Source organism: Coprococcus sp. TM115-187 (assembly GCF_027679115.1).
In the GTDB taxonomy this organism is placed as follows: domain Bacteria; phylum Bacillota; class Clostridia; order Lachnospirales; family Lachnospiraceae; genus Allocoprococcus; species Allocoprococcus comes.
Map to the genome: position 1 here is coordinate 1 of NZ_JAQEKS010000022.1, position 49,640 is coordinate 49,640.

Below are 49,640 nucleotides of genomic sequence, written 5' to 3' on the forward strand. Positions count from 1 at the left end.
ACTACCGGGTGGATTCGGGACTTTAACCCGTTAGAAACGTGCGCCGCTAGGCGCACACAGCAAAAGTCCTGTTGAGAATCCGAATATCGAATCCGGATTCTCAACAGGACTTTTCTATATCTTCTTTCCCTGCCAGCTTTACTTTTGACAGTTTTCTTCAAATTTCAAAACCTTAACGCTTCTCATTTTTCCGCATTTTCAGCTTCAGCATTGCAGTAACCTTTTTCGCATCTAGCTCCGTCACATTATTTTCTCCGAGTACATCTGTCTCAATGCCCTCTTCACTTTTATTGATATCCAGAATTTCTCCCAGATGATCATTTTCTACCACAAACTGGCCAACTGTACCACTGAATTTCAGCCCGGTTACCGGAATTCCTCTGATTTCCATCTGTTCAGCCGTATTTGCGAAATCTACGTCACTGTTTCCCCATCCATCGGACGACAGGATAACTCCGTCTGCCCGCATAGCTTCCGCCCATACTGCCGCACGGGTTCCAACAAGCAATTTATCTGTATTATCATCCGGCGTTCCAACAATTATGATTCCCATCAGATCCAGATCTTCATCCGATGATACCACATCAAGAAGAGGATCCCGGAAATGGTGTAGTGATGTTTCCTTTGTCGATGGTCCAATTCCCATAATCGCACCTCCTACTGCATAGAACGGATAATTCCGTCACGATATTCGTTTGGTGTAACGATCACCGGCATATTTCCCATATCAATGATCGAGCGACCGTTTTCAGTTCCCGAAGGCTCTTTTGCAAATAACGAAGTATCGTACATCGCACCCTGTCCGGCAACCTGTTTTACGATCAAAACACGTTTTTTCCCCGGGCGAACCACATCATGGTACTCATGTCTCTCTGTGCAGAAATCGCCCCTGAACTTCTTCATCTGTTCCCGGAAAATCTGGATAAACTCGTCACAGGCATGGTGGGCTGCAAGTACACCTTCTCTTTCCTGTCCCATTCCAGGTTTCAGAACAACATCAAATGACACAATATAATCATCATCCCCCGGAGTACCCGCACGGTTCAGATACAGCTTCTCTTTCAGATTACCTTCACTGGACCCAAATTCGTGTGCCTGTTTTCCGTTTTCATCTACACCGGTAAGGATTACATAAACGCCGGTGAGTGTATGCGTAATCCCGTCCCCAACCTTTCCAAGTACTTTGGTCGATATCGGAATGATATCCATCATCGTATTGGTATAACGGTCATGTTCTCCCGGTCTTATAATCTGTACATCTAATTTGGAAAGCTGTGGATATTTCGGTAAAATTTCATCCAGTATTTTCTTCTCGATCGTCATCTTTCCAGATGCTGTCACTTTATTTTCTCCGCCTTCTTCCACCTCAGTAATATGGAAAGCTTTGATCACAAGCCGGCGCAGATCTATTTCTTTCTCCATATAATCATCCTCAATTCTAAATTGAACCCAAATGCGCCCTGGCACATTTGAGGCACGTAGCTCCTTTTATCTAACAGGAAATTTTATCAAAATATCCAGTTAAATAAAAAGGACATCTCCGGCAAATCAGAGCTTTCGCCCCAATCCTGCCGGGGATGTCCCCTTTTTACTATTTGATTATACTTTCGCTACATATTCAAACGGCAGCGGAACAACTTTTCCTGGAGTATCCAGCTTCACGAGCTGTTCCAGAGTTGCTTTTACGATGCCTGTCTGCATCTCAACGTTGTGTGGTTCACCAGCGTTAGCTCCCATAGGAACACGCGGAGCAACCGCACGTGGGGTACCGGTCTGACGAACAACCGGCGGAAGCGCAGCAATAATAATTGTAGGAATTCCTGCGGCTTCAATCGCTCTCTGCACCAGAACTGCAGAGCGGTGGCAGGTACCTCAACCAGCGGTGAGGATAACTGCGTCTACGCCTTCCTCTACAAACATCTTTGCAATGGCAGGACCAGTTTCATGTTTGAATTTTTCCTGGTTTCCGCCACCACCCATGAATCCGGCATGTACCGGTGCACATGCTTTGATAAATCCTTCTTTAGCAAGCTCATGGATACGGTCAATCGGGAACATACAGTTGATGTCTTTGTTTACATCACTGTTATCATATCCACCGTGAGATACCATTAATTCATCTGACGGCATTTTATCTGTTATTTTTCTCCAGGTAAAGTCACCGGCAAGGTTGAATCTCTTCTGATCCTTGTGGTGCACACCTGCTGCTGTGGCGAGGGCAATTGTCATATCCTTCAGTTCTTTTTTCACCGGAGCCCATACTGGCGGCGGAGTTACCGGAACAAAGATTTCTGACTGAAGTCCTTTAACAACGGTCAAACTCATGTCTATTTCCTCCTGATATAATTACACTTCATCATTCTTCTTATGAGACTTCATTTCTTCCTGACGTCTCTGATACGTCTGCAGGTTACTAACATATTTTTCATTGGCGTCCGGTCCAAGCTGTTCGACAAAACTCATATTCCATCCAACTTCCTGTCCTACCACTAATGGATAATCCGTAATCAGCATTCTCATCGGGATTTTCAGATAACCTAATCGTCCCTTCAAATCGATTCCAACACATCCATCATGGATCTCTACGATTACGCCTTCCATATAGATGATCTTATCGCCATATTTCATAGTCATTCACCTTAATCGTATTTTTCTTTTCTCTTCTGGCTCATCGGCAGTGACTGCTCGTTCTTAACCAATTCAATTGTTCTGTCCATAGTCTTTGAAATCAGTTCGATGTTATTTGCTTTTACATTCGGATTCCATTTTCTTTCTGCCTTCTTCACTTCTTCTCCAGCCATTCCAGCTTTCAGCATAGCAAGTGCACGGATTGCTTCTTCCTGGCAAAGCGTGTTGCAGGCAAGAACTTCGTTCTCGATTCCTGATTCAGATTTGTTGTTATCTACCATGTACTGCATGTATTTGTTTCCAACTACAAGTGCTCCCTGTACTGCGCAGAATGAAAGTCCAACAACCGGAATTCCTCTCATACCGATCTGTTCAATATGGCTTGCGAAATCGATGTGGTTGTTACCAAATCCTTCTGTTGTAACAAATGCACCATCAACATCAAGAGCTTCTACCATCATACCAACACGTTTTGATACATAGAATTTCTCTGTATTGATCTGTGGACTACCTACAAAGATAACACCGCAAAGGTCAACTTCTTCATCATGGAGAGTTTCAAGAACCAGTGGTTCTCTCCAGTAATGTCTTGACATTTCTTTTGATGCAGGTCCGATACAGGTAAGTGCATGGATACATCCGTCAAGTACTTCCAGTGGAGATGCCATGATCGGTACGTTTCCAAGGTCAACGTTTGGTCTTGCACCAAGTACTCCGACTGGTTCCATAGGAAGAATCAGGTTGTCATGCATAGCACCCTGTCCCATGATTTCTTTTACGATAACGACTTTCTTCTTACCAGGTCTTCTTACCTGATTGAATGTCTCTGTATCTACTACAAGGCTTTCGTCTTCTACTTTCTTCAGAGCTTCACGGATTTCCTGTGTGATCACGTCTGTTGCAGAATGTGCAGCAAGCGGACCAGGTCTTTCCATGTTGGTTCCTTCTTTGATGATAACTTCTGTCTTGATGAAGATTTCACCTTTATCAGGAGCTCCCGGACGTCCCCACATGATATTTTCATCCAGGTATCCTTCGGAAGAACCGAATTCGCCAATCTGAACACCATTGTCGTCTGTTCCGGTAACCATCATGATAACACCATCAAGTACTCTTGTTGTACCTGTACCGATTTCGTCTTCGCCCTCTTTTGTAGCGATCGGCTGTACATCCATGATTGTATTAGAATAAGTATGGTACTGATCCGGTGTAATGATATCAATCTTTAACTGATGAACCAGTTCCTGTGAAGCAACTGCTTCTTCTTCAATTCCTTCTCGGATGTAAAGAGTTGTTCCTTCAATCTTTGTCTCCGGTCCACGCTTTACTTCTGTAATTTTATAATGCTTTCTGGTAACGCTTCTTACGACTTTCGGTTCCAGCTCTTTTGTCGGTGCTGCGCCTGAAACCACGCCTGCCGGTAATTCTACCTCTGCCGGTACTTCCGCTACTGCAACACCGTTATTAAAACCCATCGGCATTTCGATATCGATATCTTTGCCTTCTCCAATGTGGATTTTTAACACGCCGCCAACTTTCTGTACACTTGCTGTAGGATTTGCAGTAACTGCTGGTGCCTCTTCTTTCACTTCTTCTTTTGCTTCTTCAGCCGGTGCTTCCTCTGCTGCAGGTGCTTTTGCGCCTTCAACAAGATCAGCTGTAAGTGGTGTAAGAGAATCGCAGGTCTTAACAAGCTTTGCTCCAAGTACCTGTTCGATTGTAAGTGTTCCATCAAGTTTCAGAAGTCCTGAATCTACCAGATCATCAAAGATAGCCGGATCTTCAAGGTTTGCAGCCTGGATTGTAATGCCGCCTTCTGCTCTACAGCATAATACTGCAGGATCTTTTGCATGTTCTTTTGCGGTTTCCGCTGTAATTGACATAATAATTTCCTCCTTGTTAATTTAACAATAACTCAATTAACTATTTATACACTCACCGAAGTGAGGTATCAACTTATCTATTTACCTTCCGGTAACTGTTCTACCTGTTTTGAAACACGCAGATATCTGTAAAGTGGATGTCCGATTGTACGCATTACATGGTCTGTCTGGTGGAATACCTTAAGTCCCATCTTCGGTGCTGATCCCATTACTGTATTTGAACAGTCTGAGCAGTTACCAATAATAATGTACTCGCATCCATCCTTCTTGAACTGGATATTATTCTTAGCCTGTCCAGGACAGTTTCCAGGTCTTTCGCATTTAAGCGGAGCTCCCGGTTTGTTTTCAATTGCCTGTTTACATCTGGCTACTGATTTCACTACACCATTCATCTTCTGACAAATATCTCTCATACGTTCTTCGCTACCACCGCAGGCACATACCAAAAGACCTACACTTGCACCATGAAGATCCGGGAAATCAATTGTAACAATGATTCCACCAGTTGTCTTTGTGATCGGTGCATCCTCTGTAGTAGCATGTCCGGTAAATGGACCACCCATGATGATTTCCCCATATACACCATCAATACCGCCGGCACGTTCAATCATTTCCCCAACGCTTGTGCCGACCGGTACATCCATAAATACATGTGGCTCATTACCGCCATTGATCTTACCGATAACAGTAAGGTTCTTAGAAAAGCATGGCTTTCTCTCTTCAATTGCTTCCGCAACTCTCGCAAGAGTTTCTACATTACAGACAATTGCATTCGCTGCTGACGGAAGCTGTGTTGTATTCAGTTCGATTCCAAGACATTCTCTTACAACCGCACGTTCTTCTCCCATCGGATAAATATCCGGAAGTAAGTGGATCGTGATCGCCTCTTCATCTTTTAATGCCTCGCGCAGTGCCTTTACTGCTTTTTCATTTTTCTTCTTAATTGCAAAAATAGCTTTTGATGCATTGGAAATCTCCATGCAGTGTTTTACTCCGCGGATAACTTTCGCACAGTCATCTTCCAGCTGCTGAATGTTATGACGAAGTCCAGGCTCACACTCCGCTGCATTTACAAGGATATATCCTCCCTGCAGATCTGTTCCGAGTTTTACACCTGTCGGGAATCCGGCGCCACCCATTCCGACAACACCTGCCGCTTTTACCATATCAAGCTTGCTGCCTTCCGGAATCTTTACATATTCATCCTTCTGTTCTTCATCCGGCTTGATGATGATACGGTCTTCCAGTACGTCTTCTACCACACCATATGCACTTGAAAAAATATTAGCTCCAAGGCCTGTCGGTGTTGCAATCAGAGTCCCTTTTTCTACTCTGTCTCCGGCTTTTACAACCGGTGCACAAGGAGCTCCTACATGCTGACGCAGCAAAATCTGTAAGTTTGCCATGTCTCTTCTCTTCCTTTCTCCTCTACGTCGAAATCTATATCTTATCTTGTCCTACGCGTATTTGACTATAGTTTAACAAATAGATATATTTTTTTCAATAGCATTTATAGATTTTCACTTTTCATGTTGGACTCAATACTAGAATCTAGTCTAGTGATTGATCTGTACTATAGTCTATATGATTTTACTTGAAAATTCAATATCTTTTTTATATATAATCTATTTATTTTTTTCATCGGTTCTGTCTGATTTTTACAGATTGTCTATTTTTTCTCATTTTACTTATCCGCATTATCTATAAGTATTCTGGTCAAGAGGATTTACGTCAAAAAAGAAAAGCCACCGTACTGTTTCCCCTAAAACAATACAGCAGCTTTTCTCTTTATCTTTTTAAGGCTTTTCGCCCAAAAACCTCTCTTTTTGGCGAGGGCATGTGGGAATCGAACCCACCCAGGACGCTCCTAACGCCCCACACTGGTTTTGAAGACCAGGAGACACACCAGTTATCCATCTACCCCCATATATTGATTATTCCAATCAAGCTTATTCATTATAGCAAATTACCATTGACTTTTCAAGTATTTTCGTACATAATATTTTTAAAGAAAACTGAACTGCATACTAGACTCTGGTCTGGTCTTTCAACTAAGGAGGAATATTAAAAATGGAAATCAATCCAAAACTGAATCTTGACGCATTTGAGGCATCTTTCCATGCGATTGACACACATACAGTTGGGGAATTTACAAGAATCATTACATCAGGTTTCCCGAAGCTTGAAGGGGATACCATGATCGAACGTAAGAACTTTCTTGCAAAGCATTACGACAAATACCGTCAGGCTCTTATGTTTGAGCCACGTGGACATCATGATATGTTTGGTGCTCTTCTGACAGATCCGATCCACCCGGAAGCTGATTTTGGTGTGATCTTCATGGACACTGGAGAATATCTGAATATGTGTGGTCATGGAACAATCGGTTCGGTTACAGCAATCATCGAAACAGGACTTGTTCCTGCCGTAGAACCTTATACAGAAGTTGTTCTGGATGCTCCTGCAGGAATTATCCGTACCAAAGCAGAAGTCAAAAACGGAAAGGTACTTAATGTAACACTTACTAATGTACCGGCTTTCCTTTACAAAGAAAACCTCACAACAGAAGTTGATGGCAGAGAAGTTCACTATGATATTTCTTTCGGCGGAAGCTTCTTCGCACTTGTTGATATCGAACAGTTCGGATGGCACGTAGATCCACAGTCAATCCCACAGCTTACCGATTTCGGTATGAAGCTGATTGAAAAGGTCAATGCCGAAGTAGAGATCCGGCATCCGGAACTTGATATCACAACTGTCGACCTCGCAGAGCTTTACTGCTCTACTGATACTCCTGGATGCGACAAACGTAATGTCGTTATCTTCGGAGATCATATGGCTGACCGTTCTCCTTGCGGAACCGGAACCAGCGCAAAGCTCGCCACCCTTTACAAAAAAGGTGAGATCAAAGTTGGACAGCCTTTCGTATATGAAAGCTTTATCGGCTCTCAGTTCAAAGGCGTAATCTTAGACACTACAAAGGTTGCCGACTATGATGCCGTTATTCCGCAGATTACCGGAAGTGCTTATCTGACAGGGGAATCTACTTATGTGATCGATCCAGATGATCCGTTAAAATATGGCTTCAAAGTAGGCCGTTAAGTCAAAATCTTTCAGGAGACAGAGCTATGTATATGGCTTTGTCTTCTTTTTTGTAAACAAATTACTTTCTTGTTATTTCATGCCCATTCTGCTATAATAAAAAAAGATTACTATTTTCAAAGGAGGGGAATTTTCATGCCAAAGAAAAGAAGTTCCACCAAAAGCCGTATCATAAAAGCCGCGTGGAATCTATTCTACAAGCATGGTTATGAACAGACCACTGTTGATGAGATCATCTCGGCTTCTAAGACCTCAAAAGGAACCTTTTACCACTATTTTAAGGGAAAAGAAGCTCTTCTCAACACACTTTCTTATCTGTTTGACGAAAAGTATGAAGAGCTTGCAGGAATCGTAGATCCGGATCTTTCCGCTTATGACAAGCTGTTATTTTTTAACCATGAACTATTTCATATGATTGAGACCAGTGTCGATGTCGGGCTTTTAGCCTCCCTCTACTCGTCCCAGCTGATCACCAAAGATAAGCGCTCCCTTCTTGAAAACGATCGTTACTATTTCGTGTGGCTCACTGAGACAATCAGCACTGCACTGAAAAATGGAGAATTCAACGGCACCAGTACTGCTGATGAACTTCTGAAGATTTATGCAATGTACGAACGTGCTGTTCTTTATGACTGGGCATTATGCAAAGGCAAGTATTCTCTCACCGCATACAGCGACAAGCTTCTTCCACATGTACTTGACCAGTTTGTAGAAGGATTTTAATTCTGTCATTTTTTCATTGACAATATAGACACCCTTCTGCACATGGATCATCGCACTACAATCGAGTAGGCTGACTCCTACTCGATTCTTATACTTTGTACATCATCTCGCTTAACAGCTCGATGATGTACATTCGTCAAATGCAGATCCTTGTGCAAGCACAAATCTGCACTTGGCTCATCGTATACAATCGAGTAGGCTGACTCCTACTCGATTCTTATACTTTATACATCATCTCGCTTAACAGCTCGATGATGTACATTCGCCAAATGCAGATCCTTGTGCAAGCACAAATCTGCACTTGGCTCATCGTATACACAAAAAGACCAGAACCCGCCCCACTACCAGGGCATTCTGGTCTTTTTCTTTTCACTGCCGCACTTTTCCCTTAAGCACTGCACTCTATTCTTCAATCAGGAAGCTTTCCTGTTCGATTCCCTTTCCGGTTTCAAGAAGCTTTTCTTTTAACTCCTCTAAAAGTGGAACATTTACCTTTTCCAGCTTTTCCATCGTCTCTTTCGAGATTGTTTTCGCATATTCTTCGTATTTCTCGTAGGTCTCCACATCCATCTGCAATGGCTTTATTCCCGGGAAAATATGCTTCTGGATATATTCAAAAATCCGGATTCCACCGTAATCCATATCTCCGCTGTGGAATACTTCCACGTCTTTCCCTTCGATCACTCTCTGCAGCTTCTTCAGAAATTCTCTTTCAAGTGGTGAAAAATATCCATGACTGTAGATATAAAGGATCTCCGGATCATATTCCATCGCAAGGTAATTCGTCTTATTCTCGATCGTCACGATTTTTTTCAGTGCCGGCTGCTCTACCTCAACCATTGCATGCTTGACTGTCTGGCTGTTCAGCACAACTCCATATGTAAAATCGGAAAGATCCACTCTTTTTGCTTCTGATCCTTTCCAGATCTTCAGTTTAAGCGGTCCTTTAACTGCCAGTTCCTGGGAATTTTCTTCGATCAGCAGCTGCTCCAGAACCGTCTGGATATCCATATCTGCCGTAATCTCCGGGCAATATCTCCTTGCAGCCGTCACCACATTTCGTTCCATCTCCCGCTCGAAGATCTTGCTGTCCTTCAGATAGCGTTTACTGAAAATCCGCTTCATCATCGGTTCTTCCAGAGAGTCCAGTCCCCGGTAACAGTCCAGATATTTTTCCAGCTTCTCTATATTTTTCGGCAGATCACCTTCTGTGATCCGCTCTTTCAGCTTTTCCAGATAATTCTCGATCCATTCTTTCTGAAAGCCTTCCGAAAGCTCCTGGTCAATCATACGTATATAATAATTTACCTTCGCCTGCTTCGGCCAGTATTCTTCTCCGCTTTCGCTGTCTGCAAGACGGTAAAAATCCGGAAGATGCTCCACCTGATATGCCACAAGCTCTACATCACTGTCCGGAACAACCCATTTTTTCACAGTCACAAGTCCTGCTCTTTCCAGGCGCTGCACCTCTTCGATCAGCTCTTCTTTCCCACAGGCATCATAATCCTCCTGTGTGATCCGAAGGGTCCTCCCTCCAGTCGCTCCTTCCCGCCAGTCACGGCTGCTGTTCTCACATCTTTCTATAATTCTGTCTACCAGATACATTTTCTATCACCCCTGTTCTTCCTCATCCGCAAGCTGTGCGAACTCGGTTTTTTCAAATTCCTGAATTGATATATGCCGTTTATTCGGGTTGGCATATACAAAGGTTTTATCAACATTTTCCAGATAATTCTGGATCTTATCATTTGTGGCACTGATGATCGCCTGGAAACCAAGTCCACGGATCAGCGCAATACAGCTTGCCACCTTCTCGGCATCCATTTTTGAAAATGCCTCATCCAGAACGACCAGTCTGAGTGTCGGATTCCTGTGGATTTTCGGGGAAAGATTGATCCTGTAAATCTGTGCAAAGCTTGCAAGAAGTGCAACATAAAGAGGATTTTGTCCTTCTCCTCCGGAATTCTTACGGATCATCTTGCCAAGACCGATTTTCATGTCTTCCTCACCCTGGACAATCTGCTGCATGTCGAAGGAAAGATAAGTACGGTAATCCGCGTACTTGTCCATATTTTTCTTCGCCTCTTCCAGTTCCTCATGGGTAGCATTTTCCGGTGGGATAAATATGCCGATCAGTTCATTCATCATATCACCGTAGTTTTCTTCATGCTCCATCGTGAACAGATTCATCTGGTTCTCAATAGAACCTGAAAGCTGTGCCGGATTGATCTGCAGGGTATCATCCATAAACATCTTATAGTACTTTCCGTCTGCACCCTTATTCTTCGTGATCACAAACTGGTACTTATCTTTTCCGAAATCCAGCCGGCTGATGATCCGGTTCAGCTCATCTCTTCTCTGGTAGGCCTCGCGGATCGCACTGCGGATCTTGAAAACAAAGTCATCCTTGAAGTGCTCAACCGCTGCCTTTGCCTGTTCATTCGCTGCCTGCCAGTAGGTTTCCAGATTATCACACGACAGGCTTTCCAGAAGCTCCTGATAAACCTTATTATCTTCTTCTACCACTGAAAAATTACGCTGCGTATATTTTTTGGTATAAGCACTGCGGGCTGCCACCAACTCCTGATAGATCTCTTCTTTTTTCTTTCCAAGCTGCTGCAACTGCCTTGCACTTGCCTCTTTTAAATAAATATAGTTTCTGCTTTTCTGTGCTTCCAGATACTCTTCAAACTGCTTCTCAAACCTTTCGTTTTCCTGAAATTCTTTCTGGATTCCAGAAAGTGCAAATTCCGACTCTGTAATACTGTTTCTGAATTTTTCGATTTCTTCCCCGTTTTTCCAGATTTCTTTCTCTGTCTTCGTGATCTCTTTCTGTTTTGCATCCCGTCTTTCCTGCACTTCTTTCATCTGTGCTTCCAGAGTATCGACTGATTCTGCACGCAGTTTCTGTAGCTTTTCAAGTAAATCTTTCTTACGGGTTTCTTTTCCCTTTATCGCCTTTGCATCCAGGATCTGGCTGATATAATCCTCTGTCGGAAGTGGCATTGCTTCCAGTTCCAGAAGTTTCTTTGCCTCTTCCACAAGTGCTGCAAGTGGAATCCTCTTCTCCTGAAGCTCATCACAGTGCTTCTGAAGCTGCCGGATCCTCTGACGGAGACTAATCTCTCCGATATAAGCACGTCTCGTATAATTTTCCGGATTAATATGCTGCAGACGATAGCTGTGATACAGCATACAGTCCGGTGTCACACCGATCCTGCATTCCCGGAGTTCCTCAATACTCTCACATTTCATAACGTTTCCAAGGAAGAAATTGATGTAAGACTGCACGTATTTTTCTTTTGCTTTTACTTCTTCTGCAAGAGCTCCCTGACGGACGATGTGCTCTTCTTCCATCACTTTTTCCGTATCCAGAATTGCTGCGCGGAAGAATTTTTTCTTATCCATTTCCTGGTAAATATCCATCGCTGCTTTCGCGTATTTTGGCTCTACGATCAGCAAAAGTTTATTATTTCCCATATAGCCTTCCACTGCATTGTGCCATCTTTCATCCCGGATTTCCAGAAGATCTGCGAGAATCTGCACGGAAACAAATTTTCCACAATTCTCCTGCAACCGGTTCTGCAATTCCAGCCTTGCTTCTTCCAGCTCTTTTGGATATGCTTTTCTTCCCTGTTTCAGCTCTTTTAGCTCTTCTTTAGCTTCCCGTTCTTCTTTCTTGATCTGACGAAGTGTACTGTCCGTATCCCGACGTTCTTCTTCGATCTCCGCACGCATCTGTGCGATATTTTCTTTCAGCCTTGTAAGTTCGCCCTCCGAAATCGTACCGGCTTCAAATTTATCAATATCCCAGATTGTCTGGTTGGACGTAATCTCCTGTTCTTTCCATGCTGCAAGTCTCTGTGCTGTCTTTGTGAGACTCGCCTTGCTTTTTCCCAGATGTTCCAGAGTCTCGTTAAGTCCTGCAAGTTCTGCTTCCAGTGCTTTATAACCACTGTTATTCAGACGAAGTAACAGCTCCTCATGCTCCTTTTGCAGTTCTCCACTCTGGCGCATCAGCTCGGCTTTCGTATGCTCCTGTACCTTGATACCTTCTTCTCTGGTTTTAATCTTATCATGGAGTCCCTGGATGTCCGCCTGCAGCCGGAGCATTTCCAGACGGGTAAGTCGGTACTCACATTCCCTGCTTTTTTCCCGTTTCTCATCAAAATCCTGATAGATTCCATCAATCTTCTTCAGTTCCTCAATCTCTTCCATCGTTGACTCAATCTTGCTGCGCATTCTTCCGTACTGCATGATACTTTCTTTCAGATCCTCGATCTGGATATCCTGTTCCATACAGATATATTCTTTTACAAATTCTTCCAGCTTGATATTCATCCGAAACGGGATTGCCCGCTTAAAAAGACGTGGGAACTTTTCTTTATCCAATCCGCCCAGATACACATCATAAAGCTGACGGCGAAAACGCTCATTGCTCGGTCCGCAGTAGAATGCCTCTTCACCAAAGGTACGCTGCAGATATTCTCTTATTTCCACAGTAGAAAGACATCTCTTTTCTCCCCGGTAAGCATTCGCAAGCAGACCACTCCTGTGCCAGAAAAACAGGCGGTTGATCTCATTTGTTGCTGTCTCCACGTCAAATACAACGCCCACGCACTGTTTCTCATGGGTTCTCGTCTGTTCCAGCTCGATCACGATCGTACTGGAAAAATTCTTATTTCGCAGATACTGGGACTCATTATTTTCACTGATGTTTACCATTCCGCGCAGATACTCGATCAGAGTACGGTCGGAATCATCTGCTGCCGCTTTATTAAAAAATCCACGTCCGTCCGTGTTAGCATAGAGCACAATCTGAATTGCATCGATAACCGTTGATTTTCCACTTCCGGAATGCCCGGTGAAAAAATTGATTCCTTCACTCAAAGTCAGTATTTTTCTGTCTATATAATGCCAGTTGTTCAGGCAGATTTTTGAAATCGCCCAGAACGGCTGCCTGTTATCCAATGTCTCCAAGAGTCTCCTCCTCTTCTTCCCGGCTGCTTCCAAATGATTCCAGAACTTCTCTCACCGCATCTCCCTGCAATACTGCATGGATACACGGATAGATCAGAAGTCTTGTACTTTCATTTAACTCTTCCAGTACATCCAATGGCTCGATCAGCTGGTATTTTTTCAGCATGGCAATAGTTCTTTTCATCTCGGTCGGTGACGGGATACTGCGAAGCACGCGAAAATCTCCTGCTTTTCCGTTGAGTGCCCCCAAGGTTGTCACAATCTGGCTGCTCGACGAAACCGATGCCATCTGCTCATCATAGATCAGTTTCAGCAATAATATATAAATAGTCGCAAGACGCGGAAGCTTTTCTCCCCAGACCATCTCATCCTGAATATAGATCAGACCCAGATGTACATTCTCGCATAACGTAATGCCGGCAATCTGGAAATACATTTTCAGAAAATCAATGTGCTTTTCGCAGATACGGTACTCTCTCTGATACTGGAGTCTGCCCGCACGCTTGTCAAACTTCCTCTCCAGAAGGAACGTCTGTCTATAGAGAAGCCGGATCACATCCGTCAGGTCTTCCTGTTCTTCCTGTGTAAGCTGCTCAAAATATTCTATCATCCATTCTCTCCAATTTCCGTATTCTTTTTATAAATGCCTTCTTACAAACTTCAGTGCAGGATAACGGTATCCGTTCTTTTCAATCGTCTCCGCATCCTCTTCCAGCGTTTTATATTTGCTGTTCTTACGGGTACTTAAGTCATATGCCAGAATCAGCTTTTCAAAATCCTCCTCTGATGTAAGGGAAAGTTTTTCTGTATCCAGCACATCTTTCTCTATATGCTCTTCGATAAATTCTTCAATCTGCTTTTTGCTGAATCTGCGCTTGATCCGGTTCAATCTGAGCACATCTTCCCTGTCCAGATCATCCACTTCTTCTTCCGGTGCCATCTGACTTACAAAATCCTTCCGGTTTTTTCTTCGCTTATAAAGAGATTTTTCTGACAGGATTTCGACCAAAGACAGATTCATCTTCTCCCCCGTCTTTTGAATGACCTCTTCATAGTCATCCTCTGACATCCGGTTCAGGAGCTGAATAACCAGTCCCTTCGTGTCCCTCTCTCCGCTCAGAAGATAATTCAGTCTTGTCACCGTCGCACGCACATATTTGCTGTGCTCCTTATCCATATTGGAAATGCGGTGCTCGATATCATCAAAGCCTCTCTCGATCATATCCAGAAGTTCCAGCACATCTTCTCCCGTATCTCCGGTTGCACGGGCGCGCTCACGGATCTTCTCGATCCATTCCTCATCATCCCGCATCTGACGCAGGCATTCTTTGATATCTGTCTTATAGATATAAAAATTATCCGAAGTCTTCAGTATATGGTATTTTTTCCGGACAATCTCTTCCACATATCCGTCCAGATGCTCTTTCAGAAGATCCCCGTAAAACTGCTGTTCCAGAAGCCTTGCAAAAAATTTATCCATGTTATGCAGCATATCCTGCAGTGCTTTGTTGAGCCGTCTGGTATTGATAAGTGCTGTCCGGAGCATATTCAGATTCACCCTCGGATCATTTTTAAACGAGAACAATGTCGCATAGACATTCTGGATATAGATCTCTGTCTCCTCCAGGTCCTCCGTAGAAAGCCGCTCAAAGGCATCCACAAATATTGCTGCATAATCCGGAATTACGATATTCGTCACCAATGTATTATAATCTTCAATTTTCTTCAGCCATCCTTTTCGGATCAGCCAGTTCAGAATCCTTGCCGACGGAGTCTCCAACATATCAAACTCAGTCTCATCTTCCTCCCGCTTAAGTTCGATCTGTTTCTTCATATACAGATCCCGAAGCACCTGAATACAGACTTCCCTGGTCAGGAAATAATTGCTGTATTGGTATTCTTCATTGATCGCCATCAAAGCCTCAATGTATGTCTCTCTGTTCACAGAACGGAACAGACTCCAGAAACCCTCCGGAATTTCAAAACGTAACTGCATGCCTTGCCTTTCTGTAAATTCATAAATTTTTCCATTATCTATAAGTATACCATATTCTAGTCTCTAAATGGAAAAAATTATTTTTCTTGTTCCACGAATATTCTCAGTAAACGGAAAAAGGAAACCGCAAAAATGATTCCTCATCTTGCGGTTTCCTCGTTTTACCTCTTCTTATACCATACACTCGTGGATCTCTTCTTCTTCAAGACCAATTCCCTGCATGACATTTTTCAGTTCTTCCCTGCATTCCAGTGGTGCGCACCAGGAAAGCCCGCATCCTGCTGAAATACTTCTCGGCACCGGAATCATACGTCCCTGTGCGCCAACTTTTTTACATTCTTTTTCCATCGCCATCGCATCCGCTGTTGTGTGGAATGTGATGACCAGCTTTAACTCTTTTTTTCTCATTATTCAATCACAATTTCAAATTCAGAGCCCTTCTCGGTAGAAGTTGCCTTCTTTCCTTTGTCCTTCGCAAACTTCTCGATATTAGTCTTCTGGTGAGGTTCGCTCACAAGAACCTTGATCGGTCCGTTTGCATTCTTCAGTGCCTCTGCGGTAAGCATCAGCGGTTCCGGACACGAAAGTCCTCTTGCATCTACTTCTTTCATATTTTTTACCTGCCTTCCTAGCATATCATATTTCTTATGAATTATCCATCTATATCTTGCGGTTTCTGACTATTTTGCCTGCTCTCTTTTGTTTGTAAATGCAATGATAAAGCATGCAATAATACAGATGATACAAGCAACCTTTCCGTTCGGAGTAACTGCTCCCGCAACAACCTTTCCAGTCTCTGTATTCATTGCGGTTCCGCTTGATGCAAGTCCGAAGTTATGGCAAAGTGCTGCTGCAAAGAACATGCCAAGTACTGTCACTGCTGAATCAGAAGAGCCCTGTCCTGCAAGGATCAGCTGGCGAAGCGGGCATCCGCCGGCAAGAACTGCCGCGAATCCTACTGCATACATGCCAAGGATATTCCACAGATGGTTGGAATGTGCAATGATTCCAGGTGTGTTAAATCCAAGTACGAATCTTCCTGTTGCCAGGTTGAAGATCAGCATTACTACAAAAAGACCTGCAATAATTGTAAGAAGATCAAAGTTCTTCATTAAGATCGCATCACGGATTCCGCCGGCGAAGCACATTCTTGATTTCTGAGCAAGTGCTCCGAAAATAAGTCCGCCGATCAGTGACATGATAATTGGTGCATGAAGACTTCCAGGACCTGCTTCACTTGCTTTGAGAAGTGTTGAGCAAGTTGCAAGGATCAGAATACCAAGCATCAATACCGGAAGCACTGCTCCACTTTCTTTATTCGTCTCATGCGCACGTCCAAGGCTGAATCCTTTTTTCAGGGCAAATGCTCCTGTTCCTACTCCAAGTACAAATCCAATCAGTGCTACCCATGCATTCAGGTCACCTGCTGACATACGGATTACCATACGGAGCGGGCATCCAAGGAAAATCAGGGAACCAATCATAATTACCATACCAAGGATAAAGCGGATCATCGGTGAAGATCCTGCTGTTGAACGGTACTCTTTTGTTGCCACTGAAATAATAAATGCTCCGATCACAAGACCGATGATCTCCGGTCTTGCATACTGTACAACTTCGGCCTGGTGAAATCCCAGAGCTCCTGCCGTATCACGGATAAAGCAGGCAATACAGAATGCCATGTTTGCCGGATTACCAAAGTAAGCCAGACATGCAGCTACAAGCCCACACAGACCCCCCGCAAGTGCAAGCTTCTTCTTTGAATCTGATAAATTCATTTTTCTTCCTCCTTCGTCTTTCTCTCATTCGTCATTTTGACTATTAAAGCTTTTTTTGTTACCTTACAATTATACCTTTTGCATAACTTTTTGTCCAATTTATAATTAAAATAGACCGATATATATATTGATACTATCAATACTATACCGGTCTTCTATCAATCTCTGATCTTATAAAATTTTACTCTTCTTCTGCAAGCTCGCAGACTGCCCGGATTGCAGTATCCACTTCTTCCTCTGTGTTATAGTGGGAAAAACTGAATCTGACAGCCCCCTGCTCTACGGTTCCAAGCGCCTCATGCATCCGTGGTGCACAGTGTCCTCCTGAACGGGTAGAAATCCCATAATCTGTCAGAAGTGCATCGCTGACTTCTCCCGAATCATAATCTCTGATATTCAGGCTCACTACCGCACAGCGGTCCATGCTGCTGAAATCCCCATAAATTTTGACTCCCGGGATTTCTTTTACCCCTTCATAAAACCGTTTCATCAATGCCTGTTCCTTTGCACGGATCGTATCAATTCCTGTTTCTTCCAGATATCCGATCGCAGCATCCAGTCCGGCAATTCCGTGTCCGTTAAGTGTTCCTGCTTCCAGTGCTGTCGGCATCTCTTCCGGCTGTGTCTTACTATAGGTCTGCACACCGGTACCGCCTGAAAGAAGCGGCCGGACATGAACGCCTTTTCTCACGTACATTCCACCGGTCCCCTGCGGTCCCAGAAGTCCCTTATGGCCGGTAAAACACAGAATATCAATATGCATCTTCTGCACATCGATCGGAAATACACCGGCAGTCTGTGATGCATCTACCACAAACAACAGACCATGCTTCTGGGCAATCTCCCCGATCCGCTCCACATCCACTTTGTTTCCCGTCAGATTAGAACCATGGGTACAGACAATTGCTTTTGTATTCTCTTTGATTGCTTTTTCAAAATCTGCATAATCCAGAGTTCCTTTTTCATCACATCCAAGGAATGTCACTTCAACTCCCTTTTTCTCCATCTCATAAAGTGGTCGGAGAACAGAGTTATGTTCCAAAACCGTAGAGATCACATGGTCTCCCGGATTTAAGATCCCCTTGATCGCAATATTCAGACTCTCCGTTGAGTTCATGGTAAATACGATCTGTCTTGCATCTTCCGCCCCGAAAAAACCTGCAAGCTTCTCTCTTGTGTCATATACGGTTCTTGCTGCTCCGAGAGATGCCTCATTGACACCTCTTCCTGCATTCCCCATTGAGCACATTGCTGCGGTAATCGCATCAATTACTTCCTGTGGTTTGCGCATTGTGGTTGCTGCATTATCTAAATATATCATATTGATCCTCTTTTCATTTCCCCATATGTGCATCCGGATAGAAATCCTTTACAATCCGGATCAGATGCTCTGCTGCTGCAGGCAGCTGATAGTTTTTATTGTATACAAGGTTCAGATAACGACTGCTTTCATCCTTCTGTAACGGGAATTCCAGAACCTGTCCGGTCCGGATCTCCTCTTCTGCTGCAAGTCTTGATATAATCGTGATTCCAAGCCCACTCTTTACTGACCTTTTTATCGCTTCCGGATTCTCAATGCATGCTACTATATTGAGGGTATCCGGCATAATTCCTGCTTTTCTCAATATTTTTTCTGTTTCCTTGCGGGTTCCCGATCCTTCTTCCCGCATAATGACCGGTTCATTCTTTATCCATGTTGCTGTCTTATAGCGCTTCTGTATTTCCTGATAAAACTCGGTATTCGGCATGATAACAACCAGTTCATCCTGATAAAAAGGCATATATCTGCAATGCTTTTTTTCAAGTACCGTACCTGTGAATCCAATATCTACCATATGCCCTGCTACCTGTTCAACAACACCGCAGCTGTCATTTTCTGAAATCCGGAACTGCTCATCCGGATAAGTCTCTCTGAATTTCGCCAGAATCGCCGGAAGAACATACTGTGCCGGAATCGTAGAGGTCGCAATTGTAATACATTTTTCCTCACGATGCGCATCCTTGGAAAATACCTGCTCGATTTCTTTTTCGAGTTCCACCATCTGACGCGCATACTGATATAATTGCTTTCCTTCTTCCGACAATTTTACTTCCTTTGTATTTCTGACAAAAAGCCGTGAGTCCAGTTCTTTCTCCAGAGAAGAGATATGTGCACTGACCGTTGGCTGCGTCAGGAATAAAAGCTTTGCCGCTTTTGAAAAACTTCCCGACTCAGTTACCTTAACAAATGCCTCCAGCTGCTTTAAATTCATAAGTATGCCACCCTCTCACTTTCTCCGCCTGTCTTCTTTGTCACCTTAATGCTGTCCATATATTCTAAAATCGGTTTCGCACTCTTTCTGCTTGTTGAGAACATATCTCTCACCTGTGCGATCGTGATCAGATTTTCTTCCTTCAGATGATTCTGAATTTTTTCCTTCGCTTCATCCATCAGGTGTTTCATCGTAAACATCTCTTCATTGATACGGAGTACTTTTCCTTCGTCAATCATCATGAGAACCACTTCTTCCGCTGTCTGGCGCGGAATTTTTCCAAAATCAATCTCTGAAAATCTCACAAAATCATATCCTGCTTTTTCAAATGTATCTTCGATCAGCTTCTCTGTCTGAAGATACATCGCGTCCTTCGGAACTTCATATCCCGGAAGCGAAAGATATTCTTCCCTTCTTCCATAGACGTTTTCTCCCGTCATTCTTTCGATATACGCATCAAATATGTTTGGTTTGATCTTTTTCAGGAATGTGTTGTGAATTTCGGCTTTCTTCATTCCATATCGGTATGGATGCTCACTGTGATATTTCTGCAATGTCTCCTCTATCTTCTGACGTACTGCAAATTCGCTGTCTCTGTGCCACAAATATGTGTCCTTCTTCATTGGGAATACAAAGATTGTGCCCGATTCTTCCAGTTCTTCAAGATACTCCTTCAGTTCATCTACGGAATGTGCCATCACCTTTGCAAGCTCAGCAAGTGTGATCATCGTGTCGCCGTGTTCTTTGATCTGAAGCTCCATAACATCGCCAAGAGAACCGGATTCTTTTTTCTTCAGTTCTTCGATTGCCTGCGCATCAAAACGTTTCTTACGCACCGGATTCGGTTCCAGAACGATCCCGCCTCCGATAGTCTCCATCGGCGAATAGAAACGTACTACAAAACGGTCGCCTCGTTTGACCGCAATCTCTTCTTCCAGTCTGAGCTGTACCAGTCCCTCTTCTCCCGGTCCGATCTGCTCCTTATCCAGCAGAACAGCACGGCAGAGGATTTCACTCGTACCCGTGTATAAATGCAATCTCTCATGATTTGTAAGGATACGCATGGAGTCTTCCAGAACTTTCAGCTTCACATCCAGAAGATCTGTATTTTTCATACTGTTCTTCGGCGCAAGCACACACCCTCTGCGAATCTCCTTTTTCTTCACATTTGACAGATTGATCGCCACTCTCTGTCCGGCATAGCATTTGTCCTGATTCTGCCCATGTACCTGAATATTACGAATCTTGCACTCTTTTCCGATCGGATACATTTCCAGAACGTCTTCCCTGGTGATCGTACCGGAGATAAGTGTCCCTGTGATAATTGTCCCAAAGCCTGACAGGGTAAATGCCCGGTCAATCGGAAGTCTTGGAATAGTCTGTGTATCCTTTGCAACCACCTCATCAGACATCAGTTGCTGGATCGTATCCGTCAGTTCATCAAGCCCCTGCCCGGTTGCAGCCGATACTTTAACAACCGGTGCACCTTCCAAAAAAGTACCTTCCAGTTCTTCCTGGATTTCTTCCTCAACGAGTTCCAGCCATTCTTCATCGACCAGATCACACTTGTTGATCACCAGAATGCTCTTCTTGATCCCAAGGAGTCCCAGAATGTCCATGTGTTCTCTTGTCTGCGGCATGATACCTTCATCCGCTGCCACAACCAAAAGTACCAGATCCATTCCGACAACTCCCGCAACCATGTTGTTGATAAATTTTTCATGTCCCGGAACATCAATGATCCCTACACGGTCTCCATTTTTCAGATCAAAATAAGTAAACCCGAGGTCAATGGTGATCCCTCTTCTCTGTTCTTCTTCCCACCGGTCCGTGTTACGTCCGGTAAGTGCTTTTATCAGTGTCGTTTTCCCATGGTCAATGTGACCTGCGGTTCCTACGATAATGTTTTTCATAATAATTCTCCCAGCATCTCTGCTATCTTCTTAAAGTAGCAGGATTCAATTGTCCGCACATCCAGATAAATCGTGTCGTTGGCTGTACGCGGAATGATTGGCATAGAAAGATGCCGCATCTCTTCTTCCAGCTTCGGTACACTGATATTCTCCGGCTTAATCGTAACTGCCATACTCGGAATGCGTTCAAGTGGAAGAGAGCCTCCACCGATCTGTGATTCACACGGTTCCATCCCGATCGTTGCAGCAAGCTGTGCATTCTGCAGAATCCGTTTCAGGGATCTTGCACGCTTTTCCACATCCTCTTTGGACTCTGTGATCATACGCAGTACCGGAAGATTCTGGATTGCCTTTTCTTCTGATAAATATTCCTGTAATACCAGTTCCAGTGCTGCTGCTGTGAATTTATCAATTCGCAGTGCACGTGTCAGCTGATTCTTCTTCATCTGGTCAATATATTTCTTTTTACCGATGATGATTCCAGCCTGTGGACCACCGAGCAGCTTGTCTCCGCTGAAGCATACAACGTCCGCTCCCTTACGGATAGAATCCTGAACCGTCGGTTCATAGGTCAGTCCGTATTTACTCAGGTCGATCAGCACACCGCTTCCAAGATCTTCGATGATCGGAATATCATGTTCCTGCGCAATCGGAATCAGTTCATCGATCGTAACCGTCTCTGTAAATCCAACAATACGGTAATTGCTTGTATGAACTTTAAGAAGTGCCTTTGTCTCCTCTGTGATCGCTTCTTCATAATCAGAATAATGTGTCTTATTCGTCGTTCCGACTTCCACAAGTGAAGCTCCGCTCTGCTCCATTACATCCGGAATCCGGAATTTGCCACCGATCTCAACCAGCTCTCCGCGAGATACTACAACTTCCCCTCCTTTTGCCATTGAACTTAAGATCAGCATAACAGCCGCAGCATTGTTGTTAACCGCCATCGCAGCCTCTGCCCTGGTCAGTTTGCAAAGCAGTTTTTCAAAATGAGAATATCTCTCTCCACGTGCCCCTGCTTCCAGATTATATTCCAGATTGGAGTAACCACTCACAATTCCTGCCAGTCTCTCAACATGCTCCTTACTGATCGGTGCACGGCCGAGATTGGTGTGGAGAACTGTTCCTGTTCCGTTGATCACCATTTTCATATTCGGCTCATGCAGCTTTCCGGCATGTCGTTTTATATTCTGCGTAAGCATCCCGATCTGCGCTTTTGCTTCCTCTTCTTCCTCGCACTTTCCGATAAATGTTCTGAGCGCATCCATCTCTTCACGAATCACATCCATCACAAATTCACGTCCATATGCATCAATCAGATTCTGTATCTCCTGTTCTTCAAGCAGAATATCTACTTTCGGAATACTGCGAAATAATAAATTTTTATTCATTTTCTCCTCTACCTCTTTGAATTCCTAGTGCAGACGAATCAGTTTATCGCTCTTTTCTGTTACGGTTCCAATCAGGGATACCTTGGTATCCAGCCTCTTCTTCTCGAATGCTTCCATCACGGCTTCCGCATACTGCGCTTCCACGCTGATGAGCAGCCCACCTGATGTCTGCGGATCATATAACAGATCGATAAAATGATCTTCTACATTTCTGAAATCTACTTTCTGATAAGAATATCCCTTGTTCTTGTAAGCCCCCGCCGGAACAAGGCCCATCTTTGCATAGCTGATTGCTTCATCAAGATATGCAATATCGTGAACATTCAGTTCAAATGTCACATTGCTTGCCTCTGCCATTTCAACACAGTGACCTAAAAGACCAAATCCTGTAATATCCGTACATGCATTTACAGGGAAATGATCCACAACTTCTTTTGCTTTTTTATTTAAAGAAGACATGACAATCTCAGCTTCCCTGATTGCGGCTGCAGATGCCATCTCTCCTTTGATTGCCGTATTAACAATTCCTGTTCCGACCTGTTTGGTAAGGATCAGCACATCCCCCGGTTTACATCCGTAATTCTTAAATATCTTCTTCGGATGTACAAATCCGGACACACAAAGTCCGTACTTCGGCTCATCATCCTGTACTGTGTGTCCACCAACCAGAACAGCTCCCGCCTCTTTTACCTTATCGGCTCCACCGGCAAGAATATCTCCTAAGATCTGTGGATCAAGACAGTTCGGAAATCCTACGATATTAAGTGCTACCTTCGGCTCTCCTCCCATTGCGTAAACATCACTGAGCGAGTTTGCTGCTGCAATCTGGCCAAACATATACGGATCATCCACGATCGGCGTAAAAAAATCCACGGTCTGGATCATCGCAATATCATCTGTAACCTTATAAATCGCAGCATCATCTGATGTCTCGATTCCGACGATCAAATTTTCATCTTCAAATTTCGGTAACTTACCCAGAACCTGGGCAAGGGTCTCCGGACCTACTTTAGCGGCTCACCCGGAAGTTTTTGCATACTGTGTCAGTCTTACTTTTTCTTTATTCATTGTTTATCCCCAACTTATACTTTGCATTTAACATGTTACCTGCCGCAAAAAATGCGCACATAGATGAATTCTATCATTCATACTTTCTATTGTAAAGACTGCTTTTGCAATTCATACTTTTCTATAATCAATTCTCTCACATGTTCAGCCGCTGCCGGAAGTTTGTAGTTCTTATTATATACAAGATTCAGGTTTCGACCGCTGCCATCCTGTGAAAACGGGAATTCCAGAACTTCTCCTGCCTGGATCTCATCTGCAGCCGCAAGTCTTGAAATGATCGTAATGCCAAGACCGCTTTTGACAGATCTCTTGACCGCTTCCGGATTCTCAATTGTCGCAACAATGTTCAAATCATCCAAAGAGATTCCCATCTTTTTTAATTGCTTTTCTGCTTCTTTTCTGGTACCGGATCCCTCCTCACGCATAATCAGAGGTTCTCCTTCCAGCCATTTTAAATCCTTCTGCTCTTTTACGATTTTCTGATATTCTTTCGTATTCGGCATAATAACAACCAGATCATCCTGGTAAAACGGTATGTATTTACAATTTGCTTTTTCGATTACTGTACCGGAAAATCCAATGTCAACCAGATGCGATGCTACCTGTTCAATGACAGTACTGCTGTCACTTTCTACGATTCTGAACTGTTCTTCCGGAAATCTCTCCCGGAATTTCACCAGAATATCCGGCAAAATATACTGCGCCGGTATCGTAGATGTTGCGATTGTAATACATCTTTCTTTCTGCTCTGCTGCTTTTGAAAACATTGACTGGATTTCCTGTTCCAGTTCGATCATCTGACGTGCATACTGATAAAGTGTCTTTCCATCCTCAGATAATTTGACAGTCTTGGTATTACGCACAAACAATCTCACTTTCAGTTCTTTTTCAAGTGTCTGTATATGTGCACTTACTGTTGGCTGTGTCAGATATAGTTCCTGTGCTGCTTTTGAAAAGCTCTTTGAATCGGATACTTTAATAAATGCTTCCAGCTGCTTTAAGTTCATAATTATTCCCTCTCTCTATTCGATCAAATTCGTATAAATACAACCTCTCTGGATTCCTTTATTTCCTTTGATCAAATCGCGCAGCCACATCCATCTTCTACTATCCGATATCAAATACCAGAGAGCAAAGTGCATCTGCCCGAACAGACAAATTCTTTCTGTCCAGGAGGTTACCATCTTCAGTTTTTAACAACTTGTCCAGAACCTGAACAAGGGTCCTTCGACCTGCTTTGATGCCTCAACATGATGTCCTTGTACACTGTGTCTCTCTGATATCTTTATTCATACTTAATTTCTCAACTTTTCTTAAATATTCTCTGTCCGTTATACGGACTTCTTTGTTATATAGTTCTCAAACTATGGTCTGATGATCTTTCCTGCTTCAGCCATAGATTCAACAATACTGTACATATTGGTTACACCACCAACAACAAGCTTGTCTTTTAAGTGATAGTAGTCAAGACATGTACCACATGTAAGAATCTCTACGCCCTGTGCCTCCAGAGACTTCAGATCTTCAATAGAATCTGATCCTTCTGTTGTAAGAGTAGCTCCTCCATTGTAGAAAAGCATCTTCTTCGGAAGTGTATCAAGCTGTGTAACTGCATAAATAAATCCCTTGATCAGGACTTTACCAAGTTCATCATTACCTGTTCCCATACGGTCAGAAGATACAACTACAATGAGGTCTCCCTTCTGATCCGGTGTACATACAACTTCTGCATCTGCTGCCGGTGCTCCCTGCATCTTGATCGTTACTTTGTATTCTTTTTCTCCAAGCTTTTCAGAGCTTACTTCTCCGCCCTGTTCTTTTGCCAGCTTTGTAACATTCTGTACAGCAATCTCATTATCTACTAGTACTTCAATTGTCTCCGGTCCTGTAAGAGCCTGCATTGCTTTTTTTGTTTTGATTACCGGAATCGGGCAGTTATCTCCCATTGCATTAACTGTTACCATAATATTCATTTCCACCTTTCTTTTACGTGAATCTTTTCACTTATAGATACATTCTATCACCCTTCTTCCCTTATGTAAACAGATAGTCCCGTTATTTTTACCAAAAACCAATTGTTATCGCGATAGCTTTTTGTATATTATTGCGATATTTTACATTCGCTTCTTGCAGTATCCTTTCTTCTATAATAAAATAGAAAAGTAAGACAGTATGTCTATAAATATGCATTGAACAAAACTATAGAAAACTGAGAATCTATCGAAAAGCACTTCAGAAAGGATTTAATAATATATGTGGTTAGCAGATGGTTGGAAAGATTATGAAGTAATTGACTCCTCAGACGGAGAAAAGTTGGAACGCTGGGGGCAGTACATCCTGGTTCGTCCAGATCCGCAGGTGATCTGGGATACACCTCGCACAGACAAACGCTGGATGTATCCGAACGCACACTATCACCGCAGTAAAAAAGGCGGCGGTGAATGGGAATTCTTCGATCTCCCGGAACAGTGGCAAATCAGTTATAAGAATCTTACATTTAACTTAAAACCGTTTAATTTTAAACATACCGGACTTTTCCCGGAACAGGCAACCAACTGGGACTGGTTCTCTGAAAAGATCCGCAATGCCGGGCGCCCGGTAAAAGTACTAAACTTATTCGCCTATACCGGTGGCGCAACACTTGCAGCAGCTGCTGCCGGCGCACACGTAACTCATGTAGACGCTTCCAAGGGAATGGTTACATGGGCAAAAGAAAATGCTGTTTCTTCTGGACTCGGCGATGCACCGATCCGCTGGCTGGTTGATGACTGTGTCAAATTCGTAGAACGCGAAATCCGCCGCGGTAATCATTACGATGCAATCATCATGGATCCACCTTCCTACGGTCGTGGACCAAGGGGCGAGATCTGGAAGATTGAAGACGCAATTCATCCACTGGTAAAACTCTGTACGAAGATTTTATCCGATGATCCACTGTTCTTCCTGATCAATTCTTATACGACAGGACTTGCCCCAGCAGTACTGACTTATATGATCGCGACTGAGCTTAAGAAATACGGTGGGCATGTGGATTCACAGGAGATTGGGCTTCCGGTATCTTCAAATGGGCTGGTACTTCCTTGTGGAGCCAGCGGAAGATGGGAGAAATAAGATTGCGGATTTTTGATTGATACGTTTGTGGCTTCTCAATAATACAACGTTTTTCCGAATAGCAGAATCTCAATTTGTGCAATCATAAAAGATCTAAAATAAAAGAGAAGTGATCCGGTATGAAATGGATTCCTCCTGCTATAAAGCTTGTGCTTTAACGAAAATCCTTTTCTAAACTCAGATTACTTCTCTTTTTTATTTTCCATTCTCCTTTGGGTTTCCCATCTGAAAATTTATTGCAGATGCTCCATCAGATAGCTAAGAAACGCCTGGCAACCTTCCATCACATCATCAAATGTCTCATCAAAATTTCCTGTATACCATGGATCTGCAATGTCTCTCGGACGATTTGTGTAATCCAGAAGTCTCTGTACCTTGTGCTCCGGGTCATTTCCGATGATTCTCATAATGTTCTGTATATTGTATCGATCCATGCAGATGATGTAGTCGAATGCGGCATATTCTTCTCTGCACATCTTGCGTGCACGGTGATTGCCACACGGGATTCCTTCCTTGCGGAGCTTCTTTTGTGTGCCGTGGTGAACTGGGTTTCCATGTTCTTCGTTGCTTGTACCGGCGGAATCGATGATAAAATCGGACTCCAGACCGGATCGTCTGACTAAATATTTCATGACGTATTCTGCCATGGTGGAGCGGCAGATGTTGCCGTGGCAGATGAAAAGTATTTTTATCATGATTGTAATGTCCTTTCATTTCTTTGTATAACTTTGCATATCTTTGCAAATGCCCATTATACACTAATTTCATTTACGTTAGTATGCCACGCAGCAGATTACAGGCACTAATAATCTAGCCTATTCTGGCATATGTTGGTATATCTTGTCATATTTTTGTCTACAAAATTGGTAAAATTATTGGTAATTTTCCTTCCACTATCATATATAATCAATATAGTATCCACAAACTTGTTATAAGATAATCCATCATCCGATAGATTGTAATTTATCGTTTTTAATTATTTTTCATCATCACAAAATACTGTGTATCTGAAAGTTCCATTGCATTTTAATATACTTCTTATATAACAATCTCAAGAAGCTTGATGATAAGAGATGCTTTTTAGATGTGATATTGATGGAAATACTATTTCATTGAAATCTAAAATAAAGTTTATCTCTTCTTTACAGTCAAGATAATTTACCACCACAATAATAAGTAAAAAAATAGCTGAAACCAATATAGGTAGAATTGTACCTATCTTAGAAATATCTATGCCAGTAGAATAAAATACTGTAAGCATTCCAATTTCTATTGGAATTACTGCTGAAGTAATTAATTCTTTATAACTTTCTTTATTTCTAAGTCTTCTAATCATAAAACGATACGCATCTTCATTATCAATAATCGCTTCAAACGTTTTCTCGATATATTCTTTCCAATCACTATATTTTTCGAATTCCAAAGCCCCATTTTTTATTTTTTTCTTATTTTTTCCAATTATTTTATAGGTTGAAATTTCTTTTTGATAATCTATGCCATATGCTGAATTTTTTAGATACTTATTTATTTCAATATTACTTACAATATTAACACCAGCTATTAGTATCATTAAAATGCCTATGATACCAAGCAATAAAAAAAATAAATCTATATTTTGACCTGGCCATTTAGATTTAAAATAAAATTTTATCAACAGCATTTCTATAGTACTTATGATACACATGCAAAATCCCACACAAAAACAAATCTTATTTTTTCTATTTGATATTTGCCTTACTTCCATTTTCAATATTCCCCCAATAATTATTTATCATATTGCCTATTTCAAAAATTGTAAATTGCCACTCCTGCTATTCCAATTCATGCACCTCTTCTTCCAACTTACAAAGATATCCTATAATTTCTTCGTATTCCGGCATCTTCCCATATATCATATTATGATGCATAGCCTGGTAATCTTCTTTTAGAGCTTTATGTATTCGTTCTCCTGGCACAAGCATAATTGAACCTAACGTTGCAATCTCATAATGTGCACTCTTTGCATAATAAAATTTCTGTTTAAATGTAATATCCTTTTCTAACAATTTCTTTCTCTTAAATGCACTTTCCTTTACCCATGAATTGCCCATATTATACACATCATACAAATGTCTAGCATCAAGGATAATCTCTCCGCGCTCCGAAGCCTCCCAAGCCTCTGGTGTGGGATACCCATACATAATCGGTGCTGTATGTTCTGATTTGCATTTTGGACATATTACTTTCATATAACCAATTCCTCTCACTCTACATCTTTGTAAAGTTTGCATTTTCTTATTATAGATTACTTTAAATTTAGAAGTCTGTGATGAACCAAAACAGCTACGTATTACTATCCTGGAATGCATAAAAGCATGGTCTATCATGTAACTGTCCATTTACCTTTTCCTTATTCTGCATCAAATAAGAATCTGGAAAATCCTTAATGTATTGATCATCAATATAATAAAAATGTCCTATTTCCATTTCTTCTCCTATCGTCAAAAAGAGGCTCCGTCCTCTCGAACAGAACCTCAAAACATTTGAACTCGACCTTATTTGAGTTGCATATCGAGTAGCAACAAACATTTGCAGTAATCTCTTACTTTACTTAAAATATACATTCAAATGTGCCGCCTGTCAAGGTCAAATATAAGTTCAAATCACAGTTTGCGGCTGCATTAATATTATATGTCCGTATCCAATTAGATATTCATTTTACACGACACTGCTAGACCATTCAACGATTGCACACAATATAACGATTGCCCTTACAATTTAACGATTGCTACTACCATTAAAATCTGCACTTCTACATCGGCTCATTTGCATTCCCTCATTCGTAGTATTACCGTAGTCTGTCACTACTACACTTCCCACGATATGCCCACGTAATGCCACCTAAAGCCTTGTTTTTACTGACTCCCCACAGTCCTGCCGTGGCAGATAAATAATACTTTTATCTTTTATATCCCATCTTCCTGCGAAAGATGCCAATACGTCATGAAACACATGTACTGACTAGCTTTCACTATCTATTTTATTTTCCTTAGAACACGTGGAGGTGAGTGGCAAGGCTGTATAGCAGCGACTTCGTAAGATATCGTTTCAAACTCACCTGTATGATTACCGGTGAGAAGAATCCAATGACTACTATTCAAGTGCTTTCAGAGATTGGCGGTGATACATCTGTCTTCCCCACAGTAAAACATCTCGCAAAAAATCAATTGTAAAAATTTATGAGCATATTACTTCTCTTCTAATGTAACTTCATTTGCTGGAATTATAAATTTTTTCAAATACTTCTGCATATTTTTATTATATGCATAAACATAGCAGCCCTTTATGCCACGAGCTAGAATTGTAGTATATGTATTAATAATTAGTTCTTTTAAAGTTTCCTTATCTGTTCCAGCTTTTACTTTTGAATCCTTATAATTCTCCAAATCTATTACAATTGAATTACTATTGAAATCATAGTCAATCTCTTTGCCAAATATAACTCCCACATAATTCATGTCATATCCCTGAGTAGTGTGAATGCAGCCAATTGTACAATGTGAGTCCTGTCTGGTAACCCATGATTCATTGGTCAAATTCCAAATATATTTATGATTTTCAATCAAAATATCATATTCGCCATTTTGAACAAGTAAGTCATAACAAGACATATCATCCTTAGGCTTATTCTTTTGTTTTGTTTTCCAGTCCCATGAAAATCCTGCAACCGTTTTGCACAATCCCATTTCATCATCTTTTTTACGTACAGTTTCAACAAGTAAATTGACATCATCAAAAATCAGAAAATCATAATTTTCCATATTTTCGCGTTCTTTTCTCCTGCACGCCATTACATCCTTAATATACTGAAGGTAAGTATCTCCACCCTCACATCGCATTTGAGTCTCAAGAATATGCTCATTAGTTACATAATTATATTTTTTCAAAGTATTTTCATATTCATCATGTGAAATATCAGATGACTTTACACTCTGAGTTTTATCATAAAAAAGAATAACATGCTTCGCTGATTTTAAAATCCATTCCAACTGATTCGTTTCCGTTGGTTCTAAATCTAAGAATCTGCTTACATCATCAAACGATTTATATCCTGTAAGATTTTTACGTTTCGACAATCTGTGCGATTCATCAACAAAAAGAATATCATACTCTTCTTTAATTACATCTGTTGGACCTATAACCATTTCACTTACAAGCCCATTCCCACACTCTTTAAATACATTTTTTATTGTTCCTCTAATTCCTGGCATAGGAAAAACAAATCCTATTTTGAAGGCTTTTCCACCTCTTTGTGTTTGAATATATTTTTTTAATCTTAACAAAGTATTACGTTTACTTTCATCGATATCATCTTCAAATGTGTCCGCTTTAATATCTAACAACCTATCATCTATATTAATCGCATTTACCAATGAATTAATAATACTGATTGCCAAAACTGTTTTCCCTGTACCTGCACAACCCTGAACAAGACTAACGCCCCTTTGATCATTAACAAAACTATCTATAATTTCATTAATTATATTTATGCTTACTTCATTCTGTTCCCCATTCAGTGCATTATAAGGAGAAAACTTAAATATATTTTTGTTTTCAATAATTTCAAGAGAATTATTTGCAAGCTTTTTATCAAGCATTTCCTGCCATAGAACAGTAAACTGATTTCGATAAAATTTTCTCTGATAATAATCATGTATAGCTTGCTGACCTCTATTTTTATTCAATATATTCTGAAATTTTCCATCAACCGAACAATACTTTATCAAACGCTGCTCATAATCTAAAATAACTGATTTATTAAAACGTCCATCAAAAACAATCTCTATAACTTGCAAGTTCTTTTTTTCTTCATTTTTCAAATGTTGACTCATTCGAGCTGCTGCGCTCGTAGTTTCGCCTATATAGAGGTTAGTATCATCGTGAATAAGATAGACTACCGGCCAATTTGTCCCCTTTTGTAATCCTTTTAACTTTTGCAATCCATGTTCATTAAATTCAAACTCTTTAATTCCATCCACAACTACCATAGCAGCACCTCGCATCATTATAATTTATCGTACTTATCACTCTTGCCTTTGGACTTTTCAACTGGATATTTCTCATTGTTTTTCTCTATTTTTGCTTGCACAATTTCATCCAAATCTAATCCACATGCATCTGCCATCAAAATACAATAATTCACAACATCTGCAAGTTCTTCTTTTATCTTTTCTATTTTATTCTTTGAAGAAGTATCTGCTCCACTCCACTGAAATACTTCCAATAATTCTGATGCCTCCAAAGAAATGGAAATTGCCAAATCTTTTGGATTATGAAATTGTTTCCACTCTCTGTCATCTCTAAATTTAATAATTTGATTGATTGTTTCCTGCGTCATATGATTCCCATCCTTCCAATTTCAAACATATTTTGTATTAGACTGCATTGCAAACCATTTTATAAAAACTTCACCCTAAATATTATTCTAACTTTAATACTCAATCCTAAAATAATCTAAATACGCCTTATACTTATCTTGTGCTGTCAGACAGGTATCGGTCAGATAACCTTTTTCGTTGTCCCATTCCTTCAATCCACGATAATAAAACAACTTCAAATTATCCTCAATAATGAACGGAACAATATTGCATTTCAGACACTCCTTAAACATGATCAATCTACCCACTCGTCCATTACCATCCTGGAACGGATGAATTCGCTCAAACTTCACATGGAAGTCAAGAATATCCGCAAAGGTCTTTTCTTCTTTGGCGTTGTATTCCGTTAGCAATGCCTTCATTTTATCGGCAACTTCTTCCGGAAGGGCGGTATCCATGCCGCCGACTTCATTCGGAAATTTCTTATAATCGCCAACAGCAAACCTGTTCTTTCTGGAATCACTGGTGCCATTCTTCAAAACCAAGTGAATTTCTTTGATGAACTTCTCCGTCAGAGCTGCTTTTGCGTGATCAATAATCACATCAATGCAACGGAAGTGATTTGCTGTTTCAATCACATCATCCACGTTCAGCACTTCTTTTTCTACACTGATGGTGTTGGTTTCAAAGATATATCTGGTCTGATCGTGCGTCAGACGGCTTCCTTCCATATGGTTAGAGTTATAGGTCAAATCAATCTGCGTCTTATGGTAAATCCCACCGGAATATTTTCTTGTCTTCTGCTCTTTTAGAATATCTAACAGAGTAATCGGTTCCTCTTTTTTCTTGTTGATACGCTCTGGTTTCTCCGCATTTTCCGGAATGTTCCAAGTTTTACCGATAATAACTGCACCGTTCACACGCCCCTGGGAACAGTAATTTCTAACACTACGTTCTGACATATTCCATTTTTTTGCTATTTCAGCAACTAAAATGTATTTCATCTGCCATCCCCCATCCATTATAAATTAAATTCAAAACGTACTAATCTACTAATTAGTATATCACACTATCGGCAAAAACACCATTTATTTTATCTATTGTGCTGTTTTTTCAGCCGATATAGCAACTATTTCCTATTCAGATAGATTTATTAAAACGGATGCCGATCATGTAAACTGACACATAAAATCCGATTTTTTCCGGACAACTTCGGGTGCCGATCAGTTGGCGGACAAGAGAAAAAGCAGTCATGAAATGAAAGTTGTCATCTGCTACGGTAGAAGGATCTTCCTTTCTAATTTGTCTTGTCTAAACATATACAATAACTCCTATTTCCCTACAAAACAAAAAGCACCAGTTCCCCGATGCTCTGATTATTTTATATGTAATTATTCATTTGCTTCATAATAAAAGCTGTCACTAATCAAATGCTTTATACAACCTGGAATTTTCTTATCCTTATCTTCAACCAATAAAATATCATACTTCGCTACACTGGCATCCTTTGAAAAAATGAAATCTATGATTTCTCCATCGTTACTTTTTTCAACAGATGAATCCTTAACTCGCAAAGACATTGGCAAGAAAAAATCATTAATCTTGTTTCCACCTCTATCTGTGTTTTCTGTCAGCCCCAATGTAAATTCCAAATTTGTAACGCTGAGCTTACATGTAATTGTCATAGTCTGCATATCCTTAAGAACACAAACCATCTCATTTGTTAATTCTGGCAACCGCTTCAAACATGGCAGTTTCTTTTTGGCATTTGCATATATATGTCTTGCATCAAAATAGAACTGATTATTTGTAAGAATAGCCTTTTTTGCATTCCTATAAAAATCCTTTGCAGAAAGTATTGTCTCCACTCCTGTTAAATGCAGAAAATGATCCACCGGAAAAGAAACTTCAAAATATTCATCTCCATATACATACAGAAACGTTTTACCCGCCAAACTCTGGCTATATACAATTGCCGCCTCTATAATACCATGTCGTATTGCGTTTTTCTTATCTACCTTTGTTGCCATTTACACCTCATACATAAAGAGGAGTGTGATACTTAACCACACTCCTCTAGGAATTTCTTTTATAAAGAGTTTTCTGCTGGTTGTCAGCCTCGATATCCAGTTAAGATATCAATAATGACGTGAAAATCATTAAGTCCCCCACGTGGACTACAACTTTATCCAAGTTGCCAAGCTCGATGCCCAGTTAAGACATCTAATGAGATGGAATTTTATCCTGCTCCACCTGCAGCCCAACTTTTAACGATGCTCTTACATCGAGAACATTTCTGTTCTTACTTTCATTATACTCAATCAATCAAAAAAATCAACACGGTTCAGCAAATTTTAATTATTTCCAATATGACAAAATTACTTCCTGTTATATTTATCTATTTCTTTATTTTCTCTATTATTCCGATCCGGTCTTCCAAAGGTGTAAATAAGGTGCAAATTATTCGTCAATCATCAAAAAATCCTTTAAAACCAAGGCTTTCACGACATCCCTTAAACACTGCCGTGGCAGATGAATAATACTTTTATCATTGTTGCATAACCTCGCATTTCTTAGTTTTTCTTGGTATTTCGGGCTTTGTGAGCCTTTGTAATTTTTTGCTTTCTGGCATAACCTGGTTTATTTTCGCATAATATCGTCCGCAAAAGGTGTAAAAATGGGTTAAAAATTAACTGTATAACACATCACATTTTTATCCGAATACTTGCTTCAACACTTCTACAACATCCTCATTTTTCAGCCCAAATCTTTTCAATGAATTTTGATCAAATGGTTCCTGCTCCAACAAGTCAATAAAGCTATGTATATCGGCATCTACTGCTATCGGCAATTCTTCTACTTTTTCAAGTATAAGCTCCGAAGCAATACGCAAAACATCTTTCTTATGCTTCTTTATGTCACTGGAATCCACTTTTTCTCCTAAGTCTTTTTGCCTTTTTAAATCAAGATACGCTTTTGCTTTAAAAAGAATGATATATTCTGGTCTTAAAACAGAAAGGCCTTTTCTCACTTCTTTTCCATTGAGAAGTGCCTTATAGTAATCATCATTTAAAAGAATTGCTGACAAACTGGAAACTTCATCATCAATATGAATTGGAGTAATTCCTTTCGCATCTTTTAGTTTAAAATCACTTCTACAAAACAATTCGATCATTTTCGGAAAGTTATCGTCTTCTGGCTTATCAAATCTATAAAATTGAGGGTTGCTACCGTTTGTCGCTTTGTTTCTATATTTTCCATCAACGATAAACTTCCAAAATTTTTCTCCAAACTCCGGAGTTAATGCTTCAACAATCAAAACCATATCCAGATCTCTTGTAGCCCTGAAATTTACTTCATTGCTTTCAAACAGAATATCACAGGCTGCACCACCTATTAAAACATACTGTTCTTCATAATCTGCAAAGTACTTCTGAAATGTATCTAATCCTTTGACCATACATATTCCTCCAACATCTCATTAATAGAAATATCTACCCGTTCCTCTTCTTGCTCTTCTCCTGTAAGTGACAATACTACGCTCAAGGGATCTTGAAATCCTTTTCCTAAAAAATCAATGAAATATCCCAGTTCCAAAACAACACAACCAATTTCTTCCAATTCGCTCACTTGTTTTTCCACTTTCACTCCGCTAGCTTTCAGTTCTCTCTTTGTTACTGCATAAGTAGGATAAACATTATCTGACAAAAGAGAATACTCACACAAAGCAGAAATACCTGCTTTCTTTTCTATTTTCATATCTTCTCTCAGAACAAATCTTCGAATCACTGGATTTCTTAACACACGCTCAATCTGCTGCCATAATTGTTTTCGGTCATCCGGAATATTGATAACTCTTGATTTACCTTTCATGCCCAACACATCAATATTTAAATATTCCAGTTCATCAAAACACCGACTTGCAGATTTTGTTGACACTCCTATTCGTTTCGCTACATCAGATACTTTCACTTCATTCCATCGTTCATAAATAGCCATCAGGAGCATTTTTTGCGTCAAAAATGAAATCAAATGAACTGGTGCCAATTCTCTTTCATTTTCCTTACTCAGCAAATATCCAATAAATGGGAGAAATACCTGCTTCCCTTCTATTACAAAAGGAATTCCTTCTTCCATCATTTTTTCCTTTATATAAAATGTTGTTCGATCAAGAAATATTGCACAATTTAATCCTGTCATTTTTTCTACGCCAGCTCTGTCTCTACGTAACATAACAAGTCCGACATCATCTTTTGGATGAATAGCCATCCATAACGCACCATTCGTCTCTACTGTAAAAATATCATACCTTCCACGATATACTAACGGAAGCTTTTTATATACCTCTTTATTCTTCGTCATTATTACATTTTGCCGTAATATTTTTTCCAAAAATTCTTTCATATCAATCACCTTTTTATAAATGTGACTCTTTTTACGTCGCATTTATAATTTATCATATGTTATTTGATTTTTCAAGCAACATGTAATTACACAATCTAAAAAAAGATGCAAGATTCATCCCACGTCTTTACTATTCTAACTATACCGATCCGATCTTCCAAAGTAAATAAGGTGTAAATTCTACGTTTCCATCCAAGAAACCCAATAAAATCACAATGTCATTAACTTAAAAGCAGAAGATATTTATTCCGAAATGGATTAGATATCTTCTGCTTTTTTTGATATGCTTATATTGTAAAAAGAAGCCATGAACCTGCTCAAAAAAAGGATGTGATTATGCATGAAGCATTCTCAGAAACGTATATTCATGGATATAGAAAAAATGACTTCTGATGAATTTAAGGCATTTTGCCGATCAGGTAATAAAAATTATTTTACCAGAATTCGAAAAATGCCTCTTCAGGATCTTTTTTTCACGATGATAAACAGAAAGGGGTTGACGTTGGCATTGGAACTGAGAAATTATATGAAACTTGCTCATCCTGGTGTGTCTATTTCAAAACCAGGATATCTGAAACAGCGTATGAAACTTAATCCAGATGCTTTTTTAGAATTATATAAATATCATAACCGTAACTTTTATGCAGATTCCACCTTTTCAACTTACAAAGATCATTTAATATTAGCCGCTGACGGCTCAGATATTAATATTCCTACCACTGCTGAAACACTGAAACTATATGGTTCTGCAAGCCGGAAAAACACAAAGCCCCAAGCTCAAATAGGATTAGGCTGTATTTATGATGTAATGAATCGTATGATACTGTTGTCGATATGATCAATACTTTTTTTACCATAATTAACCAACTCCGTTTTCTTCAAAAAATTTCTGGATTTTATCAAATGGGATTACATCCAGATTATCGTAAAGATCTGTATGAACAGCCCCTGGAATTGTTAGCAACTCTTTATTGGATGTGTACTTGCTGTCCTTAATCATATTTTCATAAGCATCTTTTCCAAAATAATAGCTGTGTGCTTTTTCTCCGTGAACAATGAGGACTGCACTTCTGATTTCATTACTGTACTTTAATATTGGCTGATTCATAAATGACATACATCCAATACTGTTCCAGCCATCATTGGAATTCAGGCTTCTTTTATGATAACATCTGCCTTTATAATACTCACTGTAATCTTTTACAAAGAAAGGGGCATCCTCTGGAACCGGAAGAGAAACACAACCACCAGCTCTGGAATATTCGCCTTTACAGTATTCTTGTGTTCTGAGGGTATTCAGCGACTGTTTCTTCGCATAACGTGCTTCTTCACTGTCCTCAGAATCAAAGTACCCATTCGCATTTACCCTTGTCATATCATACATGGTAGATGCAACCGTTGCTTTTATTCTTGTATCGAGTGCAGCTGCGTTAAGAGCCATCCCACCCCAGCCACAGATTCCAATGATTCCTATTCTATCTTGATCTACCTCTTCCCGAACAGAAAGGAAATCAACAGCAGCCATGAAATCTTCTGTATTAATATCCGGAGAAGCCATGTATCTTGGATTGCCTCCACTTTCTCCCGTAAAAGAAGGATCAAATGCAATAGTAAGGTATCCTTTTTCAGCCATCGTCTGCGCATACAGTCCGGAACACTGTTCTTTGACTGCACCAAATGGTCCACTTACAGCAATCGCTGGATATTTCCCAAATGCATTTTTCGGCTTATACAAATCTGCAGCAAGTGTGATTCCATAACGATTTACAAATGTCACTTTCTCATGATCTACTTTTTCACTTTTTGGAAAAGTTTTATCCCATTCAGATACTAGTTTTAATTCTTCTGTTTTCAACATAAATATAACCTCCATATGCAAATTGTCTTATAATTCAAGAATGCCTCGACATTCTTGCTGCGAGGTGCGCGTCATGCAATTGCATGACATACTTCTACAGCGCACCTCTGCAATCCTGCCGGAGGCTATATCAGCTGGGGGATTGACTCCCAGCTGATATACTTTTTTCAACCTTCCTATTTTAGTTTTCTATATTCTTCATCACTTACCGGTTCAAGCCATTCACTGGAACTATTTTCGCCCGGAACTTCTATTGCCAGATGTGAAAACCATTCATCCGGTGCTGCGCCATGCCAGTGTTTTACTTCTGCCGGAATATTGATGCAGTCGCCTGGCTTCATTTCTACAGCTTCTTTACCTTCTACCTGATAATATCCTCTTCCGGCAACGCATACCAGAATCTGTCCGCCTCCACTTTTTGCATGATGGATATGCCAGTTATTTCTGCATCCTGGTTCGAATGTCACATTGAAAATTCCAACCTGAGAAGTAGAAATCGGTGCAAGAAAACTCCTGCCCGAAAAATACTGTGCAAAGCCATCGTTTGGTGCACCAATTGGAAATACCATCTTTTTTGCATGCGCCCGCATCGCTTCCTCTTCGTATGACAAATCTCCTTCGCCTGTTTCCCACACTTCCTTTGCAAGATTGAAAACAGCCCATGCTTTTGGTCAACCTACATAGAATGCGGCATGTGTGATCACTGCAGCAATCTCTTTTTGTGTCACACCATGATTTTTTGCATTTTGAAGATGATATCTTAAAGAAGAATCCGTAATTCCGGAAGCCATCAAAGCAACCACTGTAATAATGCTTCTTGTTTTTACGTCGATGTCCTGATTATTCCAGTTATCGCCGAAAAGTACATCATCGTTAAAATGTGCAAATTCCGGTGCGAATTCACCAAGTATATTTCTCCCTGCTGTCTGTACTATTTTTCCCATATTCTGTATACCTCCATAACGCTGTTATTTATAAAGAGTTTACCCATTCAGTGATTTCCTGTTTCGTTCCACAATTTAACAGTCTGCCTTCTGTAATAACTGCGTCTGATGCAGATGACTGCAATTCTTTCACAGTGTTCCCAAATCCACTTCCTCCGGATGTTGCAAAAAGCACAATCTTTTTACCACTGAAATCGTAAGCTTCTAAAAATGTATTGATGATTGTCGGAGCCACATACCACCAGATTGGGAATTAAAATGTAGCCAGTTCCCCTCATGCGTTGATTTTACTGGGTTTAACTGTATACAAAACTGTGTTTACTGTTACTATCTTTCATTCTTTTCCAAAATAGCTTTGAAGCATAGGCCACATTATTTTCATATATGACACAAAGCTCAGCTCTACTTGTGCTTCATTAAACCATCCAACCATAAAGCTATTTATCTCTTCAAATAATACTTTTGAAAGTTTCTGAATAATAATTGTGTTATCCACTTCTTCAGTATAATCTTTCGCATACATTTTACATATAGAACGCACTCCAAAATAATTATATAGCACACCTACCGTTGTTTTTAATGCTTCAATATCTCTTGGAAAATCTGTTCTATTCATCATATTCACTACTAATTGATGTCTTGAGTTTAGGTAATTCCTAACTGTACTATTACCTATTTCAACATCAACTGTAAATGAAAAATCTTGAGTTTGTATACTATCTGCTCCTAACATTATCATCAATTCAACTTGTGCTGCATGATATTCTGTATAACCAGACAAAGCCATATATTTCCAAGAATCTTGCTTTGCATACATTTCCGTATCTAAAATATGCGTAAATTCATGAAACACAATATACCTTGGTATTTCCGAACTTTTGCATATCCTTAATATATGTTCATCTGTTTTCGTATTATAGTAAGCTTGGGCGGCTGAAGCGAATCCTGCTGCATCGCTTTCCTCAACATTAATTTCAAAAAAATCTATCTTATACTGTGGTAATTTCTCAATTTCCATAAACTCAATATATTCTTTTTCATATTCTTTAATTAAATTTTTAATTTGTATTTCTGTCATATTGTTTTATACCTCATATCAAAGTTAGCATTTCACTTTTAGTATACCATAAAACAATCCCATTCTCATTCTATATATTTTATCCTCAACGATGAAAAGATGTGTCTGCACACATCTCTTCCATCTTATTATTTTCAATGTTATAAGTTCTTAATAAAATTCAAATCCTGTTTCCGTAATGCCTTCTGTAACTTTTCGTTCTTTCTCTTCAGTTCCTTATTTTCTCTGCTCAGAGCTGCCACCTTCTGGTTCAACAGTTCAATCTGTTTTTCCATCGCCATGTTCAGAATTTCTCTTCTTGGATCTATCATTCCGGCCTGTTGCTCTACTGCTTGGTTCAATGTATCCCGGACGGTTGGATTTTTATAAAAGAATCCTCTCGACAATCCAGTTTTCTTCATCAGCTTTGGAACGCTGATACGTTCTTTATTTGCCAGCATATCTTGTATTGCTTGCAATGCCAGTTCAATTTTCTCTTTACTTTTTCTCTGATTTTCCTCAATCATCTTGTCGTATTTGCTCATATTCTTCACCCCATCTTGCCAGACTCATATATATGATGTCACTCATCCTCTGTCTTACTTCTCTGGTTTCGTCTGCCATTCTTTGATTGCTCATTTTCCGGTAATGCTGTACATTATTCAGTCTTTTATGCCCCAATAGTCTCGCTATCGTCCAGTCATCCAGATGCATTTCTGTAAGTTTGACGCCATAGTAGTGCCGGAACATGTGCGTTCCAAACCCGAATAATTCGCCATGATCATCTTTCAACTGCTTTTCCTGTATCATGGACATGACTTTTGTTTTTATAGCCATATACTGCATCGGGCGGTCAGGTTCTTTTTCATTAACAAATATGTATTCTGTATCACCGAACTTTTCCTGTGTATATTCAATAGAACTCTGTAACAGTTTTGCAAGTTCTTTACTGATCGGTTTTTTATATCTTTTAGTTTTAACTTGATATATTTCAATCATATCTTGGCCATTTTCTCTCGTCAGACAATCTGGTCTCAGTGTAAGGGTATCTGATATCCTAGTTCCAAGCATCTGATGTATCAGAAGACATCTTGCAATCTGTACATCCATCTGTGTAATTTCCGCATTCAGTCGTTTCATTTCATCATCAGAATACACTCTAAATTCTGCATTTACTTCCGGTGGAATATCCGTATTAATAAATAAATGCTCCAATCTTTCATAGCTGTAAATTTTTCCGATTGTCTCTAACTGTCGTCTTAATGAAATTACATAAGAACTATTCGCACTATGGGAAGTATCTTTTGTTGACAGATGTATCAAAAATTCTTCCAACACTTCTCTGTCTATTTCACTGCAGCTTTTTATTTTGGAATACTCTTTTTGGAGATATTCTGAGAATATCCTCATTATTGTCAATTCTCCCTGTACAGTTCCTATTGCTTCATACTGCAGATTCATATAAACAGCTTTCTTACATTCTTCCCTGATATCTGGCTGATATATTTTTCTGAAATCCAGTGTTTTTACATTATAAATTGGATTGGATCTGATTTTAATATCCAGATTTTTTAGTTCCCAAACATCTTTTTCTATCTCATCCCGTAAATCTTCTGGCCCTAAAAATTTCAGTACGTTTCTGAAATATAATATCGTCACTGCTTCGCCATAGCTTACTGTACCATACACACTCTTCTTTTCTTTTACAATAGTTATTCCCTGTTCTAACATCCAGCCTTTTAAAAGTGATATCCATTTTTCTGGATTTCTATCTCCAAGGCTTTTGATTCTCCGATTTATTCTGCTGTTCAAAAACTTTGCAATATGATTATAAGCTGTTCGATCCTGAATCAATGCTCTAAACGTTCCGTTTTTGCAGCGATACATAATATAACCTCGAAACTCTTCCTTTAATTCTTGCGTTGGAAGCAACGTTAAATCAAATTTTCCATTATCCTTACGTGTCCCTGTTTCTTGTAAATTGGGGAAATCGCTGAAGTATATAATATCATTTTCCATCTTTTTCCTCTTTCTTTAGCCATGATGCTAAACTACTTCCTTGCATTTCAAAGAACTCATCATTTGCTTTTGCAATCCTTTGCGGCATATAATCAATATACTGTCTTGTCATCTCTTCATAAGTATGTCCAAGATAATCCCTGATACTTTGCAGTGATACATGACTGTCATAAAACATAGTTGCTACTGTATGTCGATAATCGTGTGATTGAAATAAATATTCTCCATTTGCAATCTTATTTTCCCGGCACGCTTCTATCATCTGAGTTCGGAATGTACCATATAGACAAGCACCACCTCTGCTGTTTTTAAAAATGAATTCTTCAGGCTGAATTTCATGTTTTTTCAAGTATACTTTCATAATCTGATAAAGTGCCTGTGGGATTGGAATCCTTTTATAATTCTTCATTTTGACCTGATACACCTGAATCCAATAATCCTCGCCCTGCTGATAATAAGCATTTCCTTTCAATGTACACACTTCACTCGCCCGTAATCCTAGACACCACAGATGTAGGAACATACATCGTAATCGCTCTGGAAAAAGATATAATTTTTTCAAAATTTCCATATATACTGTTTCCTCAACGCTACGATCATGATGTACTATTACTTCTTTTTGTTGGAAATATTCAATTCGGAATGGCATTCTTGTAATATACTGTTTAACTTCCATGAATTTATAAAAATGACCGATACCGAAAATTCTTTCATTAAATCCCTTTGCCTGTATTCCCCGTTCTCGCAAGCCGTCTGCATACTTTTTTACTTCTGCGACAGTTGCATGAATCGCCAGTATCTTTTCTTGTTCCAGCAGTTCAATAAAATTTCTAATACATACAAATCTTCGTACAATCGTGCTGACTGCCTGTCCAGTAATTCCCAGTTCATATTTCATGTATGCCTGTAAAATTTCTCGATTCTGTATTTCCTTGACTTCCATAAAAGAAATGCTAATTAAGGATTTACTTTCGTCTATCCGATGTTTTCCAAGATGTAATCGTTCCAGATACCATACATTTGCTTCCCATTGGATCTGTTCCTGCTGCATAAACGCATCTCTTCTGCATTCACCTAAAATACTTCGTTGACTCGTTTCGGGAAAATTCTTTAAAATAGTTTCCACTTGTTCCATTTCCAGCAATCCAATATCCGTAATATTTAACTGAACACAAGAATCATAAAGAAGTTTTAAGGATTTTAACCTGACATTTCTATAAGCCTTAGACATTGAAGTATTGGCAATGATACGACTCAACGTATAAAAAATTTGTTTCTTTAAAACTTCTGAACAATTTTGTGTAAAATCCCACACCAATAGGTTTGTTTTATAAGAAGTTTCAAAGGTCTCAGCTATTTCCTTTTCCGGATAATACTTCAGAAAATAAATTTTATTTTGATATTTCCATTCATATATCCGCTTTCCATTTAGCGTCTGCATTTGTTGATAGATATGTTGTTGTTTTACCGTATCATATATTTTCAAATAGAAAGATACAATTTGTGATCGTATCTGTCCTCTTAAATATTGTTCATACGAATTTCGCAAAGGATAATCCATTTCTTCCAGATGCCAGATTTTTCTATCTGCCAAGAACTTTTTCAATTTGTTAATTCTTGAATCGCTTTTTATTCCAAGTGCATCAATTTCTGAATATAGTTCCTGCTTTTTCTTCTCAATATCTACTTCAGATTCTGTTATGTGTTCTGCCTGTTGCAATAAATATATAGGTATTTCTCACACCTCCCTACTCCAGCAGACGTTCCGCCCCATAAATAGCAGTGTGTTGTGCATAAAACTCATTACTTGCTTCTATCAGTTCATCATCCAGCCAGTCCAGATACTTTATAGTCGTATCCAAATGTTTATGCCCCAATGCCTGACTGATCATTTCCAGTTCCCATCCTGCCTGCTTTCGCATATTTGCAAAATAGTGACGTAACATGTGGGGTGTGATTTTAACTCCGGTTTTCTTTTCCATTCGGTCCAACATATCATATACACTGTCCACTCTTAATGGCTTTCCAATGTTCTCACCCATGATATTCACAAACAGGTAATCCTGATGTTGCAGGATTTTCCGATATTTTGCCAGATAATCCATGAGAAATTCAAACGTATCATTACTTATCTTGGCACTTCTGTATTCCGCATTTTTGGCTCTCGCTTCATTTTCATTATCTTCCCGGAAGCATACCCTTATCATGTGATTCCTATAATCAATATCTTTGACATATTTTACTCCCAGTAGTTCCCCAATTCTGTATCCGGTTTCTGCTAACATAAGTAACAGAAGCTGATCTCTTCGGTTCGTACAGGCCTGTAAAATTGTAATAATCTGATTTTCTTTTGCTGTTCTCCCACGATGTTCCTCTTCCTTCAGATAGGCTTTAAAAGAATGATTCCGCAGTACCTTTTTTACTCCCACCTGATTAACCGCTATAATCTGGTTATACGATAAGGTTTTGAGACTTCCGTACTGTTCATATTCTGCCTCTATAAATAAATAGAACCTGAACACATCTTTTAAGTATGCGTTGCAGGTTCCTTCATTCGGACACTTCTTTTCTCCAGCCGTTTGCTCTGTATGGTTTCCGGCTTTAAGCCAGTATAAAAATTCCACAAAGTGTTCTGTCTGTTTTTCATAATCTAACTGATAGACTTCTGTGAGTTCCATTTCTTTCTCTGCCATATATTTCATATAATAGCAGATTGAAAATGCTGTGCGTTTCACTGTATTTGGTGAACGTTTACATTTAATCTTATGCATTAGATATTTACTTGGCAGTTCTTCAATACTCATTGTTTCCAGATTTCTGATGAAAAAATATTTTTCTGTTCCATCTTTTATCGTTTCCACCTTGTATATCATAAGCTGCCTCCTTTCCTCTAACGCTATACACAGTATACCCACTTCATGCCGAAATAGCTATTCATCAATACCAACAATCCCACCGAAAACGCCCTTGAAATACCACCAAACTTTTCGTGCAAAATCTGCTTTTTCTGTAGCAGAACCACGAACGGTTACAGGTAGTATTCCACGCCTTTCCGGTTTCGAATAAAGTGCTGGACATCCTTGATATCTTTTGCCATCTTGCAGCTCGGAAGCGCACACATTACTTCCTCATGATACCTGCCACCTTCTCCTGCACGCTCGTCTAAAATGGACACGACACAAGTATCTGTCTCGGTGCGGAGAGCACGTCCGAATCCCTGTCTTAGTTTTTTCTGCATGTCTGGAACAATCACTGCCTGAATATAATCTTTCAGGCTGGCATATTCCTTCTTCTGTGCTTCACTGATGGGATCAGGAACAGCAAAGGGCAGTTTTACTATAATCAGCGAAGATACCATATCTCCAGGGAAGTCTACTCCTTCCCAACAGGAGCCGGCTGCAAAAAGGACAGCATTGTCCATCTGTTTAAATCTTGTGATCTCTTCCGGTGAATGTCTCCACACCTCTATCATCGGGAACGGAATTTCATCCCTTAACATCTGGTAAACGTTTCCCATCAAATGATAAGATGTAAACAGCACTAGCGTATGCCCGTAAGTCGAACAGATCAGTGAATGGATATGGCCTGCTATCATCTCTGCCTCTTCCTGACTTTCTCTTCTGCATGTCTTCAAATTCTTTGGCAGATATAACAGACAGTTCTTCTGATATTCAAACGGGGAGTCTGCCACATATTCCCGGACTCTCCGCACTCTCTGTAATCCTGTCATTTTCCGAATGTGGGAAAATCCCTGTCCGGTTTTTAAAGTTCCGCTTGTCAGAATCGCTCCCATTCCTCTGCTCCATAACATCTGGTCCAGATACTGTGGAATCCGTCTGCTGGATGCACACAATATAATCCGGTGGTCATGGTCCTGCTTCAGATGCAGCACATACTTCTTATCCTGATGGAAAAAGCATTCCAGCACACTTTTGGTTTCTTCCAGCTTGTTTCTGATCCACTTTGGAATCTTCTTTTCTAATTTTTCTATGATCTTATTCATGGTCTGTATCCCCTCATATAAATACATTGCACACTCTTCTGTCATGTGGAATTCTTCTTTTATCCCATATCTGGTTCTGTGGTTTTCTCCTATGATGTCCAGCACCATCCGGATCGTCCCGGACAGTTTTCTTATCTCCGGGCCTTGGTACTCATTCCCAAGATAAAAGCAGATTTCTCGGATATCGTCATAACAGAGGCTCTTCCCAAACATCTGCTTTGCCGCATCCGGCAGCTTATGTGCTTCATCGACAATCAATGCTCGGTAGTCTTTTAATAACGGGCGGTAATCCTGCAGCCTGTGATAACCATCAGCCAGCAGATAATTGTGATTACAGATCTGAATGAACATTTCATGATCTCTGGAACGCTCCAGATACTGCTGATACCTGCATGAGCCTCTTTTCGGGCAGTCTCCCGAACAGAACTTCGGTACACTCACCATCCTTCTGTCAAACCCACTTAAGTTGGACACTTCGTCCATATCATAATGTTCTTTCAACGACAGCAGAGCTTCTTTCTGCAACGCATTTTTGTTTTTTTCTTCGATTGCAACGATTCGGTGCTCCAACCTCTCATCGCAGACAAAATGCTCTTTCCCTTTTCGTATCACAGCTTTAATAGGGGCCTGAATCGTCCCGTTCTCCTGAAGAATCCGGGAGAGAAAAGGGATATATTCTGTAAGAATTGCTTTCTGGAGTGCAATGCTGGAAGTGGATATCACGACCGGACGCTGCTCATAAGGGGAACATCCTTCTGCAAGGAGGGAATATTTTCTCATCAGAACACAGGCCACCAGATAGGCATACGTCTTGCCGATACCGACACCCGCGTCACACAGTGCTATGTTTCTTCCCAGCAGGTTATCCAGCATTTTGTGGCATAACATAATCTGTTCTTCCCTTACTGCCATTCCATGTTCCGGGAACAGCACTCGGAAAATAGTATCAATTTCTCGATGCGCTCTATTGAGATATTCTCTTGTGTAATACATAATTTGTTACCTGATATGCGTGCTGATATCACATCAATACGGCTGTAAAGGATTTCTCCCTACAGCCGTATGTATCTGATATCAACGACACATTCTTCCTTGATTTCTTATACTTTTGATTTTTGGCGTTGTATTTGTCCTCGACTCCCCCATTGCCTTACGGGAACATTACAGGCGGATGCTTGGCATTGCACCGCTCACGGATTTTCTAAAAGTCTTGCTGATTACAACCCAAAGTCCATCCTCTGCTCACTGGCAGTTCCTATGTATCATTATCCCCTCGTAAGTGATCCTCGCAAAAGACCGCCACGGTCCTGTTTCAGTTAAAGATGATTCGCTCGAAACGAAAACGCCACAAAAGAACTCTGCCTCTCACTTTCTGGTCTAATTTCTTCCATGCCCTTTTCATCTGTCCTCGCGTCTTCCTGCCACGCTTCTACTTACGGGAACGTACCTGTAATGCTGGTATGAGGTTGTCAAAGTACACTGGCAAAATTTACCTGCCTATTAAATAGCCGACGAAAAACGCCATAATTATTCAATTTTTGATAAATTTTTTAATTTTTTTCTCAAACGGTTTCTTTTGGTATAAATCGTCTGTTCTGCCATTCCCATAATCTTAGCAACTTCTCTTCCAGAATATCCCCATGTACTGAGTAAGAGGATTTCCAGTGTCTGATGCTCCGTTTCTTTCAATAGTTCATAGATTCGCTTATCACCTATGTGATCCAGAAGCTCCTTTACATCCCTTGCAAACAGCTCGCTGTCCTTTTCTTTTATGGAATCCATATCCTGCATCGTTTCATCCAGATGTTCCCGGTATCTGCGCTCTTCCAGAAAGTCTTCCCTGTCCATCTGGCGCAGCTTTTGGATCTTCTCTTCTTCCATTCCCAGTTCACGCAATTTCTTTTCTTCCTGTTCTTTCCAATAATTCCACTTTCGTTCTTCACTTGTCTTGTTATAAGCCATTTATCTTTCCTCCGATCTGATTTTTGATATAGAAATCAAATCGGAGCATGGCGGTGACCGGATAGGTACGTTATAATGTTCGAAAAATGTCGAAGAAAAAAATGCTGCAACCTCTTCGATTACAGCACTTTTTTCCATCTTACGTGAATATTTCTTGTTGGTTCATAGGAGATTCCTTCTTTTTCTCATAATGAATAAAAGACTCTTGTCATCCATTATTTATTATAATTTTTCTACTATTACAATAGCTTTTTTAACAAGTTTTCTTGTCTTGGAGTTTAAAAGAAAGCTACCAGTTTTTTTCCTCTGATAGCTTTCCATTCATTCTTATTCTGTTGGGAACATCGCTGCTTCCAACTTATTCATCTCTGTATCCAAAAGACCATATTTTCCTGAGTTATCTTTTTCCACGGATACGTTTACAGTAACAGCTTTTCCATATCTGTTCTTTTCAAGACTCTTCTGGACACTTTCTGTTAATACAGCTGCAAAGACTTCCGGATCATTTCCATCCAATCCCTGCTTTATTTTTTCATTGCTTACCTCTGTAGAGCTTTGTTGCAATGTCTGAAATACATTGGATGGTTCAACTTGTACACTTACTGTATAGACTCCATCCTCTTCTTTCACATCTTGTACTTTGTATTTTGCCAGTTTCTTTACTTCTGTCAGTTTTTCCGCATAATCAGCAATTCCTTTATCCGTAATGTTATCGGAATCATCAAATTGCTGTTGGATACTCTCATTAAAATCCTCTTCGATTTCTTTCTTGGCATCTTTTTCCGAGATTTCTAACAGATTCGCATAGTCCTTATATTCTCCATGATAGTGTGCATCAAGAGAACTTTGGACGTAGGATTTGGCATCAAAGTCTGGTTGTCTGGAGCAAGCTGATAACAATATACATACTATAATTCCTATACTTATGCACAAAACACAATTCTTCTTTTGCATATTCTCTCCTTCACGCTTTATTTATCTTCAATTTTTATCGAAAATAACATTTTTAAATACTGTTCTATTGACTCCTTTTGAACTTTTCTTTCAATATTATATGGAATGCACATAAAAAACTCCACATAACCATTATCAATAAAACTCAGCAATACTTCTCCATTTTCTGTTAAAAAATGTACATATTTTTTATTACATTTACTTTCAAATTTAATATTCGACATTTGCTTGTATATTTTTTTGTAATGATTTTTTAT

At 40.1% G+C, this 49,640-nt stretch carries 43 protein-coding genes, 1 tRNA gene and 2 pseudogenes; 4 read left to right on the forward strand and 42 right to left on the reverse strand.

From position 1 onward, the window contains the following. Positions 1-172: 172 nt before the first annotated feature. The 7 genes from PGW42_RS12390 to PGW42_RS12420 form a co-directional block, all read right to left on the reverse strand. Positions 173-646 carry a glycine/sarcosine/betaine reductase component B subunit gene (locus PGW42_RS12390; RefSeq protein ID WP_055158009.1) on the reverse strand — a complete coding sequence of 158 codons (474 nt, stop codon included), beginning with the start codon at positions 644-646 and terminating at the stop codon, positions 173-175. An 11-nt stretch (positions 647-657) separates the two neighbouring features. Beyond that, complete coding sequence (prdD, locus tag PGW42_RS12395) at positions 658-1,422, reverse strand: proline reductase cluster protein PrdD (protein WP_270203956.1); 765 nt, start codon at positions 1,420-1,422, stop codon at positions 658-660. Positions 1,423-1,599: 177 nt separating this feature from the next. Next, positions 1,600-2,325 carry a D-proline reductase (dithiol) protein PrdB gene (gene prdB, locus PGW42_RS12400; RefSeq protein WP_082421153.1) on the reverse strand — a complete coding sequence of 242 codons (726 nt, stop codon included), beginning with the start codon at positions 2,323-2,325 and terminating at the stop codon, positions 1,600-1,602. A 21-nt stretch (positions 2,326-2,346) separates the two neighbouring features. Next, entirely contained in the window at positions 2,347-2,628 is a 282-nt protein-coding gene (locus PGW42_RS12405) for a CBO2463/CBO2479 domain-containing protein (RefSeq protein ID WP_022220196.1), read from the reverse strand. 11 nt (positions 2,629-2,639) lie between these two features. After that, entirely contained in the window at positions 2,640-4,511 is a 1,872-nt protein-coding gene (gene prdA, locus PGW42_RS12410; RefSeq protein WP_055248939.1) for a D-proline reductase (dithiol) proprotein PrdA, read from the reverse strand. A 77-nt stretch (positions 4,512-4,588) separates the two neighbouring features. Next, complete coding sequence (gene prdC, locus PGW42_RS12415) at positions 4,589-5,917, reverse strand: proline reductase-associated electron transfer protein PrdC (protein ID WP_008372495.1); 1,329 nt, start codon at positions 5,915-5,917, stop codon at positions 4,589-4,591. Positions 5,918-6,338: 421 nt separating this feature from the next. Next, positions 6,339-6,436 (reverse strand) — tRNA-Sec (locus PGW42_RS12420). A gap of 145 nt (positions 6,437-6,581) precedes the next feature. Here PGW42_RS12420 and PGW42_RS12425 point away from each other — a divergent pair. Together PGW42_RS12425 and PGW42_RS12430 are read left to right on the forward strand one after the other, a co-directional pair. Further along, complete coding sequence (locus tag PGW42_RS12425; RefSeq protein ID WP_117823717.1) at positions 6,582-7,613, forward strand: proline racemase family protein; 1,032 nt, start codon at positions 6,582-6,584, stop codon at positions 7,611-7,613. A gap of 135 nt (positions 7,614-7,748) precedes the next feature. Continuing rightward, positions 7,749-8,336 (forward strand): TetR/AcrR family transcriptional regulator, encoded by a 588-nt coding sequence (locus PGW42_RS12430; protein WP_008372489.1) that lies wholly within the window; start codon positions 7,749-7,751, stop codon positions 8,334-8,336. A 402-nt stretch (positions 8,337-8,738) separates the two neighbouring features. Here the strand turns inward: PGW42_RS12430 and PGW42_RS12435 are convergent, their stop codons facing one another. The 14 genes from PGW42_RS12435 to yedF form a co-directional block, all read right to left on the reverse strand. Beyond that, positions 8,739-9,941 carry a Wadjet anti-phage system protein JetD domain-containing protein gene (locus tag PGW42_RS12435; protein WP_195251608.1) on the reverse strand — a complete coding sequence of 401 codons (1,203 nt, stop codon included), beginning with the start codon at positions 9,939-9,941 and terminating at the stop codon, positions 8,739-8,741. A 6-nt stretch (positions 9,942-9,947) separates the two neighbouring features. Next, complete coding sequence (locus tag PGW42_RS12440) at positions 9,948-13,316, reverse strand: SbcC/MukB-like Walker B domain-containing protein (RefSeq protein WP_330677050.1); 3,369 nt, start codon at positions 13,314-13,316, stop codon at positions 9,948-9,950. Then, on the reverse strand, positions 13,300-13,926 hold the full coding sequence (locus tag PGW42_RS12445; protein ID WP_173690096.1) for a DUF4194 domain-containing protein: 627 nt from the start codon (positions 13,924-13,926) through the stop codon (positions 13,300-13,302). Before PGW42_RS12445 ends, PGW42_RS12440 begins: the two co-directional genes overlap by 17 nt. 27 nt (positions 13,927-13,953) lie before the next feature. After that, complete coding sequence (locus tag PGW42_RS12450; RefSeq protein WP_270203957.1) at positions 13,954-15,312, reverse strand: Wadjet anti-phage system protein JetA family protein; 1,359 nt, start codon at positions 15,310-15,312, stop codon at positions 13,954-13,956. Between the two features lie 171 nt (positions 15,313-15,483). Further along, positions 15,484-15,720 (reverse strand): DUF3343 domain-containing protein, encoded by a 237-nt coding sequence (locus tag PGW42_RS12455; RefSeq protein WP_008372464.1) that lies wholly within the window; start codon positions 15,718-15,720, stop codon positions 15,484-15,486. Then, positions 15,720-15,923, reverse strand: a complete 204-nt coding sequence (locus PGW42_RS12460; RefSeq protein ID WP_022220208.1) for a sulfurtransferase TusA family protein — start codon at positions 15,921-15,923, stop codon at positions 15,720-15,722. The genes PGW42_RS12455 and PGW42_RS12460 overlap by 1 nt, the downstream gene beginning before the upstream one ends. A gap of 69 nt (positions 15,924-15,992) precedes the next feature. Beyond that, complete coding sequence (yedE, locus tag PGW42_RS12465; protein WP_270203958.1) at positions 15,993-17,090, reverse strand: YedE family putative selenium transporter; 1,098 nt, start codon at positions 17,088-17,090, stop codon at positions 15,993-15,995. A gap of 181 nt (positions 17,091-17,271) precedes the next feature. Continuing rightward, positions 17,272-18,411 (reverse strand): aminotransferase class V-fold PLP-dependent enzyme, encoded by a 1,140-nt coding sequence (locus PGW42_RS12470; protein ID WP_117834843.1) that lies wholly within the window; start codon positions 18,409-18,411, stop codon positions 17,272-17,274. Between the two features lie 13 nt (positions 18,412-18,424). Next, complete coding sequence (locus PGW42_RS12475) at positions 18,425-19,342, reverse strand: selenium metabolism-associated LysR family transcriptional regulator (protein ID WP_022220210.1); 918 nt, start codon at positions 19,340-19,342, stop codon at positions 18,425-18,427. Continuing rightward, on the reverse strand, positions 19,339-21,255 hold the full coding sequence (selB, locus tag PGW42_RS12480) for a selenocysteine-specific translation elongation factor (RefSeq protein WP_270203959.1): 1,917 nt from the start codon (positions 21,253-21,255) through the stop codon (positions 19,339-19,341). Before selB ends, PGW42_RS12475 begins: the two co-directional genes overlap by 4 nt. Further along, complete coding sequence (selA, locus tag PGW42_RS12485; protein WP_270203960.1) at positions 21,252-22,646, reverse strand: L-seryl-tRNA(Sec) selenium transferase; 1,395 nt, start codon at positions 22,644-22,646, stop codon at positions 21,252-21,254. Before selA ends, selB begins: the two co-directional genes overlap by 4 nt. Positions 22,647-22,670: 24 nt before the next feature. Continuing rightward, on the reverse strand, positions 22,671-23,714 hold the full coding sequence (gene selD / locus PGW42_RS12490) for a selenide, water dikinase SelD (protein ID WP_117558478.1): 1,044 nt from the start codon (positions 23,712-23,714) through the stop codon (positions 22,671-22,673). Between the two features lie 86 nt (positions 23,715-23,800). Then, positions 23,801-24,721, reverse strand: coding sequence for a selenium metabolism-associated LysR family transcriptional regulator (locus tag PGW42_RS12495; RefSeq protein ID WP_270203961.1), 921 nt, complete (start codon positions 24,719-24,721; stop codon positions 23,801-23,803). Positions 24,722-25,078: 357 nt separating this feature from the next. Further along, positions 25,079-25,678: a sulfurtransferase-like selenium metabolism protein YedF gene (gene yedF / locus PGW42_RS12500; protein WP_117823709.1), complete on the reverse strand. Its 600-nt coding sequence runs from the start codon at positions 25,676-25,678 to the stop codon at positions 25,079-25,081. 289 nt (positions 25,679-25,967) lie between these two features. Between yedF and PGW42_RS12505 the strand changes: the two genes are divergently transcribed. Further along, the gene (locus PGW42_RS12505) at positions 25,968-26,825 is read left to right on the forward strand and encodes a class I SAM-dependent methyltransferase (protein ID WP_270203962.1); all 858 of its coding nucleotides are present in this window, start codon (positions 25,968-25,970) and stop codon (positions 26,823-26,825) included. Positions 26,826-27,058: 233 nt separating this feature from the next. Here the strand turns inward: PGW42_RS12505 and PGW42_RS12510 are convergent, their stop codons facing one another. From PGW42_RS12510 to PGW42_RS12550, 9 genes are all read right to left on the reverse strand, one after another. Beyond that, positions 27,059-27,520, reverse strand: a complete 462-nt coding sequence (locus tag PGW42_RS12510; protein WP_270203963.1) for a low molecular weight protein-tyrosine-phosphatase — start codon at positions 27,518-27,520, stop codon at positions 27,059-27,061. 356 nt (positions 27,521-27,876) lie between these two features. Next, positions 27,877-28,569: a hypothetical protein gene (locus tag PGW42_RS12515; protein ID WP_270235150.1), complete on the reverse strand. Its 693-nt coding sequence runs from the start codon at positions 28,567-28,569 to the stop codon at positions 27,877-27,879. A gap of 67 nt (positions 28,570-28,636) precedes the next feature. Further along, positions 28,637-29,203 carry a hypothetical protein gene (locus PGW42_RS12520; protein WP_270203447.1) on the reverse strand — a complete coding sequence of 189 codons (567 nt, stop codon included), beginning with the start codon at positions 29,201-29,203 and terminating at the stop codon, positions 28,637-28,639. Positions 29,204-30,052: 849 nt separating this feature from the next. Then, entirely contained in the window at positions 30,053-31,852 is a 1,800-nt protein-coding gene (locus PGW42_RS12525; protein WP_270203446.1) for a DUF2075 domain-containing protein, read from the reverse strand. Between the two features lie 17 nt (positions 31,853-31,869). Beyond that, a complete protein-coding gene (locus tag PGW42_RS12530) occupies positions 31,870-32,202 on the reverse strand; it encodes a nucleotide pyrophosphohydrolase (protein WP_015513409.1) in 333 nt (110 codons plus the stop codon). 93 nt (positions 32,203-32,295) lie between these two features. Further along, positions 32,296-33,186, reverse strand: a complete 891-nt coding sequence (locus PGW42_RS12535) for a Fic family protein (RefSeq protein WP_270203445.1) — start codon at positions 33,184-33,186, stop codon at positions 32,296-32,298. A 387-nt stretch (positions 33,187-33,573) separates the two neighbouring features. Next, positions 33,574-34,212 carry a PBECR4 domain-containing protein gene (locus PGW42_RS12540; protein WP_270203444.1) on the reverse strand — a complete coding sequence of 213 codons (639 nt, stop codon included), beginning with the start codon at positions 34,210-34,212 and terminating at the stop codon, positions 33,574-33,576. Between the two features lie 683 nt (positions 34,213-34,895). Then, positions 34,896-35,642 carry a hypothetical protein gene (locus tag PGW42_RS12545; protein WP_270203443.1) on the reverse strand — a complete coding sequence of 249 codons (747 nt, stop codon included), beginning with the start codon at positions 35,640-35,642 and terminating at the stop codon, positions 34,896-34,898. Next, positions 35,627-36,586, reverse strand: coding sequence for a hypothetical protein (locus PGW42_RS12550; RefSeq protein WP_117823695.1), 960 nt, complete (start codon positions 36,584-36,586; stop codon positions 35,627-35,629). The genes PGW42_RS12545 and PGW42_RS12550 overlap by 16 nt, the downstream gene beginning before the upstream one ends. 340 nt (positions 36,587-36,926) lie before the next feature. On the opposite strand from PGW42_RS12550, the gene PGW42_RS12555 reads away from it, so the two are divergent. Then, positions 36,927-37,424, forward strand: a complete 498-nt coding sequence (locus PGW42_RS12555) for a hypothetical protein (RefSeq protein ID WP_243034326.1) — start codon at positions 36,927-36,929, stop codon at positions 37,422-37,424. Between the two features lie 21 nt (positions 37,425-37,445). Here PGW42_RS12555 and PGW42_RS12560 read toward each other — a convergent pair whose 3' ends face one another. The 12 genes and pseudogenes from PGW42_RS12560 to PGW42_RS12615 form a co-directional block, all read right to left on the reverse strand. Next, on the reverse strand, positions 37,446-38,444 hold the full coding sequence (locus PGW42_RS12560) for an alpha/beta hydrolase (RefSeq protein ID WP_055215576.1): 999 nt from the start codon (positions 38,442-38,444) through the stop codon (positions 37,446-37,448). A gap of 176 nt (positions 38,445-38,620) precedes the next feature. Continuing rightward, positions 38,621-39,388: pseudogene (locus PGW42_RS16175) on the reverse strand (carboxymuconolactone decarboxylase family protein). A gap of 28 nt (positions 39,389-39,416) precedes the next feature. Then, positions 39,417-39,641: pseudogene (locus PGW42_RS12570) on the reverse strand (flavodoxin); the annotation flags it as partial. 81 nt (positions 39,642-39,722) lie between these two features. Next, positions 39,723-40,466 (reverse strand): hypothetical protein, encoded by a 744-nt coding sequence (locus PGW42_RS12575; RefSeq protein ID WP_006426953.1) that lies wholly within the window; start codon positions 40,464-40,466, stop codon positions 39,723-39,725. 140 nt (positions 40,467-40,606) lie between these two features. Beyond that, a complete protein-coding gene (locus tag PGW42_RS12580; RefSeq protein WP_015513361.1) occupies positions 40,607-40,990 on the reverse strand; it encodes a DUF6262 family protein in 384 nt (127 codons plus the stop codon). Next, positions 40,965-42,464, reverse strand: a complete 1,500-nt coding sequence (locus PGW42_RS12585) for a tyrosine-type recombinase/integrase (RefSeq protein WP_006426955.1) — start codon at positions 42,462-42,464, stop codon at positions 40,965-40,967. The genes PGW42_RS12580 and PGW42_RS12585 overlap by 26 nt, the downstream gene beginning before the upstream one ends. Beyond that, a complete protein-coding gene (locus tag PGW42_RS12590; RefSeq protein ID WP_007886448.1) occupies positions 42,454-44,184 on the reverse strand; it encodes a tyrosine-type recombinase/integrase in 1,731 nt (576 codons plus the stop codon). Before PGW42_RS12590 ends, PGW42_RS12585 begins: the two co-directional genes overlap by 11 nt. 28 nt (positions 44,185-44,212) lie before the next feature. Beyond that, positions 44,213-45,337, reverse strand: a complete 1,125-nt coding sequence (locus tag PGW42_RS12595; protein WP_006426957.1) for a tyrosine-type recombinase/integrase — start codon at positions 45,335-45,337, stop codon at positions 44,213-44,215. A 155-nt stretch (positions 45,338-45,492) separates the two neighbouring features. Beyond that, complete coding sequence (locus PGW42_RS12600) at positions 45,493-47,460, reverse strand: ATP-dependent DNA helicase (protein ID WP_007886452.1); 1,968 nt, start codon at positions 47,458-47,460, stop codon at positions 45,493-45,495. Positions 47,461-47,994: 534 nt separating this feature from the next. Beyond that, on the reverse strand, positions 47,995-48,429 hold the full coding sequence (locus tag PGW42_RS12605) for a helix-turn-helix transcriptional regulator (protein ID WP_007886453.1): 435 nt from the start codon (positions 48,427-48,429) through the stop codon (positions 47,995-47,997). 327 nt (positions 48,430-48,756) lie between these two features. Continuing rightward, complete coding sequence (locus PGW42_RS12610; RefSeq protein ID WP_007884654.1) at positions 48,757-49,383, reverse strand: hypothetical protein; 627 nt, start codon at positions 49,381-49,383, stop codon at positions 48,757-48,759. Between the two features lie 17 nt (positions 49,384-49,400). After that, positions 49,401-49,640 (reverse strand): hypothetical protein (locus PGW42_RS12615; protein WP_270235151.1); only part of this gene is annotated, 240 nt, incomplete at its 5' end.

Excerpts from the sequence above, each read along its gene's own strand:
- PGW42_RS12390 (WP_055158009.1), bottom strand. The coding sequence starts at position 646 with ATGGGAATTGGACCATCGACAAAGGAAACATCACTACACCATTTCCGG.
- prdD (WP_270203956.1), bottom strand. The coding sequence starts at position 1,422 with ATGGAGAAAGAAATAGATCTGCGCCGGCTTGTGATCAAAGCTTTCCAT.
- PGW42_RS12405 (WP_022220196.1), bottom strand. The coding sequence starts at position 2,628 with ATGAAATATGGCGATAAGATCATCTATATGGAAGGCGTAATCGTAGAG.
- prdA (WP_055248939.1), bottom strand. The coding sequence starts at position 4,511 with ATGTCAATTACAGCGGAAACCGCAAAAGAACATGCAAAAGATCCTGCA.
- prdC (WP_008372495.1), bottom strand. The coding sequence starts at position 5,917 with ATGGCAAACTTACAGATTTTGCTGCGTCAGCATGTAGGAGCTCCTTGT.
- PGW42_RS12425 (WP_117823717.1), top strand. The coding sequence starts at position 6,582 with ATGGAAATCAATCCAAAACTGAATCTTGACGCATTTGAGGCATCTTTC.
- PGW42_RS12430 (WP_008372489.1), top strand. The coding sequence starts at position 7,749 with ATGCCAAAGAAAAGAAGTTCCACCAAAAGCCGTATCATAAAAGCCGCG.
- PGW42_RS12435 (WP_195251608.1), bottom strand. The coding sequence starts at position 9,941 with ATGTATCTGGTAGACAGAATTATAGAAAGATGTGAGAACAGCAGCCGT.
- PGW42_RS12445 (WP_173690096.1), bottom strand. The coding sequence starts at position 13,926 with ATGATAGAATATTTTGAGCAGCTTACACAGGAAGAACAGGAAGACCTG.
- PGW42_RS12450 (WP_270203957.1), bottom strand. The coding sequence starts at position 15,312 with ATGCAGTTACGTTTTGAAATTCCGGAGGGTTTCTGGAGTCTGTTCCGT.
- PGW42_RS12455 (WP_008372464.1), bottom strand. The coding sequence starts at position 15,720 with ATGAGAAAAAAAGAGTTAAAGCTGGTCATCACATTCCACACAACAGCG.
- PGW42_RS12460 (WP_022220208.1), bottom strand. The coding sequence starts at position 15,923 with ATGAAAGAAGTAGATGCAAGAGGACTTTCGTGTCCGGAACCGCTGATG.
- yedE (WP_270203958.1), bottom strand. The coding sequence starts at position 17,090 with ATGAATTTATCAGATTCAAAGAAGAAGCTTGCACTTGCGGGGGGTCTG.
- PGW42_RS12470 (WP_117834843.1), bottom strand. The coding sequence starts at position 18,411 with ATGATATATTTAGATAATGCAGCAACCACAATGCGCAAACCACAGGAA.
- PGW42_RS12475 (WP_022220210.1), bottom strand. The coding sequence starts at position 19,342 with ATGAATTTAAAGCAGCTGGAGGCATTTGTTAAGGTAACTGAGTCGGGA.
- selB (WP_270203959.1), bottom strand. The coding sequence starts at position 21,255 with ATGAAAAACATTATCGTAGGAACCGCAGGTCACATTGACCATGGGAAA.
- selA (WP_270203960.1), bottom strand. The coding sequence starts at position 22,646 with ATGAATAAAAATTTATTATTTCGCAGTATTCCGAAAGTAGATATTCTG.
- PGW42_RS12495 (WP_270203961.1), bottom strand. The coding sequence starts at position 24,721 with ATGAACTTAAAGCAGCTGGAAGCATTTATTAAAGTATCCGATTCAAAG.
- yedF (WP_117823709.1), bottom strand. The coding sequence starts at position 25,678 with ATGGTAACAGTTAATGCAATGGGAGATAACTGCCCGATTCCGGTAATC.
- PGW42_RS12505 (WP_270203962.1), top strand. The coding sequence starts at position 25,968 with ATGTGGTTAGCAGATGGTTGGAAAGATTATGAAGTAATTGACTCCTCA.
- PGW42_RS12510 (WP_270203963.1), bottom strand. The coding sequence starts at position 27,520 with ATGATAAAAATACTTTTCATCTGCCACGGCAACATCTGCCGCTCCACC.
- PGW42_RS12515 (WP_270235150.1), bottom strand. The coding sequence starts at position 28,569 with ATGGAAGTAAGGCAAATATCAAATAGAAAAAATAAGATTTGTTTTTGT.
- PGW42_RS12520 (WP_270203447.1), bottom strand. The coding sequence starts at position 29,203 with ATGGACAGTTACATGATAGACCATGCTTTTATGCATTCCAGGATAGTA.
- PGW42_RS12525 (WP_270203446.1), bottom strand. The coding sequence starts at position 31,852 with ATGGTAGTTGTGGATGGAATTAAAGAGTTTGAATTTAATGAACATGGA.
- PGW42_RS12530 (WP_015513409.1), bottom strand. The coding sequence starts at position 32,202 with ATGACGCAGGAAACAATCAATCAAATTATTAAATTTAGAGATGACAGA.
- PGW42_RS12535 (WP_270203445.1), bottom strand. The coding sequence starts at position 33,186 with ATGAAATACATTTTAGTTGCTGAAATAGCAAAAAAATGGAATATGTCA.
- PGW42_RS12540 (WP_270203444.1), bottom strand. The coding sequence starts at position 34,212 with ATGGCAACAAAGGTAGATAAGAAAAACGCAATACGACATGGTATTATA.
- PGW42_RS12545 (WP_270203443.1), bottom strand. The coding sequence starts at position 35,642 with ATGGTCAAAGGATTAGATACATTTCAGAAGTACTTTGCAGATTATGAA.
- PGW42_RS12550 (WP_117823695.1), bottom strand. The coding sequence starts at position 36,586 with ATGAAAGAATTTTTGGAAAAAATATTACGGCAAAATGTAATAATGACG.
- PGW42_RS12555 (WP_243034326.1), top strand. The coding sequence starts at position 36,927 with ATGAAGCATTCTCAGAAACGTATATTCATGGATATAGAAAAAATGACT.
- PGW42_RS12560 (WP_055215576.1), bottom strand. The coding sequence starts at position 38,444 with ATGTTGAAAACAGAAGAATTAAAACTAGTATCTGAATGGGATAAAACT.
- PGW42_RS12575 (WP_006426953.1), bottom strand. The coding sequence starts at position 40,466 with ATGACAGAAATACAAATTAAAAATTTAATTAAAGAATATGAAAAAGAA.
- PGW42_RS12580 (WP_015513361.1), bottom strand. The coding sequence starts at position 40,990 with ATGAGCAAATACGACAAGATGATTGAGGAAAATCAGAGAAAAAGTAAA.
- PGW42_RS12585 (WP_006426955.1), bottom strand. The coding sequence starts at position 42,464 with ATGGAAAATGATATTATATACTTCAGCGATTTCCCCAATTTACAAGAA.
- PGW42_RS12595 (WP_006426957.1), bottom strand. The coding sequence starts at position 45,337 with ATGATATACAAGGTGGAAACGATAAAAGATGGAACAGAAAAATATTTT.
- PGW42_RS12600 (WP_007886452.1), bottom strand. The coding sequence starts at position 47,460 with ATGTATTACACAAGAGAATATCTCAATAGAGCGCATCGAGAAATTGAT.
- PGW42_RS12605 (WP_007886453.1), bottom strand. The coding sequence starts at position 48,429 with ATGGCTTATAACAAGACAAGTGAAGAACGAAAGTGGAATTATTGGAAA.
- PGW42_RS12610 (WP_007884654.1), bottom strand. The coding sequence starts at position 49,383 with ATGCAAAAGAAGAATTGTGTTTTGTGCATAAGTATAGGAATTATAGTA.